The organism is Rubrimonas cliftonensis (assembly GCF_900107585.1).
GTDB classification, from domain to species: Bacteria; Pseudomonadota; Alphaproteobacteria; order Rhodobacterales; family Rhodobacteraceae; genus Rubrimonas; species Rubrimonas cliftonensis.
Window position 1 is genome coordinate 55,664 of sequence record NZ_FNQM01000014.1, and the last position, 42,075, is coordinate 97,738.

31 protein-coding genes, 1 tRNA gene and 2 pseudogenes (1 of these 34 running past the window's edge) are annotated in these 42,075 nt (G+C 70.7%); 15 read left to right on the top strand and 19 right to left on the bottom strand.

Annotated elements, in window-relative coordinates:
* Positions 1–263: the 3' portion of a hypothetical protein gene (locus tag BLW43_RS17085; RefSeq protein WP_139284112.1), read on the top strand. 211 nt of this gene lie to the left of the window's left edge; the window shows 263 of its 474 coding nt (coding positions 212–474); its start codon lies off the left edge, out of view; it ends in the stop codon at positions 261–263.
* Here BLW43_RS17085 and BLW43_RS17090 read toward each other — a convergent pair.
* Entirely contained in the window at positions 260–790 is a 531-nt protein-coding gene (locus tag BLW43_RS17090) for a hypothetical protein (RefSeq protein ID WP_093255326.1), read from the bottom strand. The two genes, BLW43_RS17085 and BLW43_RS17090, sit on opposite strands and share 4 nt — an antisense overlap.
* Positions 791–885: 95 nt before the next feature.
* Between BLW43_RS17090 and BLW43_RS23665 the strand changes: the two genes are divergently transcribed.
* The 3 genes from BLW43_RS23665 (at position 886) to BLW43_RS17100 (ending at position 1,908) form a co-directional block, all read left to right on the top strand.
* Positions 886–1,050, top strand: coding sequence for a hypothetical protein (locus BLW43_RS23665; protein WP_175478970.1), 165 nt, complete (start codon positions 886–888; stop codon positions 1,048–1,050).
* 74 nt (positions 1,051–1,124) lie between these two features.
* A complete protein-coding gene (locus tag BLW43_RS17095) occupies positions 1,125–1,403 on the top strand; it encodes a hypothetical protein (RefSeq protein ID WP_093255327.1) in 279 nt (92 codons plus the stop codon).
* A gap of 211 nt (positions 1,404–1,614) precedes the next feature.
* Positions 1,615–1,908: a hypothetical protein gene (locus tag BLW43_RS17100; RefSeq protein WP_093255329.1), complete on the top strand. Its 294-nt coding sequence runs from the start codon at positions 1,615–1,617 to the stop codon at positions 1,906–1,908.
* Positions 1,909–1,923: 15 nt separating this feature from the next.
* Here BLW43_RS17100 and BLW43_RS17105 read toward each other — a convergent pair whose 3' ends face one another.
* From BLW43_RS17105 to BLW43_RS17125, 5 genes are all read right to left on the bottom strand, one after another.
* Complete coding sequence (locus tag BLW43_RS17105) at positions 1,924–11,088, bottom strand: malectin domain-containing carbohydrate-binding protein (RefSeq protein ID WP_139284113.1); 9,165 nt, start codon at positions 11,086–11,088, stop codon at positions 1,924–1,926.
* Between the two features lie 924 nt (positions 11,089–12,012).
* Entirely contained in the window at positions 12,013–13,149 is a 1,137-nt protein-coding gene (locus BLW43_RS17110; protein WP_093255332.1) for an MFS transporter, read from the bottom strand.
* Positions 13,146–13,673 carry a TetR/AcrR family transcriptional regulator gene (locus BLW43_RS17115; RefSeq protein ID WP_093255333.1) on the bottom strand — a complete coding sequence of 176 codons (528 nt, stop codon included), beginning with the start codon at positions 13,671–13,673 and terminating at the stop codon, positions 13,146–13,148. The genes BLW43_RS17110 and BLW43_RS17115 overlap by 4 nt, the downstream gene beginning before the upstream one ends.
* Before the next feature lie 211 nt (positions 13,674–13,884).
* Entirely contained in the window at positions 13,885–15,963 is a 2,079-nt protein-coding gene (locus tag BLW43_RS17120) for a 2Fe-2S iron-sulfur cluster-binding protein (protein ID WP_093255335.1), read from the bottom strand.
* 58 nt (positions 15,964–16,021) lie between these two features.
* Positions 16,022–16,651: a glutathione S-transferase family protein gene (locus tag BLW43_RS17125; protein WP_093255336.1), complete on the bottom strand. Its 630-nt coding sequence runs from the start codon at positions 16,649–16,651 to the stop codon at positions 16,022–16,024.
* Between the two features lie 144 nt (positions 16,652–16,795).
* Here BLW43_RS17125 and BLW43_RS17130 point away from each other — a divergent pair, with 144 nt between their 5' ends.
* The 4 genes from BLW43_RS17130 to BLW43_RS17145 all read left to right on the top strand — a co-directional run bounded on the left by BLW43_RS17130 (position 16,796) and on the right by BLW43_RS17145 (position 21,565).
* On the top strand, positions 16,796–17,767 hold the full coding sequence (locus tag BLW43_RS17130; RefSeq protein WP_093255338.1) for a LysR family transcriptional regulator: 972 nt from the start codon (positions 16,796–16,798) through the stop codon (positions 17,765–17,767).
* Between the two features lie 547 nt (positions 17,768–18,314).
* Positions 18,315–20,297, top strand: coding sequence for an MFS transporter (locus tag BLW43_RS17135; protein WP_093255339.1), 1,983 nt, complete (start codon positions 18,315–18,317; stop codon positions 20,295–20,297).
* A gap of 135 nt (positions 20,298–20,432) precedes the next feature.
* Positions 20,433–21,404, top strand: a complete 972-nt coding sequence (locus BLW43_RS17140) for a quinone oxidoreductase family protein (RefSeq protein ID WP_093255341.1) — start codon at positions 20,433–20,435, stop codon at positions 21,402–21,404.
* 84 nt (positions 21,405–21,488) lie between these two features.
* Positions 21,489–21,565 (top strand) — tRNA-Arg (locus BLW43_RS17145).
* A 27-nt stretch (positions 21,566–21,592) separates the two neighbouring features.
* On the opposite strand, the gene BLW43_RS17150 is transcribed toward BLW43_RS17145, so the two are convergent.
* Together BLW43_RS17150 and BLW43_RS17155 are read right to left on the bottom strand one after the other, a co-directional pair.
* The gene (locus BLW43_RS17150; RefSeq protein WP_093255342.1) at positions 21,593–22,678 is read right to left on the bottom strand and encodes a tyrosine-type recombinase/integrase; all 1,086 of its coding nucleotides are present in this window, start codon (positions 22,676–22,678) and stop codon (positions 21,593–21,595) included.
* On the bottom strand, positions 22,659–22,865 hold the full coding sequence (locus BLW43_RS17155) for a hypothetical protein (RefSeq protein WP_093255344.1): 207 nt from the start codon (positions 22,863–22,865) through the stop codon (positions 22,659–22,661). The genes BLW43_RS17150 and BLW43_RS17155 overlap by 20 nt, the downstream gene beginning before the upstream one ends.
* Before the next feature lie 443 nt (positions 22,866–23,308).
* Here BLW43_RS17155 and BLW43_RS17160 point away from each other — a divergent pair, with 443 nt between their 5' ends.
* Positions 23,309–24,682 carry a methyltransferase gene (locus BLW43_RS17160; protein WP_093255345.1) on the top strand — a complete coding sequence of 458 codons (1,374 nt, stop codon included), beginning with the start codon at positions 23,309–23,311 and terminating at the stop codon, positions 24,680–24,682.
* A 152-nt stretch (positions 24,683–24,834) separates the two neighbouring features.
* Positions 24,835–25,865, top strand: a pseudogene (locus tag BLW43_RS24675) (transposase); the annotation flags it as partial.
* A 143-nt stretch (positions 25,866–26,008) separates the two neighbouring features.
* Here the strand turns inward: BLW43_RS24675 and BLW43_RS23025 are convergent.
* Entirely contained in the window at positions 26,009–26,359 is a 351-nt protein-coding gene (locus BLW43_RS23025; RefSeq protein WP_139284115.1) for a type II toxin-antitoxin system RelE family toxin, read from the bottom strand.
* Positions 26,356–26,601, bottom strand: a complete 246-nt coding sequence (locus BLW43_RS17175) for a hypothetical protein (protein ID WP_093255350.1) — start codon at positions 26,599–26,601, stop codon at positions 26,356–26,358. Before BLW43_RS17175 ends, BLW43_RS23025 begins: the two co-directional genes overlap by 4 nt.
* Before the next feature lie 220 nt (positions 26,602–26,821).
* Here BLW43_RS17175 and BLW43_RS17180 point away from each other — a divergent pair, with 220 nt between their 5' ends.
* On the top strand, positions 26,822–27,457 hold the full coding sequence (locus BLW43_RS17180) for a tyrosine-type recombinase/integrase (RefSeq protein WP_093255371.1): 636 nt from the start codon (positions 26,822–26,824) through the stop codon (positions 27,455–27,457).
* 253 nt (positions 27,458–27,710) lie between these two features.
* On the opposite strand, the gene BLW43_RS17185 is transcribed toward BLW43_RS17180, so the two are convergent.
* The 4 genes from BLW43_RS17185 to BLW43_RS17200 form a co-directional block, all read right to left on the bottom strand.
* Positions 27,711–28,523: a phosphodiesterase gene (locus BLW43_RS17185; protein WP_093255352.1), complete on the bottom strand. Its 813-nt coding sequence runs from the start codon at positions 28,521–28,523 to the stop codon at positions 27,711–27,713.
* 67 nt (positions 28,524–28,590) lie between these two features.
* Positions 28,591–29,904 (bottom strand): ABC transporter substrate-binding protein, encoded by a 1,314-nt coding sequence (locus tag BLW43_RS17190; RefSeq protein WP_093255353.1) that lies wholly within the window; start codon positions 29,902–29,904, stop codon positions 28,591–28,593.
* A gap of 11 nt (positions 29,905–29,915) precedes the next feature.
* Positions 29,916–30,749: a carbohydrate ABC transporter permease gene (locus BLW43_RS17195; RefSeq protein ID WP_093255354.1), complete on the bottom strand. Its 834-nt coding sequence runs from the start codon at positions 30,747–30,749 to the stop codon at positions 29,916–29,918.
* 2 nt (positions 30,750–30,751) lie between these two features.
* A complete protein-coding gene (locus BLW43_RS17200; protein ID WP_217632221.1) occupies positions 30,752–31,663 on the bottom strand; it encodes a carbohydrate ABC transporter permease in 912 nt (303 codons plus the stop codon).
* Between the two features lie 133 nt (positions 31,664–31,796).
* Here BLW43_RS17200 and BLW43_RS17205 point away from each other — a divergent pair, with 133 nt between their 5' ends.
* Positions 31,797–32,810, top strand: coding sequence for an ABC transporter ATP-binding protein (locus tag BLW43_RS17205; RefSeq protein WP_093255356.1), 1,014 nt, complete (start codon positions 31,797–31,799; stop codon positions 32,808–32,810).
* A 178-nt stretch (positions 32,811–32,988) separates the two neighbouring features.
* A pseudogene (locus BLW43_RS17210) lies at positions 32,989–33,557 on the top strand (transposase).
* Between the two features lie 19 nt (positions 33,558–33,576).
* On the opposite strand, the gene BLW43_RS17215 reads toward BLW43_RS17210, so the two are convergent.
* The 5 genes from BLW43_RS17215 to BLW43_RS17235 all read right to left on the bottom strand — a co-directional run bounded on the left by BLW43_RS17215 (position 33,577) and on the right by BLW43_RS17235 (position 38,545).
* On the bottom strand, positions 33,577–35,052 hold the full coding sequence (locus BLW43_RS17215; RefSeq protein WP_093255357.1) for a right-handed parallel beta-helix repeat-containing protein: 1,476 nt from the start codon (positions 35,050–35,052) through the stop codon (positions 33,577–33,579).
* 39 nt (positions 35,053–35,091) lie between these two features.
* A complete protein-coding gene (locus BLW43_RS17220; RefSeq protein WP_093255359.1) occupies positions 35,092–35,493 on the bottom strand; it encodes a hypothetical protein in 402 nt (133 codons plus the stop codon).
* The gene (locus BLW43_RS17225; RefSeq protein WP_093255360.1) at positions 35,490–35,957 is read right to left on the bottom strand and encodes a hypothetical protein; all 468 of its coding nucleotides are present in this window, start codon (positions 35,955–35,957) and stop codon (positions 35,490–35,492) included. The genes BLW43_RS17220 and BLW43_RS17225 overlap by 4 nt, the downstream gene beginning before the upstream one ends.
* 3 nt (positions 35,958–35,960) lie before the next feature.
* Positions 35,961–36,320: a hypothetical protein gene (locus BLW43_RS17230; RefSeq protein ID WP_093255361.1), complete on the bottom strand. Its 360-nt coding sequence runs from the start codon at positions 36,318–36,320 to the stop codon at positions 35,961–35,963.
* 68 nt (positions 36,321–36,388) lie between these two features.
* A complete protein-coding gene (locus BLW43_RS17235) occupies positions 36,389–38,545 on the bottom strand; it encodes a phosphatase PAP2 family protein (RefSeq protein ID WP_139284116.1) in 2,157 nt (718 codons plus the stop codon).
* A 305-nt stretch (positions 38,546–38,850) separates the two neighbouring features.
* Between BLW43_RS17235 and BLW43_RS17240 the strand changes: the two genes are divergently transcribed.
* Both BLW43_RS17240 and BLW43_RS17245 read left to right on the top strand, forming a co-directional pair.
* Positions 38,851–40,509: an AfsR/SARP family transcriptional regulator gene (locus tag BLW43_RS17240; protein WP_093255364.1), complete on the top strand. Its 1,659-nt coding sequence runs from the start codon at positions 38,851–38,853 to the stop codon at positions 40,507–40,509.
* Positions 40,510–40,551: 42 nt separating this feature from the next.
* On the top strand, positions 40,552–41,553 hold the full coding sequence (locus BLW43_RS17245) for a phosphatase PAP2 family protein (protein ID WP_093255366.1): 1,002 nt from the start codon (positions 40,552–40,554) through the stop codon (positions 41,551–41,553).
* Positions 41,554–42,075: the final 522 nt, after the last annotated feature.

A 42,075-nucleotide genomic window follows, 5' to 3' on the forward strand; every position in this document is an offset into this window, starting at 1 on the left:
CCATCCCGCATCCGACCGGCGCGGCTGTCGGCGACAGTCTGGTGGTCGTCTCGGCGTGGGAGAATGCGCTGGCGCTGACGCTGGACGACGCCCGGCTCGACGTCACCGCGCTGGCCTCCTACTCGGAGGGTTTGATCGTCAGCGCCATCGCCAAGCTGACCACGCTGGAGGCGGATTTCGCGACGGGCGACTTTGCGGCGACGGTGGTGGAGACGACCAGCCGCGCCGCCGGCATCGCCTTCGCGCTGCGCCCGGTCAGCTAGGCCAGCGCGAGCGCGAGCACCGCGACGGCGGTGGCCCCGGCGAGCCACGGCCAGCCGAACGAGGGCCGCCGCGCCTCCATGCGGCTGTCGATCTCCGCCACCAGGGCCACGGCTTCCGGCTCCGCGCCGGGATAGCCGAAGCCGGTTCTGCCGGCGGCGGCGAGCGCGCGGCGCAGGCGGCGCTGGTTGGGGCGCGCGGGCCTGAGCGCGGTCTCGATGCGGCGGGCGTCGGCGTCCTCGCCGCGCGTGCGCAGATCGTAGGCGAGCGTCGCGGCGCGCAGCGTCAGGCGGCTACCGCCGGCCGGCGCGGCGGCGATCTCCGCCAGCATGGCGCGGACGTCCGGCTCGTCATGGCCGTGCGTTTCGGCGTGGGCGGCGATGGCCCGCAGCGCGCGGCGCAGGGCGGGCAGGCTGGGCGGATCGCCGGCCAGCACGTCGCGCAGGCGGTCGGCGTCATCGGGGCAGGCGTCATCGCGCAGGCGCTGTTCTAGACGCGCGGCGCCCTCGAAGATGGCGGCGGTATCCATCGTTCTCTCCGGGCAGGCCTTGGACGCGGGGTTTGGTGTAAGCATAATAAGCTTACGTATAGACGCCATCTCCGAAAGCTGCAATAGCTTACGGAATGGGATGGCGCGACAGACTGACCGACGATGAGGCGGGCGAAGTCGCGGACATCGAGGCGCGGCTGATGGTGTTGGACGCCATGGCGAAACCGCTGAAGGACCGATTGAAAAAGATCAGGGACAACGCCTCGCGCCGCGAGAGCTACCACAAGCCCAGAGACTGACCCCGACGCACCGCGATTCACCACCACGCGCCGTCCGGGCTCCCTCGGGCGTCGCGTCCGTTTGGGAGCATCCGATGGACTTCGGCGACTTCACGAAGTCCGACCCCACCGACCCGTCCGCCATCCAGCGGGCGACGGACGTGCAGCACGTCGTGGCCCCCGCCGCCGCGATGGCCGGCGGGTGGTGCGGGTTCGCCGCCGATCTGGCGGTTTTCTGCGTCCTCCATGTGGTCCGGTTCAGGCGCGACCCGACATGGCGCGTGGCGGGCGACAAAAGGCGATCGACATCGCCCGCGCCGCCTGCGCCGCGCAGTGCCGGGCGCGGAGCGAGACGCAGGCTCGAACCGTCGTGAAGCTAGACGCCGAGGGCTTCGAGAGCGTGACATGGGGCGCTTTCGGCCGGCTGCTGCGCCGCGCCGCCGACCGCGGTCTCGACGGTTCGACGCCGGCGCGGATGATCGAGGGCCTCTCGACGCGCCACGTCAGGAACGAAGAAGCGGGCGAGAGGCAGATCGCGCAGGTCTGGGCCAAGACCCTCACAGACGCGCCCGACCCGCCTAAGCGATGGCGCGCGCGGCCGAGGTTCCGCGCCGGACGCCGCGTCTCGCGCCCATCCCGCGCGTCGCCAAGCCCCGCCGCGCCGCGCTGCTCGACGGCGTCATGGTCGCCGACCTGCGCATCTGCCAGGAGAGCGACCCGCGTGAGACTGACGCGCGCTGGAGCCTCGCCGAGGCCGAGCGCGTCGCGCTGGGCTGCGCCGGCCACCTGCTCGGCGTGGCGTCGCCGGCTGCGCCCCAGCTGCTGTGCTACCTCGGCGACCATCTCGATTTCGGGGGCGCCGCCTTGTCTCTTCCGTGACGCGTAAACTGAAAGTCAGCCGAGTTCGTACTCGATCACGAGCCGGTGCAGTTTTCCGCCAATCCAGCCGTTGTCGAAGAAGTATCCGCCGCCATTGCTCTTGTCGTCCCACTGCCCCGTCGAGCTGGCCATCGCGGCGTAGTCCTGATTGTTGTAGTTGTTCGGCTCTCCGGGGAGCCAATTGCTGTAGATCATCGGGTCTCCGTCGCTGTCCGCGAACTGACCCTCCGTCGCCAGATCGTTGAAGCCGAGCCAGATCGGGTTCTGATCGCCGCCGAATGTCTCGAAGATGAAGCTGTTCTCGGCGGCGCTTTCGATCTCGACGATCTTTCCGCCCTTCAAATCGGCCTCGGTTCGGGCCGCCTCCCATGTCAGACCGGTCGTGCCCAGTTCGTATCGCGAACCCCCGAACGCAATGTCCGGGCCGTCGCCGTTCTCGTCGACCCGGATGGAGAGAACTTCGCCGATGAGCGGCGTGTCGCCGCCCCAGTTTGACTTGGCGACGAACTTGTTGAGGCGCGGCGCCTCCGGCGGCGCGACGCCCCCGCCTTCCGCGACGAGCTCGCCATTCTTGAAGAGCTGCATGAGCCCTTCGGTGGTGATCTGCGCCGTCCAGCGCGCGGTCTCGCCCTGGATCAGCCCTTCGACCGCATCGATGAAGTATTTCGTCGCGCCGTCGAGCATCTCGAAGCGCATGGCGTCGCCGCCGGCCGCCTGACCGAGCCAGATGTTGTTGCTGTTCGGCCCGTCACCATAGTCGAACACGCGCTGCCAGACGCCGCCGCCGAGGTCGTCGAAGCGCACCGTCGCCTCCGCGACGAAGGCCAGCGCGGGCGGAGCCGGCTCGTCGGCGACCGGGCCGCCGATATTCACGAGGTAGATCGGCGCCGTGACCGGACCGAGCGCCGCCACCGCCCCGCCGATGACGCCGATCGCCGCGGCCACGAACCCGATCGGAGCGGTCGCGTCACCCGGAAAGCCGCCCTTGCCCGTCCCCGAGGCCGCGCCGTAGTCGAACAGCGCCGACGCGTCGAAGGCGCCTTCCGCGCCGAGCGTCACGTCGAAACTCTGCTCGTCGAAGGCGTTGCTGGCCTGGAAGTCGTAGCGGGCGAGCCGCTGCGCCACCAGTGCGTCGACGCCATTGGTCGTGTTGGTCACGGGGTCGAGCCCGCGCGTCATGGTGATGCGCACGAGCTGGCCGGGATCGCCGGTGACGATCACGCTCGGCCGTGCGCCGCCATAGACGCCGACGCCGCCCTCCGGCGCGCCGTTGACCGCCAGCGCCACCTCCGCGCCGGCCAGCCCCTCCGAGGCGACGGCGATGGCGCCCGCGTTGCTCTTGTCGCTGATGAGCTGACCGCTTGCGGCGGCGCCGTCATCGAACAGGACGGTGAAACGCGAACCGATCAGTTCATGCCCCGATATGCCGCCGACGTCCCAGCCCTGCGTGGCCCCGCCGTCGACCGTCACCTTGCTCATGCCGGCGATCGAGTTCGGGTCCATGTCGCCGGAGAAACCGACGATCTCGCCGGGCTGGAAGCCGCCGTCAACGGCGGCGTCGAACTTGATCATGGCGCCCTTGAAGCCGCCATTGCTGTCGCCGCCCGAGCCGCCTGAATTCGGGATCGGCGCCTGCCCCGGCAGGAAGTAGCCGGTTCCCGAAACATAGCCGCCCGTCCCGCCGGCGTCGTTCACCGCCCATGGCTTGGTCGCGCTGTCGCCGCCGCGGCCGTCGGGATCGAAGACGCTGTCCTGGTAAAGCGCGGTGGTTACGTCGATGAAGATCGCGGAGATCTTCTTCGAGCCGATGTTCTCCACCTTGAACGACCCGGCGCCGAAATTCGACGAAGCGACCGAGCCGACGCCCGCCATGATCCTGAGCGCCGCCGCGCCGACGGCATCCGGGCCGTAGCTTGCGCCGGTGTCGAGATCGTCCTGCGCCGCGAAGGCGGCTTCGGCATTGCCCTGGGCTGGCGGCGCGCCGTCGACGGCGACCGTCAGCGTCGCGCTCACCATGGCGTTGACGTTGCGGGCGGCCGCAAGATCGGCGATCTCGCCCTCTGGCAGCGTCACGACGAGGTCGGCCCCATCGGCCCAGCCGCCGGCCGGGGCGGCGATCTCGTAGCTGGCGACGCCGCCGGCGAAGCCCCTGAAGCCGACCGCCGCCGCGACCGCGGCGCCGTCCACCTCGAGTCGCAGGTCTTCGGCGCCAAGCGTCGTCTGGTCGACGCCGCTTGCGTCTTCCAGCGCGAGGGCGACGAGGAGCGGGCTGTCCGCCTCGACCGGGCCGGTCAGCGTCATCGTCGCTGACGGCCCCTGCGTGTCGGCGATCGGTCCGCCGAGCCGCGCCACCTGGATCGCGTTGACGATCGGGTTCTGGTAGCCCTCGACCAAGTCCTGCGTGAAACCGATGTTGAGGACGCCGTCCGTCACTTCGACCTCGGCGGAGAGCACGCCCACATCGGCGCCGTAGGCGGCGCCGGGGGTGATGTTGTCGAAGGCCGCGGGCGTCTCACCTTCGAGTGTGGCGTCAAAGACGCGGAAGGCTGCGCCCTGGCCGGGTCCGTAGAGCTCGGCCACGTAGAGATCGACGCGGAAGACGCCGGCGCCGCCGATGTCCGCCACCGGGATGTCGTAGCTGAAGGCCGCGTTGCTCGATCGCGCGGTGTCGAGCACGCTTTCCGGCACGCCGGGCGGGATCGCCCCAGCCGCGCCGGCATAACCCGCCGCCGGGGCGTCGCCGCGGTTGTTGGTCGTGGCGAGCCAGGGCGAGCCGGCGCCGTTGTCGCTTCGCCAGTCAGGCCCGCCATCCGTCGCCGCGACCGTCGGGCCAAAGGCGTTGATCCGCAGCACGACCTCTTGGCCCCCCGCTTCGCTCACGGCGATGGAGAGCGGGGCGGAGACGGCGTCTGGGGTCTGGCCCACGCTGGGGTCGTCGACCGTCACGGCCACGTCGAGCGTCGGGTTCGCCGCCGCGTCGAGGGTCTGGCCGGCCTTCAGGAACAGCGCGTCGCCGATGATCTCGAACAGCGCCGCGTCGGCGCCGGTGAGCCCGAGCACGTTCGTTCCCAGCCCGTCATCCGCCACCGAGATGTCGGCGATTCGTGTCGCCACGGAAGCGCCGCCGGCGACTTCGGAGACAATCGCCGCAAGGCTCACCGCCGTGGGCGCGAGGTTGACGGGTTCCGCCTCGTCGTCCTCGGTCACGACGCCGGTGGCGGCGGCGGCGGCGATCTCGACCGTCTCGCCGCCGGCGCTGACCGCGCCGGTCAGCGTGACGTTCACCACGTCGTCGCCGTTCTCCACGTCGTCGCGCGGCACGTCCACGCGCAGCACGCCGGCGCCGCCGGTGAACGCCACCGACTGCGTCAGCCCGGTCTGGCCGAGCGCGTCATGGGTGACCGTGAGGGCGCCGGTGAAGCTCTCCGTCGCGGTGAGGCCGAATTCTAGCGTGGCGACGCCGAGATCGCCGCCCTCGGAGATGGTCGGCGCGTCCGTGATGGACAGGGCGATGGGGACGACGGCCTCCGTGACGATGAAGTTCAGCGTGGCGGTGCTGGCCATCCCGCCCTGGTTCAACCAGACGGTGTAGGCCCCGGCCGGCAGCGGAGCGTCGAAGCCGATGAAGGCGACCCCCTGCTCCTCCCCGTCGCCCAGCGCGGGGAGGATGTCGTCGCCGACCAGGCCGCCATTGTAGACGAGGCCGCCGAGCAACTCGCCCGCGCCCTCGAAGCTGGTCGGGTCCGTCGTCACGACCGTCCCGGCCTGGATGCCGATGAAGCCCTGCGGCAGACCGCTTTCCGCGGTCTCGAAGCCCTGCAGCACCAGCCGCGACAGCGCCTGGCCCTCGGGCACGGTGAAGGTGACGTAGTCGCGGTCGCGCCCGCCGGGCTCGCCGTCGCCCTGTTGCGTGGCGACGATGAGGTTGTCGCCCGGCAGCAGCGCGCCGATGTCCGTCGGCGCGCCGCCGGTGTCGGCGAAGTCGCCGACGGCGACCCCTCGCACGGCGTCAGGCGCCGCCGCTGGCGCCTCGACGAAGCCCGGCGAGGACAGGCGCAGGAAGTTCCACGAGGCGGTGAAGTCGTCGAGCGCGGTGCTGATGAAGTCCGTCGAGGTGACGCCGACATCGATCCGCCCGGTCGCCAGCGCCGCCGCAAGCGGCGCCGGAATGGCCAGCGGCGCGGCGGTCAGGAAGCCCGGCGTCGCCTCGGGCCGCACGCCGCCGAGAATCGCGCCGCTTGCGTCGAACAGGGTGACGATCTGGCCGACGGCGCCTTCCGCGCGGTCGATGGCGATCGACAACTCCACGCGCGCGATGTCGAACAGCTCGAAGGGCGCGGCGGCGGCCGAGGAGATCGACGCGATGCCGAGGGTCTGGCTGAGCCCGCCGCCCGCCGTCCAGAGCTGCACGGCGTTGCCGCCGACGCCGCCGAAGATCAGCTTGACGAACTGACCCCCGCCCTGCGCCACCGCGTCGTCCGTGGTGGCGAACACGATGCCCTGCTGCGCATAGTTCTGGATGACGCCGGTCTCGACGCCTCGCGACGTCAGGAAGGCCTCGGTGAACGGGTTGTCGAACCGCGTGGTCAGGTAGAGCCGGCTCAGCGCCGGGTCCGAGACGTCGACCTGCCTGACGAAGTCGTTCTTGCTGTCGGTCTGACCGCCCTGAGACAGGTCGCCGTCGGACGTCACGACCGTCAGCCTGCCGTCCGTGACCGCGACCGGAACGGAGACGTCGCGGGCGCCGTCGCCGCCGAGAAGCCCGTCGAAACCGCCCGTGACGAGAGGATCGCCAGCGGTCTCGAAATCCAGTTCGAGGATCGTTCCGCCCGCCGGCACGCCCGGCGAGCCGTCCTGCAGGACGAAGCCGCGCTCGGCCGCCGCGCTGGCGTTGCCCGCGGCGTCCGCGTAGGCCCCGGCCGCGACGGCGACCTGGCCGGCGCCGTTCGGCCAGGCGCCGCCGGGCGCAGTCAGCGTGTAGGTGAGCGTGGCCGTCCTGGCGTCGTCCGACAGCGCCACAGCCGGCGCCGAAACCGTCTCCGGCGCGATGGCGGTGAAGATGAGCTCGGCCCCGGTCAGCGCGTCGAAGGCGGCGGCGTCGAAGCCGGTCTCATCGGTCACAACCACGGTCAAGATGCGCGGGCCGCCCTGCGCGCCGGGCGTGTCGCCGAGCGTGATCGACTGGATCACGGGCGCGATGGCGTCGGGCGCCTCGCCCGCCCGCCAGACCGCCAGACCGCTGATCTTCGCCTGATCAACGGAGGCGTCGAACGCGATGTTCAGGACGCCGTCGGTGACGGTGGCCGCGTAGGTCATGATGATTTCGGCCGTCACGCCGCCGGCGGCCGCGATGACGTCGAAGTTCTGCTCGACCAGCGCATCCTCGATGAAGATGTCGAACACGCGCTTGCCGGGCACGGCGTTCGCGGCGCTGGTCGCGACGCCGTGATAGATCTCGGCGAAGATGAGGTCGATCAGATAGACGCCGTCCGCCGCGGGAATGGCGTAGCCCCACTTGCCGGCATCGATCGCCGTCCGCTCGGTCCGGTGCAGCAGGTCGAGGTCGGTGCCGGGAAAGTCGATCGTGGCGACTGCCGAGTTCGTATAGCTGTTGGACTCGACCCCGGTGAGGTACTGGGCCGCGCCGCCGGCGCCCGCATCGGACAGGAAGTCGACCGTCTGCTCGCGCAGCCTCGCCGCCAGAAGATCGCCGCCGCCGGCGCTGATGGCGACCAGGGGCGTCAGTTTCGGCGCGGCGGCGATCTCGACGCCCTCGGCGGTCTGGCTGAAGCTGAAGCGCGCCGGCCCGTCGGCGGGCGCGAACCCGTCGAAACCGGCGCCCGAGAAGGTGATCGTCGCGAGACCGTTGATCGTCAGCCGCGCGGGGCCGCCGGCATAGGAGACGTCGATCCCGCCGAGCGTCGCGCCCTCGATCAGCAGCCTGTCGTCGGGGGAGAAATCGGTGATCTCGTCGCCGGCGAGCTGCGAGAGCGCGCCGCGGACCACGTCCTTGCCGGCGCCGGTGGCGATGGTGTTGGCCCCGGTCCCGACGCGGATCACGTTGTCGAGCCCGTTGCCGGTGAAGGCGTAGTCGGCGGTCGAGCCGGTCCCGTCGAAATTCTCGACATCATCGGCGAGGGGGGCGAGCGCCGTGTCGGTCCCGGTGTAGACCACCGTATCGACGTTGGGCGAGCCGCTCCCGCCGACTTCCCCGGCGGTGGCGGCGCCGATCTCGTTGCCGAAAGCCTCGATGGCGAGCCTGTCGAAGTCGATGGCGGCGAGTTCGGCGCCCGGCGAGGTCTCCGCGAGAAAGCCGAAGGCGGCGCCGGAACCCTGCTCCGCCGCGCCGCCGCCGATGCCGTGCGCGCCCGTCAGCACGTCGCGCAGCACCCCGGCCGGCAGGACGAAGCCGCCGAGATCGATATCCGTGAAGCCGTCCTCGCCCTCCAGCCGCCAGGCCGCGCCGACCGGGAAGCCGTCCCCGACATTGAGCGTCAGCCGCAGATCGAGCCGGCTCACATCGACATTGGAGAGCGCCGGGAGGGCGATCCGCGCGAGGACCGTGTAGTTCGCGTCGCCGAGTTCGTAGCCCACCTCCAGGCCCGCCTGACCCTCCACCGCGCCGAACACGAAGCGCAGGAAGTTCGCCTGCGTGCCGTCGCCGAAGATCATCCCCGAGAGCTGACCGGCGGCGAGCGCGCTCTGCGCGGGGATCCAGTTCTTCAGCGTCATCGTGGCGACCAGGCGATCAGTGTCGGTCGAGGGCAGCACGCCGGTGTGCAGCACGTCGCGCGCGCTGTTCCCGGCGCCGACGACCGTGCCGGCGGCCACCTTCTTGATCTGCAGGATCGGCGCGTTGCCGCCCGGCAGCACGTTGCCCCCGATGTCGTAGAGGCCGTCGAACTGCTGGTCGGCGGGGAAGTTCTCGAACGCCGTCTGGGCGTCGCGGTTCGGCGTCACCCCGTCGAGCGCGGCGCCGAGCAGCCCCGTGCCGGCGATCGAGGTCGGGAAACGCGTGTTCTGCGGGTCGAAATCGAGGACGATCGCCTCGCCCGGCGCGATGGCGTAGCCGTTCTCCGCGCTGAACTCGAAAGGATCGGCGACATGGTCGACGCCGTCGAGATCATGGTCGGTCGGGTTGACGATTTCGGAGCCCGCCAGCGGCACGGCCCCGTTGGCCGGCTGGAAAACCTCGATGAGCGGCCCGTTCTCGCTGTAGACTGCGGTCCAGATCGACCCTTGGAACGGCTGGGTGAGACTGCGGTCGGCGTAGTCGTCGCCAATCGTGGCGATCCCGAGCGGCGCGCCGCCGGCCGCGATCACGGTGCGGTCCGCCGCGGCGGCGAAGCCGCCGGCGACGGTGCTCGACATCGAGCCGTCCGCGTTGCGGCCCATCACGATGATGTTGCCGCCATTGAGCTGCGTGGCGAGGATCGCCCCCGACATCGTGACGCCGTCGGCGTCGAGGATGGTCGAGGCGTATTCGGCGAGCCCGTTGATCGAGCCGTTGCCGGAGTCGAGGGCGCCGTCGGTCTTGCCGCCCTCCCTGTAGTCGCCCTCGATCGGGTTGCGGTAGGCGACGATCTCGGCGATGTCGGATGGAAGCCCCGCCTGCCCCAGCAGCTTGCCGCTGGCCGGCGCGGCCCCGCCCGCGACGACGGCCGCGCCGGACCCGTCGGCGAAGCTGTAGATGTCGTAAAGCACGCCCGGCGCGACAGCGAGAACCTTCCTCGTCAGCGCCCCCGGGCCGGCGCCGTAGATGCCGCTCGACGGGAAGGCCGCGTCGTTGTTCTCGACCTCCGTCAGCCAGGCGATCACCTCGTCATAGTCGCCGCCGCCCCCGTTTCCGTAGCTGTCGACGCTGGACACCAGAAGGAAGGCGTCGTCCGTGCCGGCGCCGGGCGAGAACAGCAGGCCCGCGCGCGACCCTTCCGCCCGCGTCGGGTTCGGGTGACCGCCGTAGACGTAGGTCAGGCCGTCATGCTCGAAGGTCTGCGCGCCGCCCTGACCGGCCGAGAGCGTGCGGCCGCCCAGGTCGTCGGACCGGGTGATCTCGTGGAAGTTGTCCTTGTTGGCCGGGTTCCAGTTGACCAGGTTGATGTCGTCGTTCGAGTTGCCTTCGCCGTTGTTGAGGTTGGTCGCGATGTAGCCGAGCGCCTGCGCGACATCGATCGAGCCGCCATCGTCGCCGGCCTCGCCGATCGGACGGCCGCCCCAGCTGTTGTTGGCGCCGTTGTCATAGGTCCAGACGCGGCCGTCCTCCGTCACCTCGACGTCATAGGCGTTGCGGTAGCCGGGCGAGTAGATCGACACCGGCCCCTCGGCCAGCAGCTTGGCGCTGTTGCGACCGTCATTGCCGCCGAACGGGTCCCCGGCGTCGCCGTCGCCCTGGTCGGCGCGCGAGGGATCGTCGAGCGTCGGCAGGTCGTAGACGTAGGCGCGACCATCGTCGGTCAGGACCGGCATCGCCTTCAGCATGGTCAGGTCGATCTCGAGGATGGCCGCCGACAGCGGCTGCTCCTGCTGGCCGGCGAAGTTGTTGGACGGCGCGCCGGTGTTGGCGTTGCCGCCAGCCGCGACGATGATCCGCTCGGAGAGGAGCTTGCCGGTGGCCGCGTCGATCTCCTGGATCACTTCGAGGCCGTTGGTGGCGTGGTTCTCCTCCGAGCGGGTCAGGCCGCGCACGATGTCGATCGCCGTCCAGCTGTCAGGCCCGGTCTGCGTCAGCATGGTGATGACGCCGGAATTGGTGTCGAGATTGGCGTCGTTCCCGCCGCCGCCGGCGCCGATGCGGCTGTCGGATGAGGTGACGTACATCGTGACGGCCGGCTTGCCGTCGATGACCACGGGATCGCCGTTCGCGTCGAACTGCTGCGTGACGTCGATGCCCGTCACCTGACGTTTCGCGCCGGCGTTCTGCGTTCCGTTGTCGTTGTGGTTCTGGATCGAGCCCTTGATGAGGTCCACTGTCACGGAACCCGTGACATGGAACTGCGCGGCCGCGTCCGCGTCATCGGGGTCGGGATCGCCGAAGGCCACCGAGAGTACCTTCACGTCACCATCTACTTCGGTAACGTAGAGCCTGCCATCCGGCCCCCAGACCAGCGCCGTGGGCTGAGAAAGTGCGACCTGGCCATTCAGATCGAGGGTGCTGGCGGCGAAATTATTGGTTACGGCCACGGTTTGCTCCGGCAGTTGACTGTCCTGCCATCGTCAAATATTCACCGTACTCCAATTTCGCACCCACACATGAAAATGTATTTCTCGAATACTGGAGGTGTGAGCCTGACTCCCGATGGGGACTTTGAATCTAATTCGCTAATCGGATAATTATATTCATAACGATGCGTTAACAAGTAGAAATTGGATTGAAATACTGATTTTTATTCAACCGAGAGTTGCGGTTCCTGATTTCAAGGGCAAGGCCAGATGAGGTTCATGAGGTTTGCGGCCCGCGCGGGGAAATCTGCCGCATGTGTCGATCGATGAGGGGTTCCGAAGCCGATCCGGGCCTGACCGTCGAGGCCAAAGCGCCAGTGAGGGTGCTCCGGCACATGTCGACACACGGCCATCACCCATCCCGGTCGGGGTCGCCCCGACCGGTTTGCCGAAGCTTGCGCTCCTGCGCAGCCGGCAGGTCGTCGCTGTGCAGTTCAGGGCCTGCCGCATTAGTTGCTGATTCTGCGGCAATGTCTTTCAGGCTTGGCCTATCCCTTCACGGCTTCCCTGGTTTCGACGACGGTGGAGGAGCGCGGCATGGCGAACCGGGAGCGCCGCCATCTCGGCGCAAGGCTGGCTCCCGGTTCGCTCACCGAGCCCGAGACCGACCACTACTTCACGCTGCGCCCGACGGAGAAGGCGGCCGCGCCGTCGGGTCGCGGCCCTGATGACCGGGATGCTGCGCATGACCGGCCGGCGCCAGCACCGCGGGCCGTTCTCCGGCATTTCGACCGGCACATCGGCGTCGCCGCGCCGGAGATCGCTCCGTTGCGCTCGCAGTGTGTCGGGTCGGCGGCGTCGCCTCCACCTTCGCCGCCATCCCGATCCGCCAGCATCCGCCCCGATGCCCGGTTGCGCCACGCTCGCCGGCGGCGCCGTCTCGGGTCACCGCTGATGCCAAGCGACGCGCATCGCTCGCTCAGCCGAGAACGCGCCCGGCAGCAGCGCCAGCCCGGCGAAAACTTTGACCGCCGCAGCCGTTCCCATCTGGTCCAGCAGCACCCCGAAGAGCGGGGCCCCGGCGGTCTGACCCAGCGCGATCGAGAGAAAGCCGATCATCAGTCCGGTCGCCGGCCGCCCGGCGACCGCACGGACGCCCCAGATCAGGTATATCCCCGTGAGCGTGACATAGGCCGCGCCGAACAGCGCGCCGCCCGCCGCCGCCAGCGCCGGGTGTGCGGGGCCGGCGCCGACAACGAAGACGCTCGCCGCCAGCAGGGCGAGGCAAATGCGGTGTGCGCCGTTTAGGCCGAGCCGCGCGACGAGCGCGCCGGCGCACGCCCCGGCGATCCCGCCGACGCCAATGCTGCTCCAGAGCAGGCCGGCCCCGTCCCAGCCGAGGCGCATCGTCGCGAGCTGGCCGCCGAAGGACCACAGCGACGTACTCGCCGCGCCCATCATGAAGGAGGCGCCGATCAGCCGCTGCGCAGCGCCGCTCAACGGCGGCAGGCCGCCTTCGCCGGCGCGCGCCGGCCCCGCGGGGAGGGCGCGCGCCGTCGCGACGAACAGAAGCGCCGCTACGGCGGCGAAGACGCCGAAGGCGAGGCGCCACTGGCCGGCCAGCGCCAGAGCGATCGGCCCCGACAGCGCGACGCCGGCGCTGGTCCCCGCACTGATCGCCGCATTGGTCGCGTCCTGCAGCGCCGGTCGCACGGCGGCGGCGACGGCGGCGGCCATCGGCGGCGACGCCAGGCCCGTGCTCGACCCCGCCAGCATCACGGCGGCGGCGAGCCAGAGCGGCGACGGCGCCAGCGCGACGCCCGCCATGCCGACCGCAGCGACAGCGGCGGCCGCCATGGCGACGCCGCGTGCCCCGAGCCGCTCGGTGGCCCAGGCCGCGACAAGGATGGCGCCGCAGTAGCCGAGGAACGACCCCCCGGAGATCACGCCGCTCAGGCTGGGGCCAAGACCCAGATCCGCGTCGATCTGTGGCAGGAACATGCCGAAAGCGAAGCGGGCGAAGCCGTAGCAGACTGCGATGAGGCCGAACCCGGCGGCGCCGATGCGCAGCTCGGGGCTCATGCCCGCGCCTTCGCGACGAGGACGCCCGCCGCCGCCCGCGCCGCGGCGACGGCCTCGGGTCCGCGGTAGACGGCCGCCGCCGTCGCCCCCTCCAGCAGGATCAGGATCTGCTCGGCCAGCGCCGCGTCTTCTCCGTCGCCGACATCGACGGCGACGATCTCGGCGATGCGGGCGCGCAGCGCCGCCTTGTGGCCCATGACCACTTCGGCGATCTCTGGCGTCGCGCCGCCGGTCTCGCCATGCGCCCGCAGGAACAGGCAGCCGCGCGCGCCCTCGACGCGCACCCAGTCCTCCAGCGCGGCAAACAGCGCGTCGACGCTGCGCACGTCGAGCCGCCGCATGAACCGGCGGTCGCGCTCGGTCAGCACCGCGGCGATGAGCGCCGTCTTGCCGCCGGCGTGCTTGTAGAGCGTCCGGCTCGACATGCCGGCTGCCGCGGTCAGGCGGTCGACGCCTGTCGCAGTGAAGCCGTGACGGTCGAAGAGCCGTTCGGCGGCGATGAGCAGTGTCGATTTCACATCCATGGCGGAGATGTAAAACGTACGTTTTACATTTCAAGCCGGTCGGCGCGGCGCGTCGAGGCTGGATCGGGCTGCCGCCGACTGCGATCGGTGGGTCGCCGTCCGCGCGGCTGCGACGATGCGCGTTCGCACGGCCGTGCGGGCCCCGGGGCCGGTTCGCGCCGACGAGCCGCCGGAGGACGCGACGCACGCAAGGCGCGCGAAAGGCCCCGTGTCACAGGCCAAGTTCGATCCTGTCGGCGCCTGCGGCGGGGACGGCGCAGCAGATGAGCGCCTCGCCCTCCGGCACATGCACGCTCGGTTGCGTCCGATACGCCACGCGCCCGGCGCGCAGCGGCACGGCGCAGGCGCCGCAGGCGCCGTTGCGGCAGCCGTACTCGGGCTGGAGCCCGTGACGCTCGGCGAGGTCGAGCAGCGGCGGGTCGCCCGCCGACCATCGCTGTTCGAGGCCGCTGTCGGCGAAGACGACCACCGCCTCGTCGGCCTCGGCGACCGGCGCCTGCGCGGCGGCCCCGTCGTCGGGCGTGCGCTCGAGCGCCGCCGGGCCAAACGCCTCGGCGAAGATGCGGGCGTCGCGCGCGCCGAGGCTGCGCAGCGCTGCGTATTGCGCCTGCATGAAGCGGGGCGGGCCGCAGAGGAAGTAGTCGTAGTCGTCCAGCGCCAGAAGACTGCGCAGCAGCGCGGCGTCGATCCGGCCCTCCGCGTCGAAGACGTCGCCCGGCTCGGCGCGCCCCAGCACCGAGACGTAGCGGATGCGCCCGTCGGTCGCCGTCTCCAGCCGCCGGAATTCGTCGGCGAAGGCGCGCTCGGTGGCGCTGCGCGCGGCGTGGATCACGGTCAGGGGCCGCACATGCCGCGTGCGCAGGCCCTCGTTCGCGACTTCCCGCGCCATGGCGACCATCGGCGTCACGCCCACGCCGGCGGCGATCAGGACGGCGGGGCGGCGCGCCGCCGTGTCGAGCGCGAAGCCGCCCGCCGGCGCGCGGGCCTCGATGACGTCGCCCTCCTTCAGCGCGGCGTGCAGCCAGGTCGAGAAGACGCCGGCCGGCGCGTCGCCGCGCGCGTCCTCGCGCTTCACCGAGATGCGATAGCATGGGTCCGACGGGGCAGAGGAGAGCGTGTAGGTCCGCACTATCGCCGCGCCGCCGGGCTCCGCCGGGGCGCGGACGGTCAGATGCTGGCCGGCCCGCGCGCGCAGCAGGCCGCCGCCGTCGGCCGGCTCGAGGTGGAACGAGCGGATGACGCTGCTCTCGTCCGCGACGCCGCTCACGCGATAGGGTCGCCACGCCCTGCGCGTCGCCTCCGCCGCCAGCGTGGCCGCGGCCTCCTCCCAATCGCCGGTGAGGCGGACGTTGGGCGACGGCTCGCCCGAGCGCCAGCCCGGCGCGACGGCGGCGGGGAGCCGGATCCCCGCCTCGGCGGTGAAGCGCCAGAGCCGTTCGGCGCCGCGGAACGCCTCTACCTCGGGGCCGTCCCAGACGATCTCGACGGCGCCGGTCAGCATCAGCGCCTCGCCGGTCTCCCAGTCGACGAACAGAAGGCCCGCGCGCGGTTCGAGCAGCAGGTTGCCGAGGGTGTTGAAGTGCAGGTTGCCGGCGAAGTCCGGCACGGTCAGCACGTCGCCCTCGACCCGCACGAAGCCGGGCTTGCCGCCACGGTGCGAGACGTCGGCGCCGTCGGTCATCGCGCCGGGATCGGCCCCGCGGCTGTGGCTCGCCACGAAGAAGCTCTCTGACCGGGCGATCAGCGCCCGGGCGCGGTCGTCGAGCCCCGTCAGCGCCTCCGCCGCCGGGCCGGCGCCGCGGGATGGCGCGACGGCGTCGTTGCGGCGGGGCCGGATGTATTGCGGGCAGTTGCCGAACGCCTGCTCGACGGCGAGCCTGACGCCCCCTGCGCCCACCGACGCCACGCGCCCGTTCACGCGGTTGCGCCGGCGATTGCCGATCCCGACGCCCACGAGCCCTAGCGGCGCGCCGGCGACGAGACCCTCCGCGAGCGGGTCGCCCGCCGCGGGGCGCGCGTCGATGACGAGCGTCGTCTCGTCGGGCGACGCGATGAAGCCGTCGCCGCCGGCGAGCACCGACGCCCAGGGCCGCCCGCGCGGGTCCACATGGCCGACGAAGACCAGCGGCAGGCCCTCGTAGAAGTCGCGCAGTTCCTGCGTCAGATAGGGGCGCACCGCCTTGCGTGCGAAGCCGGCGACCTGTTCGGCCACGCCGACCCGCTCCTGCGCGGCGATCTCGCCGGCATGGAACGGGGTGGTTTCGAGGCGCCATCCATCGGGAGCGGTCATCGTCTGTCTCCTCGTCTCTGGCCTTGAGGGGAGCGGCATGCGTGCGGCTTCAGCAGCGTCAGGCGGCTTCGCTCACGAGTCCGGCGACGGTTGGCGGCATGCCGACGAAGCCGGGCAGCGCCTCGATGCGGGCGAGAAGCGCGCGGATGCGGGGGTAGGGGTCGAGCGACACGCCGCCCTCGGGCGCATGGGCGGTGTAGGAATAGATCGCGACGTCGGCGATGGTCGGTCGCCCGGCGACGAGCCAATCGCGTCCTTCCAGATGCGCCTCGAGCCGCGAGAAGGCGGCGGCGGCGAGCCGGAAGGCGCGCTCGACGTCGAGCTTCGCGCCGAACACCGTCACCAGCCGCGCGGCGGCCGGACCGTTGGCGATCTCGCCTGCGGCCAGCGACAGGAACTTCTGCACGTCGGCCTCGACGAGGGCGCCGGCGGGTATCCAGTCCGGCGCGTAGGCGCGGGCGAGATAGACGAGGATCGCGTTGCTGTCCGACAGCGCCACCGCGCCGTCCTCGATCACCGGCACCTGTCCCGCAGGGTTCAGAGCGAGAAACGGCGCGCGCGTGTGCTCGCCTCCGGCGAGATCGACGTCGATCAGCTCGAACGGAACGCCGGCGAGGCGCGCGAACAGTTCGACGCGGTGGCAGTGGCCGGATTTGGCCAGGCGGTGGATGCGGATCGGATTGGTCATCAACGGGTGTCCTTCGCGTTGTGCTCCGGGGCCGGCGCGCCAGTCGTCGCCGGCGAGGCCAACATACGGATCGACCAATGCGGCGATAATCCGCCGCGATGTTCAATGACCATGTATGATCCGGCCAGAATGAGGGGAGGGCGAATGGACCGGATCGAAATGATGCAGGCGTTCCTCGCCGTGGCGCAGGAAGGTTCGTTCACCGCCGGCGCCCGCCGGCTGGGCGTCTCGACCAAGCTGGCGAGCAAGCGGGTGGCGGCGCTGGAGTCGCGGCTCGGCGCGCAGCTGTTCGCGCGGACGACCCGCAGCGTGACGTTGACCGACGCCGGCGACGCCTATCGCGCGCGCGCCGCGCCGCTGGTCGAGCAGTTCGGAGAGCTCGACGACGCCCTGCGCGAGCGGCAGTCAGCGCTGGCGGGCCAGATCCGCGTCACCGCGCCCACCGCCTTCGGCAGCCAGCGTCTGCCTGGCGCGCTGGCGGCCTTCATGGCGGCGCATCCCCAAGTGAGCGTGCAGCTGCAGTTGACGAACGCGCGGATCGATCTCGTGGCCGAAGGGTTCGACCTCGCCGTTCGCGTAGGCGCGCCGGGCGACTCGAGCCTGATCGGCCGCCGCCTGGCGGCCACGCCGCTGGTCGTCTGCGCCGCCCCGGCCTATCTGGCGCGCGCCGGGACGCCGCTGCTCCCCGCCGAGCTCGCCGCGCATGACTGCCTCATCGACGAGAGCTTCGCCGAGCCGACGACGTGGCGCTTCCGGGCCGCGCTTCCGGGCGACGACCGCTCCGCCGGCGCGCAGGAGGCCGCAGTGCGCGTCTCGGGGCGGCTCCGCGCGAACGCGCCGGCGCCGCTGGCCGAGTTCGCGGTCGCCGGCATGGGGATCGCGCGCGCGCCGGCCTACATCGTCGCCGAAGCCGTGGCCGACGGGCGGCTCACGGCGCTGCTGCAGGATTTTCCCGCCATCGAGATCGCGCTCTACGCCCTCTATCCGCCCAATCGCCACATGCCTGCGAGGGTGAGGGCGCTCATCGACCACCTTGCGCGCCACTTCGGCGCGGCCCGGTGGGCGCAGCCGGCTGGGCGCCCCGGTGGTGGCGATGATCCGGCGGGCGCGGCGTGACGACGCCCGTTTCTCATCTCGGCGATCTCGACCTGGAAAATCGCCCGAAAGCTGCAATCGCGACCTGAGCCGCGAAGAATTCCGGCGCGGTTCGGGCCGACATGCCGGACCTCGTTCGCCGCCGGAGGGCGACCGCCGCGATCGCGCCATGCCGTTTTCGCGCAGCTTCGCGGCGAGGGGGCGCGGGCCGAAGGAACATGATGTGGTTCGGCGAGGGCCACGGCGCGAAAACCTCGGCGAACAGCGGCCCGTTCCGGCCGCCATCGCAGTCGCCGGGACGGGCGGAGAGAGCGACGACCGCATCGATCTCGGCGAAAGGCGCCGCAGCGTCCGCCCGCCGCGCGCGAGGGTCGGGGATGACGCGCCGCCGCCCTGCGTCCACGCCCGCCGCCTTGAGGATGATGAAGGCGTCGCGAATCCAGCCGCTGTTCGCGGCGGGCTGGCGCGTCGGGCTGGCGCGGCGGCCGCGACGTCGGGGCCAGCGCCTCGCACATGCGCTCGCGCAGCGGCCTCTCGGGATTGGCGCGGGGTGTACCGACGCTGCGCCATGTCGCCCGCGGCGACGCCGGACGCGCGCGCATCCGGCCCCGCGTCGAGCACGTCTCCGCCGCCCGGAACCGCCACTTCGCCCCGGTGGCGCGCACCGTGGGCATGGCCCGAGCCATCGCGAAGCCCGCCCTCGCCGACTTCACCCGCTTCCCGTGGCCGGAGAGCCGCAAGCCGTCTGAACCCGGCGCCCGCGTTTCGCCCTGGGGCGATCGCGGGCTCCACGGGGCGGCCATCCGACGCCATCGGGTCGAAACCCGACCCGGGCGCCGCGGCTCCGCTTGCCGATGCGGCGTCGGCCTCGGCTCAGCGGGCTCCCCGTGGCGCCCGATCCTCGGCCGCCACGACGTTCAGGGCTCACGGTCCGGCCTTCGCCGTCTTCCGGCGCGTGCGCCTGGGCGCGCGGCGCGGTCTCCGGAGTGTCCCGGCGAAGACCGCGACCCGGCGCAGGCCGGAAGGCGCGCTGGCGGCGCCGCGCCGACCCTCGCGACGGCCTCCCCGCGCAAGGGCGCCATGCGGCTGGCGGGGGTGCGTCCGCCTCCGGGCGCGCTATACTCACTCTCTCGCACCAGCCCGGACCTCCGCCCTGCGCATCCTGCCTGTCGTTCTCGCCGTCGCGCTGTTCATGGAGAACATGGATGCGACGGTCATCGCCACCGCGCTGCCCGTCATCGCGGCCGACATCGGCGCGAGCCCGATCACGTTGAAGCTGGCGCTCACGAGCTATTATGTCGCGCTCGGCGTATTCATCCCCATGTCCGGGCGCATCGCCGACCTGTACGGCCCGCGCAGGGTGTTCCAGCTCGCGATACTGGTCTTCATGCTCGGCTCGCTCGCCTGCGCGCTGGCGCAGTCGCTGGAGGGGTTCGTCGCGGCGCGTTTCCTGCAGGGCGCCGGCGGGGCGATGATGACGCCGGTGGGCCGGCTGCTGTTGGTGCGGGGAACGCCGAGGGCGGAGCTCGTCTCGGCGATGGCGTGGTTCTCGCTGCCGGCGCTGGTGGCGCCGCTCGTCGGTCCGCCGCTCGGCGGCGCCTTCGCCACATTCGCCGACTGGCGGTGGATCTTCCTCATCAACCTGCCCATCGGTGCCGCCGGCGTGTGGCTGGCGGGGCGGCATGTGCCGCTGATCGCGCCGCAGCCGGAGACGCGGCTCGACCTGCGCGGGTTTCTCCTCTCCGGGCTCGGCTGCGCGGGCGTCGTCTTCGGCTGCTCGATCGTGACGCTGCCCGGGGTGCACTGGGCCTGGGGCGCCGGGCTGACGGCCTTCGGCGCGCTGTCGGGATGGGCCTATCTGCGCCATGCGCGGTCGCGACCCGACCCGCTGCTGCGGCTCGACCTGCTCGCGATCCCCGCGTTCCGCGCCGCGATGACCGGGGGGACGCTGTTTCGCGTCGGCATCGGCGCGGTTCCGTTCCTGACGCCGCTGATGCTCCAGCTTGGGTTCGGCTACTCGGCGTTCGAGAGCGGGCTGATCACCTGCGTCTCCATCGGCGGCGCCATGGCGATGAAGCTGCTGGCGAGGCCCATCCTGAACGCGCTGGGCTTCAAGGCCGCGCTGGTCATCACGGCGCTGGCCGGAGGGCTGCTCATCGCGCCCATCGGCTTCTGGCGGCCCGAGACGCCGCTCGTCGCGCTTCTTGCGCTGCTGCTGGTCGGCGGCTTCTTCCGTTCGCTGTTCTTCACCGCGGTCAACGCGCTCGCCTACGCCGAGGCGCCGGCGGCGCGGATGGGTGACGCGACTGCGCTGATGGGCGCGGCCCAGCAGATGTCGCTGGCGGCCGGCGTGGCGGGCGCGGCGCTGATCCTGGAGTTCGGCCACGGCGCCGGGGAGGCGCTGGCGCCGGCGGATTTCAGCCTCGCCTTCGCGGTCGTCGGGGCGGTGGCGGCGTCCTCGGCGCTCGCCTTCCTGACGGCGCCCGACGACGCCGGCGCGGGCGTGCTCGACCGGCGGCGCGGTCGGAGAGGCGCCCAGCCGGGCGAGTGAGCGCGGGAGGCGCCGGCGCGACGCCCGCGGCGCCGTGGCCATCGCCGCCCGAGGGCGCGGAAAGGCGCGCGTGACGGATTGCGTCGCGCGACGCGATCGCCTTCACTCCGCGCGACCGGAACGAGGGGGAAAGTCATGGCGCGAAGAGTTGTGGTTGAGGCGTTCGGTGGGCCGGAGGCGCTCAGGCTGGTCGAGGCGGAAGTCGGCGAACCCGGCCCTGGCGAGATTCGCATCCGCCACGAGGCGGTGGGCCTCAACTTCATCGACGTCTATCAGCGCACCGGGCTCTACCCGCTCCCGCTCCCGGCGGCGATGGGCATGGAGGCCGCCGGCGTCGTGGAGGCGGCGGGCGAGGGAGTGACGCACCTGAAGCCGGGCGACCGCGCCGCCTACGCCGCCAACCCGCCCGGCAGCTACTGCGACGCCCGCGTGATGCCGGCCACGCAGGTCGTGCGCCTTCCGGACGGCATCGCGATGGAGACCGGCGCGGCGATGATGCTGAAGGGGCTCACGGCGCAGTACCTGTTCCGCAGCACGGCGAAGCTCAAGGCCGGCGACACGGTGCTGTTTCACGCCGCCGCGGGCGGCGTCGGCCTCATCGCGTGCCAGTGGGCGCGCGCGATGGGCGTGACGCTGATCGGCACGGCCGGCTCCGACGAGAAATGCGCGCTGGCCGTCGAGCACGGCGCGGCCCACTGCGTCAACTACGCGCGCGAGGACTGGCCGGCGGAGGTCAGGCGCCTGTCCGGCGGCGGCGTGCCCGTGGTGATGGATTCGGTCGGCCGCAGCACCTGGGAAGGGTCGCTCGACTGCCTGACGCCGTTCGGCCTCATGATCAGCTTCGGCAACGCCTCGGGCAAGGCGCCGCCGGTGGAGGTGGGAACGCTGGCGGCCAAGGGGTCGCTCTACCTCACGCGGCCGACGCTCTTCACCCACATCGCGACGCGCGAACGAACGCAGGCGATGGCCGACGACCTGTTCGAGATGGTCGGCTCGGGCAAGGTCCGCATTCCGGTGGAGCAGCGCTTCCCGCTGGAGCAGGCGGCCGACGCGCACCGCGCGCTGGAGGCCCGCAGGACGACCGGCGCGACGGTCCTGACGCTCTGAGCCAAGCGGCGGCCGCCGCGGCCAGTCGCGGCGGCGTCCCCCTCTTGCCAAGCCCGCGACACCCCGGTAACACCCCGCTCCAACGCGCCCGTAGCTCAGCTGGATAGAGCACCAGACTACGAATCTGGGGGTCAGAGGTTCGAATCCTTTCGGGCGCGCCATTTAACTAAGTGAAATTTCTGCGTTTCTCAGTCGCCCTCAAGGCGTTGAGGGCGCTTGGTTTGCAGGCGGTTTGCAAACGACGTCTCCGGTGCGTTCTCCAGCCTCATCATCGCGGCGCGCGCCACCGCCTGATTCCGGGCCCCGTACCGTTCGAGGATGTCCAGCGCAGACTTCATCGTGTGGCCGGTGACGCTCGCGATCTGGGGCGCCTCCAGCCCGGCGGCCGCCAGCATGACCACCGCCGTGCCGCGCAAGTCGCGAAACTCCAAGGCCCCAACGCCGCAGGCGCGCGCGTGAGCGTGAAACGCCTTCGACAGCGCCTTGTCATCCTTCGCGGTGTGCCATGGCCGTCCGTCCTCACGCGTCAGAATGAACGGCCCCCGGCGCTCCATCCCGTCGAGCATCCGACGCAATCCGGATGGCGGCGGTATGCAGATCGGCGCGCCCGTCTTTCTCTGACGCAGCGACAGCCCCGCGTCGCCGAGATCGGACCAGCGCAACCTGATCAGATCGCCGTAGCGCTGACCCGTGTGGATCGCCAGGATCATCGCCTGCTGCAATTCGAGGGGCGCCGCCTCCATGAACGCCCCAATGTCGGCCTCGGTCCAGACGAAGTCGCGGCGATCGCCGCTGTGCAGTCTCTCGAAGCCCTTGAGGGGGTTCTCGGCGATCTCCCCTCTGACGGCGGCGTAGGAAAAAACAGCCGATAGAACCGATAAACGATTGTCCGCCTCGCGCGCGCGCTCGCGGCCGATCCGTTCCTGATAATCGAGAAAGACGCGGCGCACGCGCGGCGAGCCCAACGCCCTGATCGGCATCGTGCCGAATTCCTCCTCCAGTTTCGTCAGCATGCGACGATACTCGCGCTGCGTGCTGTCGCGCCGCTTCGAGAATTTCAGCGAGCCGAGATAGAGCCGGATGAGCGCCGCCACTGTCCCTTGGTCGCGAGGCGTTGCGCGTTCCGCGTCGAGCCAGGCCGTGACGAACTCCACCGAACCCGGCGGACCCGGAAGCTCCTTTCCCGTTGCGCGATGATACCAGTAGACCTTGACCTCGCCGCTCGCGAGCCGCTTGCGGACGGTGTTGACGCCCTTAAGCCTTGCGCCGGGCATTCGCGCGCACCCATTTCGCGAGCGCCGCGTCGGAACCCCCGTCAGACGTCTCTTCGGTGCAGACGATGATCTCGCCCTCGGGGCTTATCACGTACCGCGAGACGGTGAGGCCGAGCGCCAGCGCGGGCATCAGGGCGCGCTTGACGTCAGCCTGACGGAACGCGGTCCTGGCGCTGCGTGTGCTCATGCCCGACCTCCGGACCGGACTGCATCCGCGCCACGACCGCCGCGCGCCCGTCACAGTCCACGGCCCGTCCCAAGGACCGGCCGACTGTCCACGCCGAACAGGATAACCCTGATCGCCGCGCAAGCGAAGTTGTGGACGCTCTGGCGGAAATTCGCCGGCCTGCGCCGTTTCGACGGCCCTGTCGGCGGCGCCCCCTGGTTCGGGGCTGGCCGCCCCCGCCGCGTCAAGAGGCTAGCGCCCCTTGCGGGGCGTCCTGCGCCCGGGGCGCAGGACCTCTTGACCCGACCCCCCGGCCGGGGAGGGTCAGGCTTCGCCCGCCCCTCCCGTTCGACGGCCGCGGGCCGTCGCCCGTGAGGGGCGGTCGCGCCCAGATGGTCTGAAAGGCAAAGCGCGGCCCGCGCCTTCTCGACGCCCCTGCCGGGGCCAGAGAAAGGACCGCGTCCATGACCCGCCCCAGCCCTGCCGCCGCCCCTGCGCCGCGCGCGCCTCTCGCCTCGCCGTCCCTCGCCGTGGCGCAGGCCTGCGCCGAGCGCCTCACCTCGGGTGGCGCGCTCGCCGCGTCCGATCTCTCCCGGCTGATGACCGAGGCCCATGGCGGCACGGACGCCGGCGGCGCCTGGTCGTGGCGCGCGGCCTACGACGCGGTCGAGGCGGCGCAGATCATCGCCTTCCGCCGCGCCTCGGCGGGGAGCCTCCGCGGCGACCCTGCCGGGTTGCTCGGTCTCGCGCGCGCCATCGCCGGGCGCTGCCCGACCCAGTCCCGCCGCTCGGAGGCGCAGCTGCGGTTGCAGCAGTTCAGTACGCCCCTGCCGCTCGCTGTGGTGGTCGCCGCAGCCGCCCAGCCGCGGCGGGGCGAGACGGTGCTCGAGCCCTCCTGCGGGACCGGGCTGATCGCGGCGGCTTTGCGCGCGATGGGGGCGACCGTGGTCCTCAACGAGATCGACCCGGGCCGGGCGGCGCTGGCCGCGGCGGCGCTCGGGGCGTCCGTGTCGGGTCGCGACGCCGAATTCATCGATGACCTGCTCGACGCGCCAGTCGCGCCGACCCTCGTGGCGATGAACCCGCCGTTCTCGTCGAGCGCGGCGCGCACGGCCGATCCGGCCATCGCGGGCAGGCGCCTCGTCTCGGCGCTGAAGCGGCTGCGCCCGGGCGGCCGGCTGGTCGCCATCATGCCGGCTGGCTTCGACGCGGGCAGATCGCACGGGGCGGCATGGCGCGACGCGGGCGCATGGGCCGCGCTGCGCCTGCGGCTCGCGCTGCCGACGGACGCGTTCCGAGCGCATGGCGCGTCGGTCGAGACCGTCCTCGTCGTCTACGACAAGGCGGCCGTCAGCGCGGCGCCGGTGCACGCCGACGCTGCGACGCTCGACGAGGCGCTCGCCGTCGCGCTGTCGGTCACGCGCGGCGCGGAAGAACTGGGGGAGACGCCGTCGGCGGCTTCGCTTCCGCTGGCATCGGTCCGTCGGACGAAGTCGGCGTCGGTCCCGCGAACGGCGACGCCTGTCGGCGCATCGACACCGGCTCTCGCGCTGCGCCGCGAGAAGCCCGAGCCGCTCGAGTACGTTGTCGTCGAGACAGTAGCCGGCGATGCCGCCGCGGCGCGCGACGGCGGCGGGCTCTACACCCCCTACCGCGTTGCGCGCATCGCCATCCCCGGCGCCGCCGACCACGCGACGCCGCTGGTCGAGTCCGCCGCCATGGCGGCGATCACGCCGCCAGCTCCCTCGCACCGACCGCTGCTCGCGCCGTCGCTGATCCGCCGCGGCGCCTTGTCGGACGCCCAGCTGGAGAGCTGGTCTACGCCGGCGAGGCCTTAGCGCAGGACCTCCCCGGCGCGGTGCGGATCGACGCGGCGTGGCGGCAGGCGGTCGCCGCTGCGGAGGACGATCCGCAGGCCGTGCGCCTGCGCCGGGGGTTCTTCCTGGCGACGGCGCCGGCTGCGGAAAGGGCCGCCAAGTGGCGGGCATGATCCTCGAACCGCCATGGCCGCTTCCGCGACAGCGATCTGCTGCGGGAGGTCTTCGAGGGCACGGTGAGGGCCTGCATCGCGGCGGGGTTGGTGGGCGGCGAGCGCTTCGCGGTGGACGCGCGTCTCGTGGAGGCTGACGCGAGCAAGTCCCGCGCTGTCGCGCGCAGCGACTGGAACCCCGACACGGTCGATCCCGCGGATGCGCCGCGGGCGGTGCGCGAACACCTCGCCGCGCTCGACGACGCGGCCTTCGGCGCGGCGAGCGAGGTCGAGCCCAAGGTCGTGTCGCGCGCCGACCCGGCGGCGCAATAAACCAAGGGGAGCGGCGGCAGGGCCCTCTTCGCCTACGCCACCAACTACCTGATCGACACCGACCACGCCAGGGACCGCTTCGGCCTCTGGCCCGAGGCGCTGATCGCAGACAGCGCCTACGGCTCGGCGCCGATGCTGAACCGGCTGGTCGAGGGTGAGGAGGATCAGACGACGATCCAGTGGATCGTCGTCCCGACGAACGGGATCGAGCCGCATATCCGCGTGTTCGACAGGTCCGCCCGCAGCGACGGAACCTTCGAGCGCAAGCACTTCGCCTACGACCACCGCAGCGACACCTACGCCTGCCCGGCGGGCAAGACCCTCAAACCCCGGCGCCGCGACTTCGCAAGGCCCCGCGATATCGTCGACCAGAGCGGCTTCATCCGCTACCGCGCCAGCAGCCGCGATTGCGGCGCCTGCCGCTGAACCCGCGATGCCGCCCAAACACCACGGAGCGCAAGGTCAGCCGGTCGATCTACGAGGGCGCGCGCGACATGGCCCGCGAGATCACCGCCTCCGAGGCCTTCGCGACCTCCGCCCGGCTGCGCGAGCAGATCGAGATGCTGTTCGCCCATCGCAAGCGCATCCTCGGCCTCGATCGCCTCCGTCTGCGCGGTCCGAACGGCGCCCGCGACGAGTTCCACCTCGCCGCCGCCGCCCAGAACCTCAGGAAGCTCGCCAGGCTGACCGTCCAATCGATGACCCCAAGCCCGGCATGAGGCCGGGAGCCATCTCCACCTCGTCCACGCTCCGCCCAAGCTCGACTTGAACACAGTGTTTTCAACAGAATCTACCGAGAACGGCCGGTCGCAAGGCTGAGGGCGGGGGCTATGAACGGCCCTTCGAAGCCAGCGGAACGCTGTCATCTTTCCGATCGAGCCGCGGGTCTGACAGCCGCCCGAGCGCTCCAGTTCTGTCCGCCGAACGCGACGAGTTGAATGCGCACCAAGGCCGTTTCGTCGTCGACGGCATAAATGATCGTCACGCGCCGATCAGTCCCGCCATGCCGCCGCCTGAAACCTTCGCGCGCGCCTTTCAGCGGCGCCTCGAGAAACGGGTCTTGCGCGATTGAGCCAATCAGCGCGTCGATTTCGGAAACACGACGCGATCCTGCATCTGGATCTCCGGTAGCGTCGACGATGTGCCGGTGCAATCGGACGAGATCGTCAAACACCAAAGGATGGAGGGCAACGCGCCAGGCGTTTCGGCTCAACGGGCGTTTATCGATGCGGCGAGCGCGCCGGGCGACCACTCGACCCACTGATCGGGCGGAAGTTTCGCCCGGCGGAGCACCTCGCTCTCGAGCAGACGCTGCTCGGCGTCGCGCGCGCGCTTCAGCGCGATCAAAGCGGCGGACGCCGCCGCGCTGACGCTCGAGAACTCGCCCGCTTCGACGAGGGCTTGCGCGTAGGAGTAGGCCTCATCGGTATAGCTTGTGGTCTGTTTCACGGTCATCCAGCATCGCGCCCCATCTGGTGTTCCGAAAGACTACCGAGCGAGGGGATCGGATGCAACGTCTGCATGGCGGCGACATGGCCTGTGGGATGCGACCGCCGACCTCCGGCCGAGCCGCGACATGGCGCGCGCATGAGGGCGACTCATGCCGCCGGTGTCCCGTTCGGTGTATGATCCGCCGTCCGCGCCGAAGCGGGCGATGACCACGCGGAGTTCCGTCATGCAATCGCATGCGACCGGGGCCGCGGACCGGACGGCGGCGCCCGTCTGGAACCACGGCTACAAGATCGGACCCAAGCGGGCGCTCAAGCCCAAGGAGGTCTGGGCGATCCGCTTCGAACTGGGCGGCCGCGCCAACCCGCGCGACCGCGCACTCTTCGATCTCGCCATCGACAGCAAGCTGCGCGGCTGCGACCTGGTCAAGCTTCGGATCGGCGACATCGTCTCGGGCGGGCAGATCCGCCATCGGGCGACGGTGGTGCAGCAGAAGACCGGGCGTCCGGTCCAGTTCGAGCTGAGCGAGACCACGCGCGAGTCGGTCCATAAGTGGCTGACGCTGCGCGGGGGCTCGATCGAGGAATACGTGTTCACCAGTCGCCTGCACGGCAGCGCCCACATGAGCACGCGGCAGTACGGCCGGCTGGTCCATGAGTGGGTTGCAGCCGTCGGCCTGAACAGCGAGGACTACGGCACGCATTCGCTGCGGCGAACCAAAGCCTCGATCCTCTACAAGCAGACCGGCAACCTGCGCGCGGTGCAGATCCTGCTCGGTCACACCCGCATCGAGAGCACCGTGCGCTATCTCGGCGTCGACGTGGAGGATGCGCTGGCGCTGTCCGAGGCGGTGGATATCTGAAGAGCACGCTGTGCAGTCGCAGGCGGCGATGAGGCCTCTCCCGGTTCCTGCCGGTCGCGCGGCAAGTGCCTTCGCCAAAGAGCGGACGCAGAGGGACGGCGAGATGTCGGAGTTGCCGAGCCTTCACGGACCTGCGCCTTCGGCCAGCCGGACGCGGAGCGCCTCGTGCGGGAGGCCTGAGCATACCGTGCAACCTTGCGTCGCGACCTTGGCGACCACCCATGGACCGGCGCGGCGCGGGTATGAGCGTGCGCTACAGGCCAGGGTACTCGGGGTCGAGCGTGAACGGGAACGGACCCGGAAACCGCTCGACCAGCGCCTGATGGGTCACCACCGCGCCGTCCACCAGCGCATGGATCAGGAATGCGCCCGGCTCCAGCACCAGCGCGCCCTCGTGGTCTGGTTCGAGCGACAGCGCCACCTGATGCGCGACCGAGGGCGCCACCTGGGCGAGGGTGGCCGCAAAGCGGGTCTGGATCGGGCGATGGTGATGGCCGCAGCACACGCGCTCGACCTGGCGATGGGCGGCTACGATGGCGCCCAGCCGCTCACGACCTTCGACGAGCGCGATGCGATCCATGTGGGCGATGCCGCAGTCGAAGGGCGGATGATGCAGGAAGATCAGCGTCGGCGCCTCGGGCCGCGCCGCCAGCGCCGCGTCGAGCGCGTCCAGCCGCGCGGCGCACAGCGCACCGTGGGAGGCGCCGGGAACCACGGTGTCGAGCCCGATCAGCCGCAGCGGCCCCAGATCCGTGACGAAATCGACGAACGGGCCGGGGCCCGCGCGATCGGGAAACGCGGCGCGGAACGTGTCGCGCCGGTCGTGGTTGCCGAGCAGGCACAACGCCGGGCATGGCAACCGGTCGAGCAGGGGCGCGAGTTCCGCGTATTCCTCGGCGAGCCCGTTGTCGGAGAGATCGCCGGTGATCACGACCACGTCCGGCGCCGGGTTGAGGGCGCGCACGGCCTCAACCGCGCGGGCCGCGAGCATGTTGGTCTCGGCGACCCGATAGGCGGGCAGGCCGCGGGGGCGCAGGTGCAGGTCCGAGAGCTGGACGACGATCATCGGGAGCGGCCTTTCACAAGACGGCGCCGCGCGGAACCCGCGCGGCGCCGGGTTCGAGGGGGGACGCTTACTGCGGCAGCTTCAGCGCGGTCTGCTCGACATAGGGCCGCATGATCTCGTCGGCCTTGGCCTGCGCGGCGGCGAGCGCCTCGGCGGGCTCGCGGTCGCCCGACATCACCGCCTGAACCTCGTCCTCGAGCGCCTTGCGCACGGCGACGGTGTTGAAGGTGGCGAACCAGCTGCGGGCGTAGGCGAGCTGGTCGAGCGCGACCTGCGCGTCGGGATTGGCCTCGAGGAAGCCCTTCATCTCGGACAGGTCGTAGGCCGCCCTGTTGGGCGCGAAGTAGCCGGTGAAGCGGCTCCAGTGGCCAGAGATCTCAGGGCTGGTCAGCCAGTTGATCAGCGTCCAGGACGCCGCCTTCTGGTCGTCGCTCAGGCCCTTCGGCATCATCAGCGAGGCGCCGCCGATGGCGACGGCGTTGCGCACGTTGCGCGGCACGAAGGCCACGCCGTAGCGGTCGCCCATGTTCTCGCGGATGAACGACAGCGAACCGGTGGACAGCATCACCATCGAGGCGTCGCCGGCGAAGAACGCGGTCGAGACCGCCTTGCCGTCCGTCACACCCTCCGGCGTCACCTTGTGGGTGAAGATCATGTCCCGGACGAGGCTCAGCGCGCCCAGCATGGACGGCGTGTCGTAGTAGACTTCGCCGCCGTATTCGGCGTTGTAGTACTGGCCCCCGTTGGACATCGTCAGCGCCGTCATGATCCAGCCGAGATAGTCGTAGTTGCCGGGCAGCATGAAGCCGTAGCGGGTGATGCGATCGCCGTCGCGCACGGTCAGCGCCTTGGCGGCGTCCACGAACTCCTGCCAGGTCGCGGGCGGATTTTCGGGGTCTAGCCCGGCTTCGACGAAATGCTCCTTGTTGAAGTATAGCAGCGGCGTGGAGTTGTGGAACGGTGCGGCCCACACCTTGTCGGCGAAGCGGGCGTTGCCGTGCAGCGCCGGCCAGAACCGGTCCATGTAGGCGTCGGCGGTCAGTCCGTTGGCCTCGATCAGCCCGTCGAGCGGCTCGATCTCGCCGTTGATCTGGTATTCCAGGATGAAATTGGCCGACATGATGACCGCCGCCGGCGGTCGGCCGGCCTTGATGGCGGCGCGGGTCTTGATGTTGGTCTCGTCGTAGCTGCCGGTGTAGACCGGGGTCACGTCGATGTCGGCGTGCTCGGTGTTGAACCGCTCGATCAGGTTCTTCATCTCGGCGGCGAGCTTGCCCTCGACCGGGACGGGGAAGAACAGCTCGATCTCGGTGGCGGCATGGGCGAGCGACGCGGACAGCGACACCGCGCCGGCGGCGACCAGGGACTTCCAGGTTTGCATGGGGGCGATCCTCATTTGACGCCGGAGAAAAGGAACGAGTTGACGAACTGGCGCTGGAACAGCGTGAACGCCGCGAGCAGGGGCGCGGCGACCAGGAAGGTTCCCGCCGCGATGACACCCCATTGCGAGGCGCTCTCGGCGCCGCGGGTGAAGCTCGCCAGCCCGATGGTCAGCGTGTGGTTGTCAGGGTTCGAGATCACCATCAGCGGCCACAGGAACTCGTTCCAGTGCGCGGTGACGCTGACGATGGCGAAGGCGACCATGCCGGGCCTCGCCAGCGGCACGAGCACCCGCCAGACGATCTGCGCCCAGTTGGCGCCCTCCACCATCGCGGCCTCCTCGAAGTCGCGCGGGATGGTGCGGAACGTCTGGCGCATCAGGAACACACCGAAGGCCGAGGCGAAGTAAGGCGCCATCACCGCAAGCAGCGTGTCGTAGAGCCCGAGGCCGACGATGGTGACGAGGTTCGGCACGATCAGCACCGGCGGCACGATCATCAGCTGCAGCAGGAACAGGTAAAACACGAGGTCGCGGCCGCGAAACTGCAGCCGCGCGAAGGCGTAGCCCGCCAGCGTGACCGTCGCGAGCTGCACCGAGAGGATGCCGGCGCAGACCGCCAGCGTGTTGAGGTAGAGCCGCGCGAAATCGGCGCTGTCGAGCGCCTCGGCGAAGTTCGCCAGCGTCGGCGCGAAGTCCGGCAGCAGGCTCGCCATGTCGAGCCCGCCAAAGTTCTGCGGGCGGAACGCCGCTACCGTCATCCACAGAAGCGGCGTGGACCACACCAGCGCCACGGCGGCCAGCATCGCCACCGCCAGCCAGCGCCCGTCCTGCGCCGCGGCAGGCATGTTCAGGACTCGTAATGCACGCCGCGCTCCAGCGTGCGCAGCGAGAGGGCGGACAGCGTCAGCAGGGCCGCGAGCGACAGCACGGTGGCGGCGGCCGCCTTTCCGTAGTCGTAGTTCTCGTGCGCCTGCTGGTAGATGTAGAACAGCATCAGGTTGGTGCTGTCGGATGGTCCGCCCTTGGTCAGCACCACGACGTGGTCGACCTGCGTGACCGCGTTGATCAGCGCGATCACCGCGACGAAGGCGGTGGTGGGGCCGAGCAGCGGCAGCGTCACCCGGCGAAACCGCCCCCAGGCCCCGGCGCCTTCCAGGCGCGCAGCTTCGTAGAGATCGGTCGAAATCCCCTGCAGCCCTGCGAGGAAGAACAGCATGTAGTAGCCGGCGTTCTTCCACACCGTCAGCCCGATCAGCGACCACAGCGCGATGTCGGGGTCGCCGATCCAGTTGGTGCGTCCGACCCCGAGCTTGCCGAGATAGTAGTCGAGCAGCCCGATCCCAGGCAGGAAAACGAACAGGAACAGCGCCGCCGCCGCCACAAGAGGCAACAGCACCGGGAAGAACACCACCGCGCGAAGCGTCGCGTTGAAGCGCGTCGATTCCTGCAGCCCTACCGCCAGAGCCAGCGCAAGCGCTATTGACGGCAGCATCGTCCCTGCGGCGTAGACCACGTTGTTGGTCGCCGCGCGACGGAAGCTCGCATCCTCGAACAGACGCTCGAAGTTGCCGAAGCCCCACGTCACCGCGTCCGAGCCGAAGGTCTCGATGCGCATCGCCTGCGCCAGCGACTGCGCGATGGGCCAGTAGGTGAACAGCAGCAGAAACAGCAGCGACGGGGCGAGCAGCGCCCAGGCGAGCGACGGACCGCGCCATGTCCAGCGCGCCTCCATGCCCATCTCCGCCGTCGTCTCCACCATGCCACGCTCCCTCGTCGGGAGTCGGCGTAGTCGGGGGAGGCGACGCCCGCGTGTCGCCTCTGCGAACCTTGCGCAACAGTCGCACGTCTGTCGCAGGACCGTCCTAGAACGCCGGCGGACGAAGGAGACGGAAATGGCGGACATTCGGCTCGAAGGGCTGCGCAAGGCGTTCGGCGCGACGCCAGTGATCCACGGACTCGACCTGTCGGTGGCCGATGGCGCGCTGTGCGTGGTGGTTGGTCCCTCGGGCTGCGGCAAGTCCACGCTGCTGCGCCTGATCGCCGGGCTGGAGACGCCCGACGCCGGCCGCATCCTGATCGGCGGGCGGGACGTGACGCGCAGCGCCCCGGGCGACCGCAACATTGCGATGGTCTTCCAGAACTACGCGCTGTTTCCGCACCTGACCGTGGCGCGCAACATCGCCTTCGGCATGGAGGTGCGCGGCGCGCCGCGGGCCGAGATCGACCGGCGCGTGCGCGAGGCGGCGGCGATCCTGCAGCTCGACCGGCTTCTGGACCGCAAGCCGCGCCAGCTTTCCGGCGGCCAGCGGCAGCGCGTCGCCATGGGCCGGGCCATCGTGCGCGACCCCGCCGCGTTCCTGTTCGACGAACCGCTGTCGAACCTCGACGCCCAGCTGCGCGGCGAGATGCGCGCCGAGATCAAGCGCCTGCACCTCGCGCTCGGCGCGACGGCGGTCCATGTCACCCACGATCAGGTCGAAGCGATGACCATGGGCGACATGCTGGTGGTGATGAACCGGGGCCGCATCGAGCAGGTTGGGCCGCCGATGGCGCTCTACGAGCGGCCCGCGACGACCTTCGTCGCGCGCTTCATCGGGGCGCCGCCGATGAACCTGACGCCAGCGCGGGAGGATTCTACTCCATTCGGTCCGGCGAGCGGCGCCGCGATGGTCGGCGTGCGGCCCGAGGACCTGCAACTCTGCCCCGAGAACCCGCGCCTGCGCCCGATCGTGCGGCTGGTCGAACCGCTCGGCCCCGACACATTCGCCCATGCCGAGATCGACGGCGTCGCGATCACCGTGCGGCTGCCGGGGTCGGAACGGATTGCGGTGGGCGACGTGCTGCCTCTGCGCCCGCACCCCGAGCGATTGCACCGCTTTGACGCTGATGGAGCGCGACTCGGTTGATCGGCGGGCCGGGGGGCAGATGGGCCATCCCGGTTCCGGCCAGTCCGAGGGGCGCAGTCCAGGATCGCAGGCCAAAAGCCGCCAGTCCCGCACCCGCCGCCCAGGGTCAGGACCCATTGATCTGCTTGAGGCCGTTCGGCCTGCGTTGTTCAATCACCCGAACTTGCGGGGGGTGAGGATGAGCAACCTTTTCGGGCTGACCGACGCGCAGATGGCGCGGCTGCGGCCCTTCTTGCCGAAGTCCCACGGCAAGCCGCGCGTCGATGACCGGCGGGTGCTGAGCGGCATACTCTTCATCAATCGCAATGGGTTGAGATGGTGCGACGCGCCTAGGGAGTATGGCCCGCCGAAGACCATCTACAATCGGTGGAAGCGATGGGGTGACATGGGTGTGTTCGCCCCCTGCGGTTCTTCATGACGGCGGGCCAGGTCAGCGACCACACCGGCGCGGCGGCGCTCCTCGGCAGCCTGCCTGCCGCCGAATGGCTGATCGCGGACCGGGGATAGGATGCCGACTGGTTCCGCGAGGCGTTGAAAGACAAGGGAATACGCCCGTGCACCCCCGGCCGGAACTCCCGCGGCAAGGTCGTCCGCCACGACAGGCGCCGCTACAAGCGGCGCAACCGGATCGAGATCATGTTCGGCAGGCTGAAGGACTGGCGCCGCATGCCCACCCGCGACGACAGATGTCCGAGGGTCTTCCTCTCCGCCGTCGCCCTCGCCGCGACCGTCCTGTTCCGGCTTTGACGATCAATGAGTCTGGAGCCTAGGCGACATGGCCGTCGAGCCAATGTAAAAGGCCGAGCTGGGCGGCGGATCGCCAGCCCGGCGCGCCCCCGGCCGCGATCCCGACCACCGTGCCGTCCGGCCCGACCACGTCGACCGCAATAGCCGTCAGCGCCTGCGCCCCGTTCGACAGCGTCAGCGTCCCGTCCCATCCGCCCAGCGGCGCGTCGTCGCCGGGCGCGAGCGCGACCGGCGCGAACACCGGGTCGACCCGCGGCCAGCGTCGGAAGGGCGCGCCCTGGGCGGCGTTGGCGTCCGGGTGCTTGGGGTCGTTGGTCGTCAGGGCGTCGCCCACGACGCCGGGCCTCCATACGACCTTGCTGAACAGATCGGCGTCGTCCTTGTCCGTGGCGGCGAAACGCTCGAGGGCGTTGTTGACGTCGGTCCACGGCTTGACCTTGGCGTCGGAGATGTAGCGGGTGCGGGTGCGCGCCGAGTTGAAGGCGCACACGAAGCCTACGCTGACCCTGACCGGCCCGGCGTCGTTGACGTCGAGAAACTTGATGATCTTGCCGCCGGTGTTGCTGGTGTCCGCCGGACGGGAGACGTTGAGGATGGCGTTGCCCACGAAGGCGAGATTGACGATCGTCACCGCGTCGAGCGACAGCGTCGCATGCACCTCGTAGAAGGCGTTGCCGGCGATGAGCCAGCCGTTCAGCCCCCGTTCCGGCTCCACCGCGTTGTCGCGGATGTAGGAGAAGCGGTTGCGATAGATGCGTACGTCCCGGTTGCGCTTCACCACCGGTCCGTCGGGTCCGTCTGTGACCGCCTCGGCGCGGATGTCCATCCTGATCCCGTTGAAGGCGTGGGAGATGTCGCAGTCGCGGATCACGACGTCGCCCTCGATGTCGAAGCTCTCCAGCAGGCCGCCGTTGAACCAGCTCTTGTCGGCGAAGCCCTTCTCCTGCTTCACCTCGCGCCAGCGCGTCTCGCCGCGCCACATCGTGCGCTCGGGATCCTGGACCCACTTTATCCGCTCCAGCAGCAGGCCGCGCGTGGGCACCCGGCGGCCTGAACGCGCATAGATCAGCCGCCGCCCGCCCTCCGCGTCGATGTCACGGAACGCCAGATCGGCGCACTGGCGGATGTAGAAGGCGTGCGGCCAGCAGTTGCGCACGCACAGGCGCTCGAAGGTCACGTGGCTCGCGCCGGTCATCTTCACGAAGGCCCAGTCGCCGTCGGTTGGGAAGAAGCCGCCCTCTAGGCCGTCCTTCTCCTCGCGGCCCCCGTCGAGCACCGCCTCGCCCTCGCGCGGCGCGGGGCCGGTCACGGTGATCTGTGCGCCGGGCGCGCCGCCGAAGCTGATTGTGACGGGTTTGCGGTAGACGCCGGCGATCAGTCGGACGACGTCGCCGGGCTCGGCGCGGTTGACCGCGGTCTGCAGGTCGAAGGCGGTCACGAGGACGCCGTCGACCGCGATCTTCCGCTTGGTCGGGGCGGCGTGGATGGTCTTCATCGTCGCGTCTCCTGTCGGTTGAACGCTGGTTGAGCCTACCTACCGGCCAAGGCCGGGCGCGGTCACCGCGGCCGCCGGCTCGCCCGCGGCCGATGCGCGCGCAAGCTCGACCGCGGCGCTGATCAGCGGCTCCTCGACCATGCCGTGCAGAAGCGCTGCGCCCTCGATCACCCGGCGCGGCGCGCCGTCCGCGCCGCCGGTCTCGAACGTCGCCAGCGGAAAGTAGCGGCGGCCGGCGTCGTCCAGTCCGCTTCGCTCCTCCATCTGTGCCACGCCCAAGAAGCAGAGGTCGAACAGAAGGTCGCTCGCCGGCGCTTCCGGCGCGTGGACGTCGAAGTCCGCCGCCGGGCTGCGGTGCAGCACGAGCGCCACCGTCGAGACGAACCGCGTCACGTATGCGCGGCCAAGCCGTTCGAAGAGAATATCGTCGGTCGAGATCATGCGCCTCGCGCCTCCCTGTTGCGCCCATCGGCTGTCGCGACCGATAGGGCGTCGAAAATCCAAAGCGCCTCGGACCGGCGTCCCACGATCCCGGCGCCGTTGAGGCGGACGCCGTCCGGTCCGGCCGTCAGCGTCAGCACGCCCAGCGTCGGGAAGAACGTTCCCGGCGCCGCGGCGTCGCCATCATCGGGCGTCAGCAGCACGCCGTACTCCTCGCGCGCGGCGTCGCCCCGCAGCAGAGCTGCGACGATGGTGTTTCGCGGTCGCAGGCCGCTCGGCGGCACCGACGGCGGATCGGCGAGATCGAAGCTCTCGCTGTCGGAGACCCAGAGCCGCCCCGTCTGCGGCCGGCGCCGCACGAGGATCCACTCGCCTGCGCTGCGCGTCTCGGTCTGGCCGGCGGCCTCGATGGCGGTGACGAGGCGGTTCGCCATCACAATGACGGCGTCGTCGAGGAATCGCATCGCTCAGACTCGCTCGATCGGCCCGACGCCGAGGATGAAGGGAAAGCGATAGCACCACAGGAACAGCGTGTTGTAGGCGTCGAGGTCGATCGCTTCGGGGATCAGCCCGGTTTGCTCGCCCGACACGGCGACGTTCATGGGCAGCCGCTGGAAGTCGGTGGCGGTTGCGGCCGCCTGAACCGCCTGGTCGCCGGCGTCGACGGGGAGGCCGAGGGTCAGCGCCCAGCCCGGTTCGGGCGAGCCGTCGAAGAAGAAGTCCGCCGACGTGCGCATCAGCACGCCGCCGCGCTGGCGCGTCAGCGTGAAGCCGCCGCGCAGGTCGTGCCCGTTTCCGGGCGTGAACGCGCCTTGTCCGATGATCATGGTCGTTGCTCCTGTCGCTTGGGACGGGGTCGGGCGCCGCGGCCGGCGCCCGCCCGATCGTTGGGGGCTCAGGGGGTGCGGGGCGTCAGGTCGGCCTTGTGCAGCGCGCCGTGCGGGTCGATGCGGACGGCCGCCACCGGCTCGCCCGCGCTCACGCCGGCGCCGGGCGTCAGCAGCGCTTCGGGCAGCGTCCGTTCCACGAACAGCGGCACCGTCATCGACACCATCTCTGCGGGATCGTAAGCGGCCATCTGCTCGCGCAGAATGCCCAGCGTGACGTTCTCGCCCAGGATCGCCGACTCGACATAGTCGGTGTAGTAATGGACTCCGGCGATGTTACGGCCGTTGGATATGTTCCAGCACAGCTTGTTCAACTCGCCCTCCAACGTCAATCCATGCGGCATCTTCAACTCCAGAAGACCGACGCCGGCGTCCTCCGGCCCGGCGCCCGGATCGGGCACCATCGCCGCCTCGTTCGGCCTGACGACGTAGACCGGCTTGCCGCTGTCCTTGTCGCGCATGGCGAAGAAGGCCTTCAGCAGGGTCACGCAGGCGCCGGCGACAGTCGCGTGCCCAGCCCCATAGGCGGGGTGCATCGGGCTGCCCTCCGGGAAGGCCATCGGCAGCAGGTGCGTCGGCGGGGCGCCGAACCTGGCGTTGACGGTCTTGTTGTGGGCGAGGACGGCCGACAGGGTGGGGGCGAGGGACGGCTCGGTTCCCTGCCCGTCGGGAAACAGATAGCGCGCAACGCCCGCCGCGATCGCGCCGCGCGCCGGGCTGCCTACGGGGATCTCGGCGACGCTGTCGGGCCTGTAGCCCTGCATCATGGTGTGAAACAGCGCCGCCAGCGATTCCGGCCGCTGCCGGTTGTGCACCGCGAACTTCTGCAGACGCACGGCCTTCAGCGCCCGGCTCGAGACCTCGGTGACGAGGGTCAGCAGATGCGGCGGACCGAACAGTGCGAAGGGCTCGCGGTTCCAACCGTCCAGCCCGGCCGGATTGGCGGTCCTCCGGTGGAACGGGATGCCTGGATCGAGCGGGAAGTCCTCGGCCAGCAGCAGCAGCGCAGCGTTCAGGTAGGCCTGATACAGCTGGTCGTCATGGACATAGGTCGCGAGGTCGCGCAGGCGCGCCATCGGGCGGAACTGCGGCTGCAGGTTCTGGTCCAGCAGATCCTCGCTCAGGTCCTTGGCCTTGTCGGCGTCGCCTTGCTCGACGGCGTCGCTGGTGAGCAGCCGCAGCGTCTTGCGCGCGTCGAGCGCGTTCTGGACGTCGCGCCAGTCATTCCACCCGGTCATGTAGTCGCGCCCCGGCGTGGCGACGCGCACCTTCTGGTCGATGCGCTGCGCGCCGTAGCGGATGACGCCGCTCTTGCGGCCCGCCAGATGGGCGGCCGGGCGGCTGGGGTCGCCGGCGCCCATCACCATGAACTGCGAGAGAAAGGGCGTATCCCAAGGGTCTTCGCCCTGACCGCGGAACAGCGTGTCGGTGGTCGGCCGCTCGCCGAAGCGCCGACGCTGGCGCAGGGCAGGGGTCTTCGTGTCGTTCGGGGCGTCCTGCCCCCTGAACCAGCGCAGGGCGCTCAGGCGCTCCGCGGCTGCGGCGAAGGCCTTCTCGTCGGCCTTCAGCTTCTTCGCGTCGGCGGGGCTCATGTCGCCGGCGAGCGCGGCGACCAAGGCGCCGCTCATGCACGCGGCGACCGGCCGGTCGCGCAGCAGCGCCATCTCGTAGACCTCGGCCATTTCGGCGGCCAGCTCGGCCGAGCCCGGTCGCGGCGCCGGCGGCATGGTCAGCGCGAACGGATCGGGGCCCTGCATGACGTAGGCGTACCCGGCGGTGGGGCTTTCCCACTGGCGGAAGAAGCTCTCGGCCTCGCGCCCCTCGACCTTGTCGTTGATGGGCGGCGGGGGCGTCTGCTTCGGCCCTTGCGCCAGCGCATCGACGCTGACGTTCAGCTTCGCCATCGCGAAGGGCTCAGGGCGGTGCCCGGTCGTGCCGACCCGGAAGTCCGCATAGTCGGCGTCGCTCGTCAGGCCGGTCGGCTCGTGGCGCAGCCCCTTGCGGAAATTGAAGACGTAGGGCGGGCATTCGTCGAGGACGGCGCCGACCTGGGGCGGAAACGGATAGGCGTTCGACAGGGCGGCAGCCTTCTGCCGTCGCTTCGTCGCCTCGTCCCGGCGTTCTTCCGGGTCGGTCAGCGGGAACTTGGTCGCGGTCTTTGTCACCGGCTTCACCTCATCTGTGGCGGCAGGATTTCACCGCGCGGATGACCCGCGCGTCGGCGCGCGGGGCGCCTATGCCGGCGTTCCGGCCTGCCTGTGATTTTCTGTGGAACGACAATACGTTCCGCAGCATTCGACGGTCTGGTCGTCACGGCGCCGGCGCGATGAACCTTGACAGCGCGGGGCGTTGATCGCGAATCGGTTGTATCAGCCGACCGGCGCCCGTACGTTCCGTAGGCGTTACCATTGCGTTAATTGACTTTGTGTTGAGAGGAATTTCGGTCGGCGCGGCTGGGGCGGAGGCGGCGTTGAGCCACGATCTGAAGCTCACCGGATGTTTCGCGCTCCGCGCCGCCGACGGCCGGGAAGTGCAGATCGGCAGCCGACGCGCCCGCATCATCCTCGCCTACACAGCCACGTCGCGCGACTTCGAGTGCAGCCGGACCCGTCTTGGCGCGCTGCTGTGGCCCGACAAGAAACTGGAGCAGGTCGGCGCCAGCCTGCGCAAGGAGCTTTGCGGCCTGCGCGTCGCACTTGGCCCCTTGCGCCCGCCCATCGTCGCCATCGACCGCGACCGCGTGCGCCTGCTGCGCGAGAACCTGCGCATCGACGTGTTCGATGCGGCGGCGCCGGACTGGTCGCGCTTCATGGACGGCCTCGACCTGGCCGATGTAGAGCCGGTCGAGGACTGGCTGCGCGAACGGCGCGCCGAGCCCGCGCCTGCGGCGCCGCCGAGACCTCCGGCCCGCGCGGCTTCGCCTTTGTCGCTTGATCGCGCGCCGACCGCGGCGGCGGCCGACGCCATGCGGGTGGCGTTCGAGCCCAGCGCGGTCGCGGCGAACGACGCCGTGGCGGCCTCCGTCGGCGCGGCGCTGGTCGATCGCATGATGCGGCGGCTCGCCGAACTCGGGCCGTTCGAGGTCTACGCCTGGCCGACCGCGGCGGAGGACGCCGGCGACCCGCCGGACGTCCGGGTGAACTGCAGCGTGCTGCACGCCTCCGGCGACGTGCATGTCGGCCTGTGCGCCGTCGAGTTCGCGTCGGGGCGGCTGATCTGGACCTCGGGTCGCCGGGCGACGGTCGCCTCCTTCGCGCGCTCGGCGCTGACCGTGGTCCATCTCTCCGACGAGCTGATCGACCGTCTGCAGCGCCACGCGCCGACGCTGTTCGGGCGGCGCCAGACGGCGGCGGCGCTGGCGCTGCGGGGCATCGACCAGCTTCTCCGCGTGCCCTACGCCAATCTCGCCGCGGCGCAGGCCTCGCTCGAGGCGGCGGCCGCCGCCGACGGGCGCGGCGAGTACTGGGCCTGGCTCGGCTATGTCGGGGCGTTCCGCCACGAGTCGGGCGCGGAGGGCGGCGGCGACCGCGCACCCTTCGACGAGTATGCGGCGCGTGCGCGGGAGCGCGCCGGCGACAGCCCCCTCGTCGCCGCGCTGATCGCGCATGTCCATGCCTTCGTGCGGCGCGACTTCGCGGCCGCCCGCGACCTGCTGGAGCCATTCGACGAGTTCGGCGCCGACAACCTGCTGCTGCAGGACGCCCGGGCGCTGCTCTGCCTCTACACCGGGTCCGTTCCCGAGGCGGCGCGGCGGGCGCAGGCCGTCGCCCGCATCGGGGCGCGCAATCCCTATCGATACCTGTTCGCCACCACCGAGGCGCTGACGGCCCTGACCGCGGGACGCTACGCGGACGCGGCCCGGTTCGGCGGGCGCGCGCTGGCGCAGATCAACGCCGCCGGCCCGCAGGCGGTGTTCGCGCCGGCCCTGCGCACGGTGATCGCCGCCTGCGGCCATCTTGGCGACGCCGAGGGCGCGCGCCTCGCCGTCTCGCGGATGCTGGCCTACGACCCCGATTTCGTCGCCGACGGCGTCGAGCGACTCGCCCGCGTCCCGATCCCCAACCCCGCGACTTTCGAGGCGACCTCGCTCGGCATGCGCAAGGCGATCGCGCTCGCCGCGCAGGGCTGAGGGGCGCGCCATCGACGCCGAGAGCAACAGCAAGGATCGACCATGGAGCAGAGACCATTCGGCGCCCTCAATGCGGCTCTGGCGAAGCGCCGTCGCAACATGTTTGAGCGGATGGAGGATTTCGACGGCACCGAGGAGGAGCACGCGACGCTGATGCGGCGGTGGCTGGCCGACATCGAGACCCGTGTCTGGCCGCAGTGGACCGCCAGCGGATGGCGCGGCGCCGCAGCGGCGACCGCCGACGACGCGACGCGGGCCGAGCTTGAGCTGTGCGTGACTGCGTTCATGGCAAAGGACGCGCTGTCGGCGCGCCCCGACGGGTTGCAACAACTGCCGATGAACCTGGTGCGCGACGGCCGCTGGCACTACCAGGTCGAGGATGCGCTGGTCATCGATGTCGCCAACCGGGTGCTGCCGTTCGCCGACCAGTCGCTCGAGCACCGCGCCTCGCGCGGCGTCGGATCGAACTACATCCTCTACAACCCCGGCGTTGGCGTGGATGAGTTCGAGCAGCAATTCTGGGGCCGCATCAGGAGGCGCGAGCCCAGCCTGTTCGACATCAAGCTGCATTTCCAGCGGCCGCGGCCCTATACGGCGGCGGTGGTGCTCGGCGTCGACGGTTTCGTGTGGGAGACGGCGGATTCGGTCACGCACACCGGCCTGCACCCGTCGCTGCTGAGCGGGCACTGCATCCAAGGCCTGCTCGGCGGCTGCAGCGTGCTGGCGGCGTGGCTCGATCAGGGGCGGACCGTTACCCCGAACGACAGGACCACCCTGATGCGCTATGCGGCGGCGTGGGGCGACCGGCGGGTTCTGGCCGGGGTCCACTATCCAACCGACAACATCGCCTCATGGACGTTGGCGCTGCGGTTGATCCCTTTCCTCTTCCCAAAACGTCCCGAGATCTTCGCCTTCGCGCGAGAGGCGATCACAACGGGCGAAGTCTATCAGCTGATCAGCGGCTCGTTTGGCGCTATCGGGGGACTGGCTGCAGCGGCAGACCTTCTGGAGACGGACCTGAAGCGCGCCGAAGCGATTGCATAATCGGCTCCTGCTGAACAACGGGACGATGTTATAGCGTGAACCACGCCGCCGCCGGTCGCAACGGCCGAAGCGGTCCGCGCGGCGATGATCGAGTTCGGCCCAGCGGCGGACCTGTCGGCGGCGCCCTGAATTGTCATCACCGACGCGGCGGTCGGGCGCCACCGCACCGACTGCTACAGCGCGAAGACGGGGAGAGTCGCGACGCCGCCGTAATGAAGGCGGTTGGGATGGGCGATGTTCGGTCCGAGGCACTCAGGTCGCGGCAAAGGATCGCCCAGAGCCGCTGGGACGAGACAAGGCGAGGATCAACGACGGATTGAGGGCCGCGATCCCGCCAGCGCGAAGCGGTACTGCATGCTGCGCAAACGCTTGGCGTTCTGAGGGAACTGAAGGGGCCCGGGGCGCTTTGCGGTCCGTGTCGGCAAACCTCCGATGATGGAAGCCGCGGGATGGCGGCGGAGGGTCCGGCTATGGGGAATTGACGGTTGAGGGCGGCATCTGAGCAGGAGCGGTGTCAGGGGC

Excerpts from the sequence above, each read along its gene's own strand:
- BLW43_RS17090 (WP_093255326.1), bottom strand. The coding sequence starts at position 790 with ATGGATACCGCCGCCATCTTCGAGGGCGCCGCGCGTCTAGAACAGCGC.
- BLW43_RS17205 (WP_093255356.1), top strand. The coding sequence starts at position 31,797 with ATGGCGGACATTCGGCTCGAAGGGCTGCGCAAGGCGTTCGGCGCGACG.
- BLW43_RS17155 (WP_093255344.1), bottom strand. The coding sequence starts at position 22,865 with ATGAGCACACGCAGCGCCAGGACCGCGTTCCGTCAGGCTGACGTCAAG.
- BLW43_RS17095 (WP_093255327.1), top strand. The coding sequence starts at position 1,125 with ATGGACTTCGGCGACTTCACGAAGTCCGACCCCACCGACCCGTCCGCC.
- BLW43_RS17195 (WP_093255354.1), bottom strand. The coding sequence starts at position 30,749 with ATGCCTGCCGCGGCGCAGGACGGGCGCTGGCTGGCGGTGGCGATGCTG.
- BLW43_RS17110 (WP_093255332.1), bottom strand. The coding sequence starts at position 13,149 with ATGAGCCCCGAGCTGCGCATCGGCGCCGCCGGGTTCGGCCTCATCGCA.
- BLW43_RS17200 (WP_217632221.1), bottom strand. The coding sequence starts at position 31,663 with ATGGTGGAGACGACGGCGGAGATGGGCATGGAGGCGCGCTGGACATGG.
- BLW43_RS17190 (WP_093255353.1), bottom strand. The coding sequence starts at position 29,904 with ATGCAAACCTGGAAGTCCCTGGTCGCCGCCGGCGCGGTGTCGCTGTCC.
- BLW43_RS17160 (WP_093255345.1), top strand. The coding sequence starts at position 23,309 with ATGACCCGCCCCAGCCCTGCCGCCGCCCCTGCGCCGCGCGCGCCTCTC.
- BLW43_RS17185 (WP_093255352.1), bottom strand. The coding sequence starts at position 28,523 with ATGATCGTCGTCCAGCTCTCGGACCTGCACCTGCGCCCCCGCGGCCTG.
- BLW43_RS17225 (WP_093255360.1), bottom strand. The coding sequence starts at position 35,957 with ATGCGATTCCTCGACGACGCCGTCATTGTGATGGCGAACCGCCTCGTC.
- BLW43_RS17125 (WP_093255336.1), bottom strand. The coding sequence starts at position 16,651 with ATGACCAATCCGATCCGCATCCACCGCCTGGCCAAATCCGGCCACTGC.
- BLW43_RS17215 (WP_093255357.1), bottom strand. The coding sequence starts at position 35,052 with ATGAAGACCATCCACGCCGCCCCGACCAAGCGGAAGATCGCGGTCGAC.
- BLW43_RS17115 (WP_093255333.1), bottom strand. The coding sequence starts at position 13,673 with ATGGATGTGAAATCGACACTGCTCATCGCCGCCGAACGGCTCTTCGAC.
- BLW43_RS17130 (WP_093255338.1), top strand. The coding sequence starts at position 16,796 with ATGGACCGGATCGAAATGATGCAGGCGTTCCTCGCCGTGGCGCAGGAA.
- BLW43_RS17175 (WP_093255350.1), bottom strand. The coding sequence starts at position 26,601 with ATGACCGTGAAACAGACCACAAGCTATACCGATGAGGCCTACTCCTAC.
- BLW43_RS17100 (WP_093255329.1), top strand. The coding sequence starts at position 1,615 with ATGGCGCGCGCGGCCGAGGTTCCGCGCCGGACGCCGCGTCTCGCGCCC.
- BLW43_RS17180 (WP_093255371.1), top strand. The coding sequence starts at position 26,822 with ATGCAATCGCATGCGACCGGGGCCGCGGACCGGACGGCGGCGCCCGTC.
- BLW43_RS17245 (WP_093255366.1), top strand. The coding sequence starts at position 40,552 with ATGGAGCAGAGACCATTCGGCGCCCTCAATGCGGCTCTGGCGAAGCGC.
- BLW43_RS23665 (WP_175478970.1), top strand. The coding sequence starts at position 886 with ATGGGATGGCGCGACAGACTGACCGACGATGAGGCGGGCGAAGTCGCG.
- BLW43_RS17140 (WP_093255341.1), top strand. The coding sequence starts at position 20,433 with ATGGCGCGAAGAGTTGTGGTTGAGGCGTTCGGTGGGCCGGAGGCGCTC.
- BLW43_RS17135 (WP_093255339.1), top strand. The coding sequence starts at position 18,315 with ATGTCGCCCGCGGCGACGCCGGACGCGCGCGCATCCGGCCCCGCGTCG.
- BLW43_RS17120 (WP_093255335.1), bottom strand. The coding sequence starts at position 15,963 with ATGACCGCTCCCGATGGATGGCGCCTCGAAACCACCCCGTTCCATGCC.
- BLW43_RS17230 (WP_093255361.1), bottom strand. The coding sequence starts at position 36,320 with ATGATCATCGGACAAGGCGCGTTCACGCCCGGAAACGGGCACGACCTG.
- BLW43_RS17220 (WP_093255359.1), bottom strand. The coding sequence starts at position 35,493 with ATGATCTCGACCGACGATATTCTCTTCGAACGGCTTGGCCGCGCATAC.
- BLW43_RS17150 (WP_093255342.1), bottom strand. The coding sequence starts at position 22,678 with ATGCCCGGCGCAAGGCTTAAGGGCGTCAACACCGTCCGCAAGCGGCTC.